This window comes from Microbispora rosea, assembly GCF_044460045.1.
In the GTDB taxonomy this organism is placed as follows: Bacteria; Actinomycetota; Actinomycetes; order Streptosporangiales; family Streptosporangiaceae; genus Microbispora; species Microbispora rosea.
Genome location: NZ_JBITJO010000011.1, coordinates 113,874 through 170,494 on the forward strand (window position 1 = coordinate 113,874; position 56,621 = coordinate 170,494).

General features: G+C 71.4%; 54 protein-coding genes (2 of these 54 cut by a window edge). 24 read left to right on the plus strand and 30 right to left on the minus strand.

Annotation, left to right across the window (positions count from 1 at the left end; genetic code table 11):
- Both ACIBK1_RS33925 and ACIBK1_RS33930 read right to left on the minus strand, forming a co-directional pair.
- On the minus strand, positions 1–572 hold the 5' end (the start) of the coding sequence (locus ACIBK1_RS33925; protein WP_363525774.1) for a non-reducing end alpha-L-arabinofuranosidase family hydrolase. It extends 895 nt beyond the left edge of the window; the window shows 572 of its 1,467 coding nt (coding positions 1–572); it begins with the start codon at positions 570–572; its stop codon lies beyond the left edge, outside the window.
- A 776-nt stretch (positions 573–1,348) separates the two neighbouring features.
- Positions 1,349–1,993, minus strand: a complete 645-nt coding sequence (locus tag ACIBK1_RS33930; RefSeq protein ID WP_030509083.1) for a response regulator transcription factor — start codon at positions 1,991–1,993, stop codon at positions 1,349–1,351.
- A gap of 507 nt (positions 1,994–2,500) precedes the next feature.
- Between ACIBK1_RS33930 and ACIBK1_RS33935 the strand changes: the two genes are divergently transcribed.
- The 3 genes from ACIBK1_RS33935 (at position 2,501) to ACIBK1_RS33945 (ending at position 6,160) form a co-directional block, all read left to right on the plus strand.
- Complete coding sequence (locus ACIBK1_RS33935) at positions 2,501–3,529, plus strand: hypothetical protein (protein ID WP_030509084.1); 1,029 nt, start codon at positions 2,501–2,503, stop codon at positions 3,527–3,529.
- A gap of 104 nt (positions 3,530–3,633) precedes the next feature.
- The gene (locus tag ACIBK1_RS33940) at positions 3,634–5,073 is read left to right on the plus strand and encodes an MATE family efflux transporter (protein WP_396739806.1); all 1,440 of its coding nucleotides are present in this window, start codon (positions 3,634–3,636) and stop codon (positions 5,071–5,073) included.
- Between the two features lie 103 nt (positions 5,074–5,176).
- Positions 5,177–6,160 (plus strand): DUF2804 domain-containing protein, encoded by a 984-nt coding sequence (locus ACIBK1_RS33945; RefSeq protein ID WP_396739808.1) that lies wholly within the window; start codon positions 5,177–5,179, stop codon positions 6,158–6,160.
- Between the two features lie 112 nt (positions 6,161–6,272).
- Here the strand turns inward: ACIBK1_RS33945 and ACIBK1_RS33950 are convergent, their stop codons facing one another.
- From ACIBK1_RS33950 to ACIBK1_RS33985, 8 genes are all read right to left on the minus strand, one after another.
- Entirely contained in the window at positions 6,273–6,599 is a 327-nt protein-coding gene (locus ACIBK1_RS33950) for a hypothetical protein (RefSeq protein WP_030509087.1), read from the minus strand.
- Between the two features lie 197 nt (positions 6,600–6,796).
- Positions 6,797–8,341 (minus strand): extracellular solute-binding protein, encoded by a 1,545-nt coding sequence (locus ACIBK1_RS33955; RefSeq protein WP_231513966.1) that lies wholly within the window; start codon positions 8,339–8,341, stop codon positions 6,797–6,799.
- Positions 8,341–10,359, minus strand: a complete 2,019-nt coding sequence (locus ACIBK1_RS33960; RefSeq protein WP_396739810.1) for a hypothetical protein — start codon at positions 10,357–10,359, stop codon at positions 8,341–8,343. Before ACIBK1_RS33960 ends, ACIBK1_RS33955 begins: the two co-directional genes overlap by 1 nt.
- 282 nt (positions 10,360–10,641) lie before the next feature.
- On the minus strand, positions 10,642–11,559 hold the full coding sequence (locus ACIBK1_RS33965; RefSeq protein ID WP_030509090.1) for a TIGR03619 family F420-dependent LLM class oxidoreductase: 918 nt from the start codon (positions 11,557–11,559) through the stop codon (positions 10,642–10,644).
- 425 nt (positions 11,560–11,984) lie between these two features.
- On the minus strand, positions 11,985–12,449 hold the full coding sequence (locus ACIBK1_RS33970) for an Lsr2 dimerization domain-containing protein (RefSeq protein WP_396739813.1): 465 nt from the start codon (positions 12,447–12,449) through the stop codon (positions 11,985–11,987).
- Entirely contained in the window at positions 12,436–12,798 is a 363-nt protein-coding gene (locus tag ACIBK1_RS33975; RefSeq protein WP_396739815.1) for a hypothetical protein, read from the minus strand. The genes ACIBK1_RS33970 and ACIBK1_RS33975 overlap by 14 nt, the downstream gene beginning before the upstream one ends.
- Positions 12,795–13,151, minus strand: coding sequence for a nuclear transport factor 2 family protein (locus tag ACIBK1_RS33980; RefSeq protein ID WP_076439364.1), 357 nt, complete (start codon positions 13,149–13,151; stop codon positions 12,795–12,797). The genes ACIBK1_RS33975 and ACIBK1_RS33980 overlap by 4 nt, the downstream gene beginning before the upstream one ends.
- Before the next feature lie 27 nt (positions 13,152–13,178).
- On the minus strand, positions 13,179–15,185 hold the full coding sequence (locus ACIBK1_RS33985; RefSeq protein WP_396739817.1) for a hypothetical protein: 2,007 nt from the start codon (positions 15,183–15,185) through the stop codon (positions 13,179–13,181).
- A 295-nt stretch (positions 15,186–15,480) separates the two neighbouring features.
- Here ACIBK1_RS33985 and ACIBK1_RS33990 point away from each other — a divergent pair, with 295 nt between their 5' ends.
- Entirely contained in the window at positions 15,481–16,371 is an 891-nt protein-coding gene (locus ACIBK1_RS33990) for a DNA-formamidopyrimidine glycosylase family protein (RefSeq protein WP_030509095.1), read from the plus strand.
- A 38-nt stretch (positions 16,372–16,409) separates the two neighbouring features.
- A complete protein-coding gene (locus ACIBK1_RS33995) occupies positions 16,410–17,477 on the plus strand; it encodes a spore photoproduct lyase family protein (RefSeq protein ID WP_396739819.1) in 1,068 nt (355 codons plus the stop codon).
- Here ACIBK1_RS33995 and ACIBK1_RS34000 read toward each other — a convergent pair.
- Positions 17,465–18,037, minus strand: a complete 573-nt coding sequence (locus ACIBK1_RS34000; protein WP_036407281.1) for a TetR/AcrR family transcriptional regulator — start codon at positions 18,035–18,037, stop codon at positions 17,465–17,467. The two genes, ACIBK1_RS33995 and ACIBK1_RS34000, sit on opposite strands and share 13 nt — an antisense overlap.
- An 81-nt stretch (positions 18,038–18,118) precedes the next feature.
- On the opposite strand from ACIBK1_RS34000, the gene ACIBK1_RS34005 reads away from it, so the two are divergent.
- Positions 18,119–19,012 (plus strand): oxidoreductase, encoded by an 894-nt coding sequence (locus tag ACIBK1_RS34005; RefSeq protein WP_331281174.1) that lies wholly within the window; start codon positions 18,119–18,121, stop codon positions 19,010–19,012.
- A 9-nt stretch (positions 19,013–19,021) separates the two neighbouring features.
- Here the strand turns inward: ACIBK1_RS34005 and ACIBK1_RS34010 are convergent, their stop codons facing one another.
- Complete coding sequence (locus tag ACIBK1_RS34010; RefSeq protein WP_396739821.1) at positions 19,022–19,849, minus strand: glycerophosphodiester phosphodiesterase; 828 nt, start codon at positions 19,847–19,849, stop codon at positions 19,022–19,024.
- A 134-nt stretch (positions 19,850–19,983) separates the two neighbouring features.
- Complete coding sequence (locus ACIBK1_RS34015; protein WP_396739823.1) at positions 19,984–20,784, minus strand: class I SAM-dependent methyltransferase; 801 nt, start codon at positions 20,782–20,784, stop codon at positions 19,984–19,986.
- A gap of 75 nt (positions 20,785–20,859) precedes the next feature.
- Between ACIBK1_RS34015 and ACIBK1_RS34020 the strand changes: the two genes are divergently transcribed.
- Both ACIBK1_RS34020 and ACIBK1_RS34025 read left to right on the plus strand, forming a co-directional pair.
- Positions 20,860–21,456 carry a TetR/AcrR family transcriptional regulator gene (locus ACIBK1_RS34020; RefSeq protein WP_357314644.1) on the plus strand — a complete coding sequence of 199 codons (597 nt, stop codon included), beginning with the start codon at positions 20,860–20,862 and terminating at the stop codon, positions 21,454–21,456.
- A 77-nt stretch (positions 21,457–21,533) separates the two neighbouring features.
- On the plus strand, positions 21,534–22,193 hold the full coding sequence (locus tag ACIBK1_RS34025) for an HAD family hydrolase (RefSeq protein ID WP_396739825.1): 660 nt from the start codon (positions 21,534–21,536) through the stop codon (positions 22,191–22,193).
- Between the two features lie 98 nt (positions 22,194–22,291).
- Here ACIBK1_RS34025 and ACIBK1_RS34030 read toward each other — a convergent pair whose 3' ends face one another.
- Positions 22,292–22,909: an HAD family hydrolase gene (locus ACIBK1_RS34030; RefSeq protein ID WP_396739827.1), complete on the minus strand. Its 618-nt coding sequence runs from the start codon at positions 22,907–22,909 to the stop codon at positions 22,292–22,294.
- Between the two features lie 49 nt (positions 22,910–22,958).
- Between ACIBK1_RS34030 and ACIBK1_RS34035 the strand changes: the two genes are divergently transcribed.
- Entirely contained in the window at positions 22,959–24,245 is a 1,287-nt protein-coding gene (locus tag ACIBK1_RS34035) for a hypothetical protein (RefSeq protein ID WP_396739829.1), read from the plus strand.
- A gap of 98 nt (positions 24,246–24,343) precedes the next feature.
- Here the strand turns inward: ACIBK1_RS34035 and ACIBK1_RS34040 are convergent, their stop codons facing one another.
- The gene (locus tag ACIBK1_RS34040) at positions 24,344–25,297 is read right to left on the minus strand and encodes a Gfo/Idh/MocA family protein (protein ID WP_396739831.1); all 954 of its coding nucleotides are present in this window, start codon (positions 25,295–25,297) and stop codon (positions 24,344–24,346) included.
- Positions 25,298–25,482: 185 nt separating this feature from the next.
- On the opposite strand from ACIBK1_RS34040, the gene ACIBK1_RS34045 reads away from it, so the two are divergent.
- Positions 25,483–26,091, plus strand: a complete 609-nt coding sequence (locus ACIBK1_RS34045; RefSeq protein ID WP_396739833.1) for an Ohr family peroxiredoxin — start codon at positions 25,483–25,485, stop codon at positions 26,089–26,091.
- Positions 26,092–26,237: 146 nt separating this feature from the next.
- Here the strand turns inward: ACIBK1_RS34045 and ACIBK1_RS34050 are convergent, their stop codons facing one another.
- A complete protein-coding gene (locus ACIBK1_RS34050) occupies positions 26,238–27,020 on the minus strand; it encodes a lytic polysaccharide monooxygenase (protein WP_357313237.1) in 783 nt (260 codons plus the stop codon).
- A 186-nt stretch (positions 27,021–27,206) separates the two neighbouring features.
- On the opposite strand from ACIBK1_RS34050, the gene ACIBK1_RS34055 reads away from it, so the two are divergent.
- From ACIBK1_RS34055 to ACIBK1_RS34095, 9 genes are all read left to right on the plus strand, one after another.
- Complete coding sequence (locus tag ACIBK1_RS34055) at positions 27,207–28,382, plus strand: sensor histidine kinase (RefSeq protein WP_396739835.1); 1,176 nt, start codon at positions 27,207–27,209, stop codon at positions 28,380–28,382.
- Between the two features lie 144 nt (positions 28,383–28,526).
- Entirely contained in the window at positions 28,527–28,934 is a 408-nt protein-coding gene (locus ACIBK1_RS34060) for an ArsR/SmtB family transcription factor (protein ID WP_231513959.1), read from the plus strand.
- Entirely contained in the window at positions 28,927–30,108 is a 1,182-nt protein-coding gene (locus ACIBK1_RS34065) for a cation diffusion facilitator family transporter (RefSeq protein WP_396739837.1), read from the plus strand. Before ACIBK1_RS34060 ends, ACIBK1_RS34065 begins: the two co-directional genes overlap by 8 nt.
- Before the next feature lie 151 nt (positions 30,109–30,259).
- Positions 30,260–31,093, plus strand: a complete 834-nt coding sequence (locus ACIBK1_RS34070) for a glycosyltransferase family 2 protein (protein ID WP_396739839.1) — start codon at positions 30,260–30,262, stop codon at positions 31,091–31,093.
- A complete protein-coding gene (locus ACIBK1_RS34075; RefSeq protein ID WP_396739841.1) occupies positions 31,081–32,142 on the plus strand; it encodes a glycosyltransferase family 9 protein in 1,062 nt (353 codons plus the stop codon). Before ACIBK1_RS34070 ends, ACIBK1_RS34075 begins: the two co-directional genes overlap by 13 nt.
- Positions 32,143–32,210: 68 nt before the next feature.
- Positions 32,211–32,660, plus strand: a complete 450-nt coding sequence (locus ACIBK1_RS34080; protein ID WP_396739843.1) for a hypothetical protein — start codon at positions 32,211–32,213, stop codon at positions 32,658–32,660.
- A 249-nt stretch (positions 32,661–32,909) separates the two neighbouring features.
- The gene (locus ACIBK1_RS34085; protein WP_051761924.1) at positions 32,910–33,365 is read left to right on the plus strand and encodes a DUF6220 domain-containing protein; all 456 of its coding nucleotides are present in this window, start codon (positions 32,910–32,912) and stop codon (positions 33,363–33,365) included.
- Positions 33,362–35,413 (plus strand): multicopper oxidase family protein, encoded by a 2,052-nt coding sequence (locus tag ACIBK1_RS34090; RefSeq protein WP_396739845.1) that lies wholly within the window; start codon positions 33,362–33,364, stop codon positions 35,411–35,413. Before ACIBK1_RS34085 ends, ACIBK1_RS34090 begins: the two co-directional genes overlap by 4 nt.
- Positions 35,414–35,570: 157 nt before the next feature.
- Entirely contained in the window at positions 35,571–36,284 is a 714-nt protein-coding gene (locus ACIBK1_RS34095; protein WP_156080980.1) for an SH3 domain-containing protein, read from the plus strand.
- A 111-nt stretch (positions 36,285–36,395) separates the two neighbouring features.
- Here the strand turns inward: ACIBK1_RS34095 and ACIBK1_RS34100 are convergent, their stop codons facing one another.
- The 11 genes from ACIBK1_RS34100 to ACIBK1_RS34150 all read right to left on the minus strand — a co-directional run bounded on the left by ACIBK1_RS34100 (position 36,396) and on the right by ACIBK1_RS34150 (position 48,509).
- Complete coding sequence (locus ACIBK1_RS34100) at positions 36,396–37,244, minus strand: GNAT family N-acetyltransferase (RefSeq protein ID WP_396739847.1); 849 nt, start codon at positions 37,242–37,244, stop codon at positions 36,396–36,398.
- 96 nt (positions 37,245–37,340) lie between these two features.
- Complete coding sequence (locus ACIBK1_RS34105; protein WP_030509118.1) at positions 37,341–38,198, minus strand: carbohydrate ABC transporter permease; 858 nt, start codon at positions 38,196–38,198, stop codon at positions 37,341–37,343.
- Entirely contained in the window at positions 38,195–39,121 is a 927-nt protein-coding gene (locus tag ACIBK1_RS34110; protein WP_030509119.1) for a carbohydrate ABC transporter permease, read from the minus strand. The genes ACIBK1_RS34105 and ACIBK1_RS34110 overlap by 4 nt, the downstream gene beginning before the upstream one ends.
- 7 nt (positions 39,122–39,128) lie before the next feature.
- Positions 39,129–40,301 carry an extracellular solute-binding protein gene (locus ACIBK1_RS34115; RefSeq protein ID WP_231513960.1) on the minus strand — a complete coding sequence of 391 codons (1,173 nt, stop codon included), beginning with the start codon at positions 40,299–40,301 and terminating at the stop codon, positions 39,129–39,131.
- Positions 40,302–40,776: 475 nt separating this feature from the next.
- Entirely contained in the window at positions 40,777–41,376 is a 600-nt protein-coding gene (locus ACIBK1_RS34120; protein WP_030509121.1) for a GTP-binding protein, read from the minus strand.
- Complete coding sequence (locus ACIBK1_RS34125) at positions 41,357–41,731, minus strand: DUF742 domain-containing protein (RefSeq protein WP_030509122.1); 375 nt, start codon at positions 41,729–41,731, stop codon at positions 41,357–41,359. The genes ACIBK1_RS34120 and ACIBK1_RS34125 overlap by 20 nt, the downstream gene beginning before the upstream one ends.
- Positions 41,728–42,162, minus strand: coding sequence for a roadblock/LC7 domain-containing protein (locus ACIBK1_RS34130; RefSeq protein ID WP_030509123.1), 435 nt, complete (start codon positions 42,160–42,162; stop codon positions 41,728–41,730). Before ACIBK1_RS34130 ends, ACIBK1_RS34125 begins: the two co-directional genes overlap by 4 nt.
- Complete coding sequence (locus ACIBK1_RS34135; RefSeq protein ID WP_030509124.1) at positions 42,159–44,462, minus strand: sensor histidine kinase; 2,304 nt, start codon at positions 44,460–44,462, stop codon at positions 42,159–42,161. Before ACIBK1_RS34135 ends, ACIBK1_RS34130 begins: the two co-directional genes overlap by 4 nt.
- 203 nt (positions 44,463–44,665) lie before the next feature.
- Entirely contained in the window at positions 44,666–46,237 is a 1,572-nt protein-coding gene (locus ACIBK1_RS34140; protein ID WP_231513961.1) for a prenyltransferase/squalene oxidase repeat-containing protein, read from the minus strand.
- Positions 46,234–47,130, minus strand: a complete 897-nt coding sequence (locus tag ACIBK1_RS34145; protein WP_030509126.1) for a terpene synthase family protein — start codon at positions 47,128–47,130, stop codon at positions 46,234–46,236. Before ACIBK1_RS34145 ends, ACIBK1_RS34140 begins: the two co-directional genes overlap by 4 nt.
- On the minus strand, positions 47,127–48,509 hold the full coding sequence (locus tag ACIBK1_RS34150; RefSeq protein WP_063754639.1) for a cytochrome P450: 1,383 nt from the start codon (positions 48,507–48,509) through the stop codon (positions 47,127–47,129). Before ACIBK1_RS34150 ends, ACIBK1_RS34145 begins: the two co-directional genes overlap by 4 nt.
- Before the next feature lie 638 nt (positions 48,510–49,147).
- Between ACIBK1_RS34150 and ACIBK1_RS34155 the strand changes: the two genes are divergently transcribed.
- Positions 49,148–50,263 carry a cellulose binding domain-containing protein gene (locus ACIBK1_RS34155; protein ID WP_396739851.1) on the plus strand — a complete coding sequence of 372 codons (1,116 nt, stop codon included), beginning with the start codon at positions 49,148–49,150 and terminating at the stop codon, positions 50,261–50,263.
- A 103-nt stretch (positions 50,264–50,366) separates the two neighbouring features.
- Here the strand turns inward: ACIBK1_RS34155 and ACIBK1_RS34160 are convergent, their stop codons facing one another.
- Positions 50,367–51,281, minus strand: a complete 915-nt coding sequence (locus ACIBK1_RS34160) for an SDR family oxidoreductase (RefSeq protein WP_030509129.1) — start codon at positions 51,279–51,281, stop codon at positions 50,367–50,369.
- A gap of 118 nt (positions 51,282–51,399) precedes the next feature.
- On the opposite strand from ACIBK1_RS34160, the gene ACIBK1_RS34165 reads away from it, so the two are divergent.
- Positions 51,400–51,612 carry an EF-hand domain-containing protein gene (locus tag ACIBK1_RS34165; protein ID WP_143734564.1) on the plus strand — a complete coding sequence of 71 codons (213 nt, stop codon included), beginning with the start codon at positions 51,400–51,402 and terminating at the stop codon, positions 51,610–51,612.
- Positions 51,613–51,712: 100 nt separating this feature from the next.
- Positions 51,713–52,870 carry a PucR family transcriptional regulator gene (locus tag ACIBK1_RS34170; protein ID WP_051761903.1) on the plus strand — a complete coding sequence of 386 codons (1,158 nt, stop codon included), beginning with the start codon at positions 51,713–51,715 and terminating at the stop codon, positions 52,868–52,870.
- Between the two features lie 8 nt (positions 52,871–52,878).
- Here ACIBK1_RS34170 and ACIBK1_RS34175 read toward each other — a convergent pair whose 3' ends face one another.
- Entirely contained in the window at positions 52,879–54,003 is a 1,125-nt protein-coding gene (locus tag ACIBK1_RS34175; RefSeq protein WP_030509132.1) for an NAD(P)/FAD-dependent oxidoreductase, read from the minus strand.
- A 100-nt stretch (positions 54,004–54,103) separates the two neighbouring features.
- On the opposite strand from ACIBK1_RS34175, the gene ACIBK1_RS34180 reads away from it, so the two are divergent.
- The gene (locus tag ACIBK1_RS34180) at positions 54,104–54,757 is read left to right on the plus strand and encodes a helix-turn-helix domain-containing protein (protein WP_051761904.1); all 654 of its coding nucleotides are present in this window, start codon (positions 54,104–54,106) and stop codon (positions 54,755–54,757) included.
- Between the two features lie 3 nt (positions 54,758–54,760).
- Here ACIBK1_RS34180 and ACIBK1_RS34185 read toward each other — a convergent pair whose 3' ends face one another.
- Positions 54,761–55,480, minus strand: coding sequence for a nucleoside/nucleotide kinase family protein (locus ACIBK1_RS34185; RefSeq protein WP_030509134.1), 720 nt, complete (start codon positions 55,478–55,480; stop codon positions 54,761–54,763).
- A 92-nt stretch (positions 55,481–55,572) separates the two neighbouring features.
- Between ACIBK1_RS34185 and ACIBK1_RS34190 the strand changes: the two genes are divergently transcribed.
- A protein-coding gene (locus tag ACIBK1_RS34190; protein WP_030509135.1) for a homogentisate 1,2-dioxygenase crosses the window boundary here: on the plus strand, positions 55,573–56,621 show its 5' portion. The gene runs 118 nt beyond the window's last position; only the first 1,049 of its 1,167 coding nucleotides appear in the window; it begins with the start codon at positions 55,573–55,575; its stop codon lies beyond the right edge, outside the window.

A 56,621-nucleotide genomic window follows, 5' to 3' on the forward strand; every position in this document is an offset into this window, starting at 1 on the left:
GGGAGGTCACACGTGCCGCCGGTCGGCGTCACCGTCGGGGACGGCGTCGTGCTCGGGCCGCCGCCTCCGCGGATCGTCCACTTCTGGTTGTCGCCGCCCCAGCAGCTGTAGAGCTGGACCTGACTGCCGTTGCTGGTGCCGGCGTTGACGACGTCCAGGCACAGCCCGGACTGGACGCCCGCGATGCTGCCGTCGGCGTTCTGGCGCCACTTCTGGTTGTTCTGGCCGTTGCAGGACCAGATCACGACCTTGGTGCCGTTCGTGGTGCCCATGTTGTAGGCGTCCAGGCACCGGGTGCCGTTGAAGGTACGCAGCTCACCGGAGGAGGTGAACTCGAAGGCCTGGTTCGCCTGCCCGTTGCAGTCCCAGATCTGCAGCGCGGTGCCCAGCGCGTCGGTGTTGCCCGACACGTCCAGGCATCGTCCCGACGCCACGCTCACCAACGGCGCCGCCGCCGCCGACGCCGGCGCCGACCACGCCACAACGGACGCCAGCACGGTCGTCAGCACCGTGGCCAGGACCGCCACGAGGCGCATGCGGCCGCTCGTCACTCGGATGGGGGGTGAATCCATTGTTTCGTTCTCCTTGGGGGTGAAAGCGTGGCGAAGCGGGCCACGCAGGGCAAACCGCAGTGGTCTCGCGGACCCGGGCGGGGTCGGTCAGCCGATCGGGACGGACCCGTGAGCTCTGTGGCCAGGAGGTCGACAGGCTCCCGAACTCCGAGACCGGCACCTGCAGAGGCGCTGGAAGGGTCGATGGTGGCCGCGGCCGGCAGGTCCGCCCCGGGTCTCCCCGGCACGCCGGCGGCACGGATCACACCGCACCGGGGCGAGTGCATGGTTCCGCAGATCGTCGGCTGCACCGCAGTGGCCTCCATCGGACCTGTTAGCGCTAACATTTCATCGGCGAATCCGGGCTCCTCTCGACTGCCTGCAGTGGTGGTGCGCGTACGAGCGGACGAGGGCCCGTTAGGGGTGGGCTTCCTCTCTGCGCCGGCCACACCCGGGACGCTGCGGGGTGGCGCGCAGCTGCGGACCGCCTCCGATCATGGAGACCCCTCCTTCCCCGAGCCGTGGGGCGTGTTAGCGCTCACATATCGTGCGGTGCGAGATGTCGATCCCGCGGGTGTCGATTACAGCGATATTGGCGGAGCAAACTAGGACTCACCGGGTCACGTCAAGAGGAAGATCGGAAGCTCCGGCGGCGCCTCGGCCTCTCGAACGCGTTCACCTGGCAATTCCGGCCCGGGCTCACCGTCTGTCCGGCGGCTCGTGATGAAACATTCAACGGAACGGCCGCGGTGACAGCCGTGGAGCCGCCCGGCGGCGACGCGGCGGATTGCGGCGGTTCAGGAGCCGAGGTAGCGCAGGACGGCCAGGACCCGGCGGCTGTAGCCGGTCGTGTGCGACAGGGCGAGCTTGTCGAACAGGGCGTTGACGTGCTTTTCCACCGCGCTCTGCGACACGTGCAGGGTGTGGGCGATCGAGGCGTTGGTCAGGCCTTGAGCCATGAGCTCGAGCACCTGGCGCTCGCGGACGGTGAGCTGGGCCAGCGGGTCGGCGTGGCTGGTGCGCGCGAGCAGCTGACGCACCACCTCCGGGTCGAACGCCGTGCCGCCCGCGCCCACCCGCTCCAGCGCGTCCAGGAAGTCGCCGACCTGGGCCACGCGGTCCTTGAGCAGGTAGCCGACCCCGTCGATGCTGCCGCTCATCAGCTCGGTGGCGTACTTCTTCTCGACGTACTGCGACAGCACGAGCACCTTGACCTCAGGCCGGCGCCGCCGGATCTCCAGCGCGGCGCGCAGGCCCTCGTCGGTGTGGGTGGGCGGCATCCGTACGTCGACCACCACCGCGTCGGGGCTCTGGCCGTCCACCGCCTCAAGGAGCGCGTCGGCGTCGCCCACCGCGGCCAGGACGTCGTGACCCTCCTCCTTGAGCAGCCGCACCAGGCCCTCGCGCAACAGCGCCGAGTCCTCGGCCAGCATCACACGCACGGCGACCCCGCCTCGATCACGCCCGGTCCTGCGCCGAGGGCATCGGCTCCGCCCATGCCGTCATCCTCCACTCGCACGATGACCATGCTAGGGATGACCGGGGTGGAGCCACCATGAGGCCTGTGGCCGTCCGGGGGTGCGGGAGACCACACCCGCCGCCGATCGCGTGACCGCCACAGATGATGTCCGAATCTCAAATCGGTTCATCCCTTGTGACCTGCCGAAAAACACCCAGGCCGCCTCGTGCCCGCGAATTCGCCCGCATGGATCCGACGGATACGGGGAAGGTCTCCCCAATCCATCGGAAGTGACACGGTTTGGCAACAAATCTGCCGGTTACTTCAGTCGGGTATCGGAGCAAACCGCTTCGGCACTACCGCCGCCCCGATCGGCGGAGACCAATGGATCGAACGATACGGAGGACCGGTGAAGCCGACCAACCCCCACCGCCTGAAAAAAGGACTGATGTCCGGACCAGGCGGGCCACGCCGGCGCATCTCCCAACCCATGCTCCTCGCGACCGCGTTCGTGCTGACGGCGTCCGGCGGCATCGGAGCGACGGCGGCCTACGCCGCCCCCGTCACGCCGCCGGCCGAGACATCGGATCCCGTCGTCACGGCCACCGTGACGATCACGCCGACGGCCGACCCGGCCGAGATCCCCACCGACGCCCCCACGGCGACACCCACCCCCGAAGTGCCCATGGTGGGCCCGTTCCTCGGCGCGCTGCACGGCGAGGTGGTCGTGCCGGCCAAGGACGGGTGCGGCACCGTCACGGTGTTCACCCAGACCGGGCAGGCCGTCTCCGTGGCGGACGACTCGGTCACCGTACGCAGCCAGGACGGCTTCGAGCGGTCGTACGCGATCGGCGACGCCACTCGGGTGCTCACCGCCCGCAAGGGCGGCGAGATCCGGCAGAACGCCTGGATCTCGGTGGTCGCAACCGTCCAGCCCGGCACACCGACGCCCACCCCGCCCACCCCGCCGAGCCCGGCGCCGATTCCGTCCGCACCACCGTCGGCCCCCGAAACCACACCGACGGTTCCCGAGGCCTCGCCGGCGGTTCCCGAGGCCTCGCCGACGCTTTCCGAGGGCGCACCGGCGCCCTCCGAGGGCACGCCGACGCCTGGGGACAACACTCCCCTTCCTCCGGCCGAGACCGCGACGGCTCCCACTCCCCCTGGCGAGACGAGCTCCGCTCCCCCGCAGACCGAGGAGACGACACCCGCCGCCCCTCAGGGGGAGACGGCGGCGGCCGCCTACGTCTTCGACCTCTCGCGGCCGAGCAAGCGGCTGTGGTACCTCGGCAAGAGCTCGCCGTACTCGCTGAAGTGGCACTCGGGGAAGCCCGCCTGGCGCACCCCTGAGCCCTGTCCGACGCCGACAACCATCCCCACCGAACCGCCGGCCACGACGCCCGGCCCGGCCACGACCCCCACGGAAACCACGACTCCCACAGAAGCCGCTACTCCCACCGAGACCGCGGCACCCACCTCCGAGCCCACGGACACACCGACCCCCGCTCCCACGTCCTGACCGACGGCGAGGCCGGTCTCCGTCTTCCGGCGGGGGCCGGCCCGTCGCCGTTCCGGGCGTACGGTGACGCGCACGCGGCCCGCCTCGTCACGTCCGGCGACAGCATGAGCGGCGCCGACATGACCGGCGCGGTCGGCCTCATCCCGCCGGGCTCTTGTTTCCCGCCGGTCTTGTTGCGAACTATTTGCAACAGCAAGATGATTGCGTTCCTGTCGGCCTTCCCGGAGGAACGCATGCGTGAGCACGTGGGCCCGGCCCCGCTGCGTCAGATACTCGCGCTCGCCGCGCCCGCGCTCGGGGTCCTGGCCGCCGAGCCGCTCTATCTGCTCGTCAACACGGCCATGGTCGGTCATCTCGGCGCGGTGCCGCTCGCGGGGCTGTCGGTCGGCGGGATCGTGCTGGCTCAGATCGCCTCGCAGATGACGTTCCTGTCCTTCGGCACGACCGCCCGCGCGGCCCGGCTGCACGGCGCGGGCCGCCGGGCCGACGCCGTGGCCGAGGGGGTGCAGGCGACCTGGCTCGCGGCGGTCGCGGGGCTGGTGATCACCGTGGCGGGGCAGCTGCTCGCCGGGCCGGTCGCCCATCTCCTCACCGGTGACGGCCGGGTCGCCGACGCCGCGGCGAGCTGGCTCAGGATCGCCCTGCTCGGCGCTCCGCTGATCCTGATCACCATGGCCGGGAACGGCTGGATGCGCGGCGTGCAGGACATGCGGCGCCCACTGCGCTACGTGCTCGCGGGCAACGTGATCTCCACCGTGCTGTGCCCGGCGCTGGTGTACGGGCTCGGCTGGGGGATCGACGGCTCGGCGGTCGCCAACGTGGCCGGTCAGGCGGTCTCCGCGATCCTCTTCGTGCGGGCGCTGCGGGCCGAGGGCGTGCCGCTCGCTCCGGTTCCGGCCGCGATGCGCGCCCAGCTCGGTCTGGCGCGCGATCTGGTGCTGCTCGGCCTGGCCTTCCAGGCGTGCTGGGTGTCGGCGACCGCGGTCGCCGCCCACACCTCGGCCGCGACGGCCGGCGCACACCAGGTGGTGTTCCAGCTGTGGATGTTCCTGGCCTTCGTCCTCGACGCGCTGGCCATCGCCGCACAGGCGCTGGTCGGGGCCGCGCTCGGCGCGCACAACGCGGAGCGGGCGCGCCGCCTGGCCTGGCAGGTCACCGGCTGCGGGCTGGTCTTCGGCACCCTGCTCGGCGTGGTGTTCGCGGCGCTGGCCGGCGTCCTCCCCCACGTGTTCACCACCGACGCGACGGTGCTGGCCGAGATGTCCGGCGCATGGTGGTTCTTCGTCGCGCTGCAGCCGATCGGCGGCGTCGTGTTCACGCTGGACGGCGTGCTGCTCGGCGCCGGGGACGCGGCATACCTACGCACCGCGACGGCGAGCGGGGCGCTGCTGGGGTTCCTGCCGGTGGTGTGGGCGTCGCTGAAATTCGGCTGGGGGCTGGTGGGGATCTGGTCGGGGTTGTCGGCCTTCCTGCTGATTCGAATGATCACTGTGCTGGCCAGGTTGCGGTCCGGCCGTTGGGCGGTGCTCGGCGCCGTACGGTGATCGGGGCGCGAACAGCCGGGTCTCGCGGTGGGCGTGCCAGGGCTGCCGGCCGGGTGCTCCCCGAGGATCTCGTACGCTCGATCCCGGAAAGGCGCGCATTCGCATGACGACGCACGAGCGGGAGATCACCGAGCCGGTCGACCTGTGCCTGCCGGACGGGCGGCTCAACCCCGGCGCGGTGGGCTGGACCCGCCGCCCGCTGCACCGCTCCAACCTGCACGGCTGGGGCCGGCGCAAGCGCTGGGAATACTGGGGGATCGTCACCCCCCGCCACATCGTCGGCCTGGTCGCGTCGTCGCTGGACTACGCCGCGGTCAACGGGGTGTACGTGCTCGACCGGGACACCCGCGTGGAGGTCGCCAGAGACGTCGTGGTGCCGCTGGCCCGCGGCGCCGTCTTCCCCGACCGCAGCGGCGCCGGCGTGGCGTCCGTACGCGGCGGCGGTGTGACGATCGACATCGAGCAGGATGCTTCCGGCACCGCGATCCGCGCCGTGGCGCCCGGTGTCGAGCTCGACCTGGAGGTGCCGCGGCCGGAGGGCCACGAGTCGCTCGGCGTGGTGGTGCCGTGGGGGCCGAACCGGTTCCAGTACACGGTGAAGGACGTCGGCCGTCCGGTGCGCGGGCGACTGCGGCTGGAATCGGCCGAATTCACCGTCGACGAGGCGGACTCGTTCGCCGTGCTCGACCACGGTCGCGGGAAGTGGCCCTACTCGGTCACCTGGAACTGGGCGGCGGGCAGCGGACCCGGCCGGGCGATCCAGCTCGGCGGCAAGTGGACCGACGGCACCGGTTCGACGGAGAACGCCCTGTTCGCCGGCGGGCGCCTGCACAAGATCGGCGACGAGCTGGAGTGGTCGTACGATCGCGCCGACTGGCTGCGCCCGTGGCGGATCACCGGTCCGCGGGTGGAGGTGGAGTTTCACCCGTTCCACGAGAAGGCGGCCCGCACCGAGCTCGGCCTTGTGGGCAACGAGACGCACCAGTGCTTCGGCCACTTCTCCGGACGGGCCAGGGCCGACGACGGCGCCTGGGTGGACCTCGACGGCCTCACCGGCTGGGCCGAGGAGGCCCGCAACCGCTGGTGATCCTCGCGGCCCTCGGGCCGGGGACGACCTGCGCGCCCCTCCACGCACGTCGCACACGCGTACGCGTAGTCGTGGAGGGGCGGGTCGTTCCGCAGGCCGTCAGACCGGTCTCCTAATTGTCACAGCCGAACAGCCCGGGGAGGGCGTTCGAGCAGTGGCCGGCGACGCAGACATCCCAGAGGATGTCGTCGAGGTCCGAACTGGAGCAGTTCCGGGAGCAGCCGTTCGAGAAGGAGTCGGTCAGGAAGGGCGCCGTCTGGAAGGCGCTGTTTTCGAAGGTGTTGTTGAACCCGGCATCGAACTCGTTGGACGGGTTACTACAGCCCCAGCCGGTCGGGGCGGTCGTGGCGCTCGCCGCCGTGGCGCCCAGGGCGAGGGCACCACCGCCGAGCGCGGTGGAAAGTGCGAGTCCGGCGATGACCTTCTTGAGCTTGGGCATTTCGTCCCCCTCTAAAGGATCAACTGCCTAATATGTGCGCCATTCCTAAATGAACAGGAATGTCGCCTAATGACCGTTAAGGTGGTCATTGCCCCGCGCCGTCATTGTTTCCGGGCGGAACGAGCCACAAACGGTGATCTACGGTATTTAATGCCTATTGTCCCAGTTAGGGCCTTCGCGGCGCACTTATGCCGCCTTTATCCCCTAATGTCCGATTTCGACGCTGCCTGCGCGGGAGGATGGCAGGCGTCGTCCGACCGCCGTCTGCCGTTCAGAGCGTCCCTGAGGGCGTCGGAGAAGTAGTGGAAGTCGGGAGCCGCGCCGGACGCGGTCGTCGCCACGGGTAGCAGGCAGGATCGGAACACCTGGCTGAACGTGGCGTAGTAGGCGGACTTGGGACGCGGCCTCGCGTGGTCCACCGCCTCGTGAACCTCGCCGGCGAACCGCACGAGCTGATCGCCCGTGATCTCGGTGTCCCGCTCGGCGGGGCGGCCCGCGCCGTCCGCCCCGTCACCCACGAGATCTCCGCACGTCCGCGCGATCCCCGATCTCTCGTACCGCTCGTACAGAGCCGCGACCACCGGCGGATAGCCGGCACAGGCGAACAACCTCTCCTGGACGTCCTGGGAGATCAGGTAGTAGATGAGCTCCCTGGCCTCCTCCTTGTGCGGCGAGTCATTGGCGATGGCGAGGTCGACGCCTCCCAGCACTCCGGTTCCCGGGAACGAGAGCACCTGGAACTTCAGGGACCCGTCGTCGTCGCGCATCATCGGGTCGGCGGCCAGCCGGTTGAAGGCGAACGGCCAGTTGCGCATGTAGCCCACCAGGCCCGTACGGAAGGCCTGGAGGCTGCTCTCCTCCCGCAGCGCGCTCTCGCCCGGCGGCGGGCGCGTGTCGTCCCTGTTTCCCGCGAACAGGGCCTCGCGCCAGGCCCGCAGCGCGTCCATCACCTTCTCGCCGTTGTCGTCCTGGTCGAGGACGACGTCTCCCCTGTCGTCGAAGACGAGGTCGTCGGCCTGTGTCTTCCGATCCTCCGCCTTCTGGCTCCCGGCCGAGAAGATCGCTTCGAGCAGGTTGACGGTGCCGCCCTCGTAATCGTCGAACTGCGCCGCATAGCCGTGTTCACTGGCCAGTTCGAGGAACTTCTCGGTGTCCTGCGGCGGCGGAGCCGGTGCGTCGGTTCGCCGATACAGGAGCGGAGCGTCGGCGGCGAACGGCACCGCGAACTGCTCTCCGTCGACCCGGCCGGTCTCCAGCGACTTCCGCAGGAAGTATCGCTCCGGGGGGCCGCCCAGCTTCCCGGGATCCAGCTCGAACTTCTCGAGATAGTGGTTCCTGGCGAACTCGGTGATGTAGGCGACGTCGAGGAGGAGCACGTCGTAGGCGCAGCGCTTCGACTGCGCCGCCGCGGCCAGTTCGGAACGCTGCTCGTCGGAGGACTCGGAGATCTCGACCAGCGTCGCCTTCAGCGGCTTCTTCTTGAGTTCGCGCTGTTCGTCGTTCCACGCCTTGATCACGTCGTGCCGTACGCCGCCGGCGCCGATCTCCGCCCCCGTCCCGATGACGAGGTCGTCCGGGCGTCCGGGGCAGGCGGTCTGCGAGGACGGCGACCCGGAATGCTGGCTCACCGCGATCACGAACACCGCGCCCGCCAGGAAGCAGGCCGCCGCGAGCCTGAGGTGGAACCTCGTGAAGCGTTCGTACCATCGGCTCCAGAACGCTCCGGAGGGGCCCGCCGCCATCACGACCACTCCCTGAACTGGAAGATCATGCGTCCGAGCGCTCCCGCGACATCCGTACCGGCCGTGTCGTCGCACACGATGTGTTCGGCGACAGGCTGCGAGGACCCGGGCGTCCCGTCGGACGGCGACGCGGACACCGACGGCCGCACCGAACGAGGGGTCTCCAGCCCGTCAGGGCACCTCCCGCCGAACGTGAGGATGTAGAGGTTCGACACGTCTGCGGCTCTTTGCACTGCGCGCCTGATGGACTGTCCCGCGTTCCCGGGGCCGGGTTCGTCGTTGAACGGGCCTCCGTCGGTGATGACGGCGATCGAGTTCGCCGGATGGCTCAACCCGCCGATCGCCGTGGAGATCGGCTCGTCGAAACCCGACTGCCTGTCGTCCGCGATCCAGCGGAGGACCTCGCCGTAACCTCCCGGGCCTTCTCCGCCGCCCCCGTCGCCCTCCCGCGCCATGGGCGCCTTCGCGGTCCCCCTGTCGTCGGTGAAGAACTTGCCCGCCGAGACCTGGTCGGTGTCCGTCAGGATCTGCCTGACCTCGGCCAGGGCGTCGTGCAGGGCGGAGGCGGACGCGGTGGGAGACCGGGCCATGGATCCCGAGCCGTCGATCATGATCTGGAGATCCACCCGGTGACCCGGCCGGGCGGCGTCCGCGGATATCCGGGCCGCAGACGACGGCTGTGGTCCCTCTCCGGCGGGCTCGAACAGCTTGTTGTGCGCGAGCCACGTGGCGAAGCCGTCCAGCGCCGCCCGGCGGGCCGGATCCTGCGACCAGTCGATCTCCACGAACGGATAGTCGAGCGTGGGCAGATCGACGGAGGAGACCGGGGTCAGCGCCGCTCGTCCCGCGAGCGGATCGTGCGCGCATCCCTCGATGCCCATGTCGCCGCCGCGGTTGTACTCGTCGGCGGTGTGCGACGGAACCAACGCCACCAGCCTCGCCCAGTCCTCGTCCGCTCTCTCCCGGCCGGCGTCTCTCAGATGGCACAGCAGGGCGTTGGCGCTGTTGTCGAAGGTCGCGCGTAGTGCGGCGTCGCCGGGCTGCGGCCCTGCCCCGCTCAGGGTCGTGGCCACGATCGCGCCTGAGGTGGAGAACGCGGGCTGCGGGTAGACGAGCGAAATGCCCTTGCTCCGGGCCCGCTGCACGATCTCGGCAAGCGGGTAACCCGCGCTCTCCAGCTCGCCGGTGAGAAGATCGTTCTTCGCGGCGCCGAACACCGCGATCGACATGTGGTCCGTCCCCACCTGCTCGTTCCTCTTGTGCAGGAGGGAACGCAGGCTGCTCGTTTTCTCCGGCGCGCCCACGTTGTTCGTCTTCTCTCCTCCCTTCTCCGACACGTCCTGAACGACGAGATCGAACTCCGCGGAACTGGTGGGAATCCATGCGTCCGGGGTCAGGCCGAGCATCCGGCGATAGGGTTCGTCATTCTGCAGCGCGTCGTCCCGGAGCCACTCATTGCGGAAGCCGTAGCGCATTTCCTCGATCGTGGGCGCGGCGCCGACCTCTATCCGCACCGGCGCGCACCCGTCTGTCCGCTGCTCCTTCGTATAAGCCTCGGCCCTTTCACGCAGCGCCGTCACGTTCTCGAGAGCGGTGATGACCCGCAGCTCTCGCGGAGGCTCGCACGCGCCGGACGGCGCGACCACCTTGACGACCACCAACCCCACCAGACCGGTGAACACCCCGAGGCACGCGGCGATGTAGCCGACCGCGAGGGGCACCAGCATCCGGCCCGCCCAGCTGCGCAGCCCCTGGGGCCACTGAATCTGGTGGAAAGGCCACAGGGCCACTGCGGCGACGGCCGCCGCCCATCGGCCCGGCGTCCTGACCTTGCCCCGCCACAACGGATAGCAGCAGATGATCACCAGCGCCCCCACGGACGCGGGAACGGTGATGAGCGGAGTGACCGGCGCCTGCTCGATGAGGCTCTGCAGCCTGTTGGAGAAGGGCGTCGCCGCCGCCGTCGCCACCAGCGTCGCCACAGAGGTGACCGCTGCGGTCAGCGCCGTGGTGACCAATCCCGATCGGCTGTTGGAGTGCCGATCCTGTTTGTTTCGATTTTCTTCGTGTATATCCGGACTTTCTCCTGAGGATCGATCCGGACTTTCTCCTGGTGGGGGCACGGGGGCGGACATGAGGAAGAGCCTGTTCGACGGGCTGGATGATCCGGCCTACGCCGGATCACAAAAGATCGACCCCTATTGTGCGCGGCGCTGTCAGGAAATGTAACCCCTTCCTTACAAACAGCCACCGCACCGCCGCTCAGCGTCGTGCGGATCCCCGTTGCAGGGATCGCGGTCTCAGCCCGCGCGCAGCATGGTGACGAGCGCGTGCGCGACGTCGAGGAACTGCTGACGCGAAGAGGTCGTCGTCTGAAGGTCGACGAACGCCTCGTGGGCCCCGGCCTCGGCGAGGGTCAGCAGATAGTCGGCGACCTGCCGTACGGTCCCCGCGTGCGGCACCTGGCCGGCGGGCGCCGGCGACTCGGTGATCTCCGGATTGACCCGCACCACCATGCGCAGAGCGGACGGATCCCGGCCCGCGCGGGACGCGGCCTCCAGCGCCAGGCCCCACAGAGAGGTCAGGTAGGGCATCGGCATGGCCGCGCTCAGCCACCCGTCGGCCCGACGGCCGACCCTCTCCAGCGCCGGAGGCGTGTAACCGGCGAGCAGGATCGGAGGGCGCGGCCGCTGGCAGGGCTTGAGGTCGATGTGCGACGGCGGCACCGTCCACAGCGCGCCCTTGTGCTCGACCACCTCGCCGGTCCAGACGGCCTCCATCAGGTCGAGCGTCTCCTCCAGCCGGTCTCCCCTCCCCCGCCAGGGCACCCCGGTCGCGACGTACTCGTCCCGAAGCCAGCCGAGACCGATGCCGACGTCCAGCCGTCCGTGACTGAGCAGGTCGAGCGAGGTCAGCGTGCGGGCGAGCAGGACGGGCGGCTGCCACAGCGCGTTGAGCGTGCTGGTCCCCAGCCGGATCTCGCGCGTGCCGACGGCGGCCAGGGTCAGTGCGGTGAGCGGGTCGAAGAAGGTGCCGAAAGCCGGGGGGACCGTCCCGTCTCCTCCGGGGTACGGATCGCTGGGCGTCAGCGGCAGCAGGATGCGGTCGCCCGCCCACAGGCTGTCGTAGCCCATCTCTTCGAGATCCGTGCTCGCCTGCCGGATGAAATCCGGGTCGGCGAACGCGCCGTACTGGGGGACCGTGTATCCGAGCCGCATGAGTGCTTCCTTCGCATCGCACCGGTAGAAGTTCGCCCTGATCGGGCGACGGCGGAGACGCTAGGAAAGTCCGCTTGCGGAAAACTTGGACAAGCCGGATTTAGGTCCAGGGGCGCCCCAAAGCTGGGGTTGCCTGTGGACCGTGGCCGAAACCGGCACTACGAAGGTTCCTGCGGGCCGCTCCCCGACTGCGGCACACGTCGGCATCCCCGACTCCGGCACAGGTCAGTCCTCGGCTGCGGCAGAGGTCAGGGCGGCGACACGCCGGGCGGACGCCCGGTCCGGCTGCGTGTGGCGGCGGCCGGCCGGGCGAATCCCGATCTGGAACGTCGTGTTGAAACGTTGCGTTAGACCGTTGCGTTAGAACGCTGCGTTGAGACGTCGGCTCCGGAGCGTCCGCCGAGACATCGGCTCCGGACGTGCGCTCAGACGCCGACGGCCGCCTCCACACGTGGAGACGCCTTCGCCGAGGATTCCGCCGAGGCTGCCTCTGCGGGCTCCGCGGGGGACTCTCCGGCGTCCCCGGAACCGGCGTCCTCGGGGGCGGCGTCCTCGGTAGCGGGGTGCGCCGCGACGAACTGCTCGATGACCTCGTCGGCCATCTTCCCGCGGGCGGGCACGTCGAGCCCCTGCTCGCGGGCCCATTCGCGGACGTCCGTCAGGGTGTAGCCGCGTAGCCGCGGGGAGGTGTCCGCGGCCTTCTTGGACCGCGACGCCTGCTTCACCTCGCGGGCGTTCTCCAGCACTTCCTCGATGAACGCGAGAGCCTCGCTCAGCCGCTGCTGGTTCGCGTCGGACAGGTCGATGGCGAAGGTCCGGTTCAGCAGCGGGAACTCCCGTCTCGCCACATCGTCGCCCTCGGAGTGGTCGAGGTCGTCAACCAGTATCACCTTCTGCGCCACGTGCAGCCCTTCCAGGGTGGATCTCCGTCTTTCTGGACCGTGGCATCCTACTGGTGCTCGCGTTACCGGCCCGCGTTTCCGGCCGCCTCGACCCCAGCACGAGCGCCACGGCGGCGACACCGTACGCGGCCGCTCCGGCCAGGTAGGGCGCGAAGGTCATCGGCCCCCCGTCGATGTAGTCGGGCTCGCTGCCCGCACTGATGGTCGCGCCGATCAAATCGGGCGGGAGCATGTCCACGGCGACCACCAGGTCGACGGCCGCCATCGCCCCGAGCGCGACCGCCACGACCGGCGGATCTTGCTCGGACGCCGCCGACGCCCCAGGAACGGGATTCATTCGGGGCCGTGGGTGCCCCACCCGGAGACGATCAGGTCGTCCTCGAAGACCAGCACCTCGTTGGCGAGCGCCCCCGTCTCCTTCCTGAAGTTGATCACGACACAGTCGATGCCCGCGTAGACGCCGACGACCTCGAACCTCAGATCGGGGTTGCGCCGCAGCCCCTCGGCCCAGTAGGCCCGCAGCGCGTCCTTGCCGCGGATCGTGCCGTCCGAGCCCTCGATGAGCCGCGCCGCGATCGGGGAGCGGAACACCACGTCGCCGGCGTAGTGCCGCAGGATGCGGTCGAGATCGTGCGCGTTCCACTCGGCCACCCAGGTCTCGGCGAACGCGTGTGCCCGGTCAAGATCCATGACGTCATCCAAGCACGCCCCGGCGCCTCAGCGTTTGCGCTTCCGTCCGGCGGTGCGGCCCCGGGCACCGGGTCGCGGGCCGGGCACGAATCTGAGCGGATGGGACCGCGCACGCATGGGCTCGGCGACCAGCGTGCGCAGCTCCTCCATGCTCTCCTGGGCGGGGTGGCCGGAGGCGGCCATCGCCTCGACGAGGGCGAGCGCGTTCGGCCCGGCCATGGCACGCAGCTGCTCCTGCACCTTCTCCGGGCCCGCCAGCTCCAGCAGGCCGAGCACGCCCTCCGTCGTCACCAGCAGGTTCTCGTCGGCGCCGAGGCGGTCGGAGGCCTGGTCCCCGCGTTGCGCGAGCTCCATCAGGACCATGGGGCCCAGCACCGGATCCGTACGCAGGCTGGGCAGCAGCGACCGCAGGCCCGGATGGATCTCGGCCAGGAGGGAGAGCACGGCGGCCGCCCGGGTGCGGAAGGAACAGGCGCGGACCGCGTCCAGCAGCGGCCCAGGGTCGCCTCCGTGCGCCGCGAGCCAGCCGTCCAGCTCCTGTGCCGCGGCCTTCGGCGGGTAGTGCTCGAGGAGCACGCCCAGCAGCTCGGCCGCCGAGGCGTCCGCCAGCTCGCCGATCAGCGGGGCGTTCCGGCCCTCGGCCAGCATCCGCTCGCGCAGTGCCCTCGCGCCGAGCGGCGTCAGCCGTACGAGGAGGCCCGGCTCGGCGAGACGCCGCAGCAGCCGATCCCGCGCCTCGGCCGGCAGCAGAAGCCCGTCGTCGGCGGTGCGATCGCCGGTGGTGAGATCACCGGCGAGATCGCTGGAGTACAGCGCGTCGGCCACGCCGTGGCTCAGCTCCACGGCGCCGAGCTCGGCCAGCGCCTCCATGGCCAGGGCCAGCTCCCGCCCCACTCGATCGCGCCACGTCTCCTCCGGCACGTGGCCGGACGGGATGTAGTCCTGGCAGACCAGCCAGACCGTCTCCTCCAGCCGGGCCACCGGCATCGGGCTCGCCATGCCGTACGCGCTGTTGAGCACGTCGGGCATCAGCTCGTCGAACACCGACCACAGCAACGACGGCGGCGTCAGCATGTCGCGGCCCAGCTCGAAGTACGCCTCGAACGCCCGCGACCACAGCTTCTCCGGGTCGCGCAGGAGCGGCGCGGCCTTGGCGATGCGGAGCAGGCGGCCCTTGGACGCACGGACGATCCTGGCGTGCGTCGCCCAGGCGAGCAGCAGACCGACACCGGGCAGGTCCGCGGCGCTGCGCACCTGCAGATCCTGCTCGCCGGTGCCGAGCAGTCCGGCCAGTTCCCTGGCGTCGGCCAGGCGGAGGTGACCGGCCTCGGTGAGCGTCTTCCCCTCGGCGCCCACCCAGTCGGCAAGGGCCGTCAGCCGCCGTACGACGTCGCTGCGCGCCGCCGCCTCGGCGAGTTCGCGTGCGGGTGGCAGGGCCAGCGGAGGCTGCGGGAAGGCTCGCTGCTCGTCGAGGTGCGGGCGGCCGAGCCGGGCCTCGACGACCCTGTCGAGCGCCTCGGCGTCGTACGGCACCCGGCCGGCCTCGACGTCCCGGGGAAGCATCTCCAGCGCCTTGAGGTCGGTCAGGTCGATGCCGTTGTCGAGCGCGGTCTGCGCCCAGAACTTCGCGATGCCCATGCGGGCGGGATCGTCGAGCGCCGCCGGATAGTCCGCGACGGCGGCCTTCACCGCCTGTTCCAGCTCGGCCAGGGTGGCGCCACGTGGGTCGCGCAGCCCCTTCGCGGCGATGTAGCGCAGCAGGGTCAGCAGGCTGCCGGGCGCGGTGTCCAACTCGTCGCGGTGAGCCGTGACGTAGCGCGGGATCCATTCCAGGAGGAACCTGCGCACCTGCGCCTCGTCCCAGTAGGCCAGCCGGCCGTCGACGCTGCGGTGGCGGGAGTCCAGGGCCGCCTCCAGCACCAGCGGGTCGGCGGCCATGCCGCGCTCCCCCGCCCACACGAGGCAGCGGCGGACCAGCAGGTCCTTCGCCGCCTCGAACTCCTCGTCCTCATGCGGCTCGAACCAGGTACGCATCAGACACCTCCACCCTCGGCCATGCAGCGGAGGGTATCCGTACGGGGACGGACCGCACCGGGAAACGGCCCCGGCTGTGGAAACAGGGCTGACGAGGAGACAGGGCCCAGGAGCCGGTGTGCAGGCGGTGGTGTAGCGCAGGAACCTCGTCCACCGGCGCGGGCACAGTCCGGCCACCCGCACACGGGGCGCGACCTCGTTCGCCAGTTCCGCGCAGCGGCGGTGCAGGCGTTTTCAGAGGTCGTAACTCATGATCGAGACGGTATCTCCGGGCGGGGCGGGTAGGGCGAGGGGCATGCCGGAGGGGCATCTGGTCCATCGCTACGCGGACGAGCAGCACGAGGCGCTCGCCGGGCGCGTGGTCAGGGCCGCGAGCCCGCAGGGCAGGTTCGACGCGCGGCCGTACGACGGCAGGGTCGTCGAGGGCGTGGAGGCACTCGGCAAGCACCTGCTCTACTGGCTGGAGGGCGCTCCGCCCATCCACGTGCACCTCGGCATGCGGGGGCTCTTCCTGCAGTACGACGACCCGGCGGCCGAACCACGCAAGGGCACCCGGCTGCGGCTGGCGACCGGCGAGGCGGCGTTCGACCTGATCGCGCCCGCGCGCTGCGAGCCGATGGACGAGCGGGCGGTGGCGGCGCTGCGGGCCGCGACCGGCCCCGACCCACTGCGCCCCGACCTGCGCCCCGACCCACTGCGCCCCGACGCCGCCTCTGCCACCGCCCTGGACCCCAACCGGGACACCGTCTCTGCCACCGCCCGGGACACGGTCTGGGACACGGTCGGGGGCCAGGTCTGGGGCACGGTCCGGGACACGGTTCGGGAGGAGGCCGTGCGCCGCCTGCTCGCGGCCCGCACCGCGGTCGGCGCGGCCGTGCTCGACCAGAGCGTGTGGTCGGGGATCGGCAACGCCTGGCGGGCGGAACTGCTCTTCCTCACCGGCCTCGACCCCGGCGCCCGCGACATCGGCGCCGAGGCCGCCGGGCGGCTGTGGGACACCGCGGTGCACTACCTCGCGCTCGGCCGCGACGCCGGGCAGGTGGTCAGCGACCCCGGCGCGCCGGACGAGCGGTGGGTCTACAAACGCGAACGCTGCCGCCGCTGCGGAGCCGCCGTCCGGACCTGGACACTGGCGTCGAGGACGGCGTACGCGTGCCCGGCCGACCAGCACCTCCAGGCCCTCTGACCTGGGAAGTCGCACCGTTATCGAGTTGTTATATCCAGGTGAACGAAGGCCGGAGACTGCTGGACATCCGCCGCATCTACGTCGAACCCGCCGCGGCCGAGCTGCCCCGCGGCAAGGAGATCCTGGAGCGTTTCCCCGAGGCCGAGCGGATCGAGATCGAGGCCCACCACCGCATCCCCGAGCTGTACGGGGACGAGGCGAACGTGGCCCGCTGGGTCAGGATCAAGACCGAGGCGCTGGTCCTCGGCGTCAAGAAGTCGCTCACCGCGCGGCCGAACGGCCGGTCGAGCGACTTCATCGCGCCCTCGACGGCCAACGGCTGCGCGATGGCCTGCGCGTACTGCTACGTGCCGCGCCGCAAGGGCTACAGCAACCCGATCACGGTGTTCGCCAACATCGACAAGATCACGGCCTATCTCGCGAGGCACGCCCGGCGGCAGGGCGCAAAGCCCGAGCCCGACCAGGTGGACCCGCACGCCTGGGTCTACGACATCGGCGAGAACTCCGACTGCTCGGTGGACGCGACCCTCTCCGCCAACGTGCGCGATCTCGTCGATCTCTTCCGCGACCTGCCGAACGCCAAGGCGAGCTTCGCCACCAAATACGTCAACCGCGAGCTGCTCGGCTGGGACCCGCGAGGCCGTACGCGCGTCCGCTTCAGCCTGATGCCGGCCGCCGACGCCAAGTTGCTGGACATCCGCACCTCGCCGGTCGCCGACCGGATCGCGGCAATCGACGACTTCGTCGAGGCGGGATACGAGGTGCACGTCAACTTCAGCCCGGTGGTCGTCCGCGACGGCTGGCTGGAGGACTGGGCCGAGCTGCTCGGGCAGCTCGACGACGCGCTGAGCCCGGCCGCCCGCGACCAGCTCGCCGCCGAGGTCATCTTCCTCACGCACAACGACCGGCTGCACGAGGTCAACCTCGGCTGGCATCCCAAGGCCGAGGAGGTGCTGTGGCGTCCCGACCTCCAGCAGCCGAAGCGCTCGCAGACGGGCGGCTGGAACGTCCGCTACAAGACCGGCCACAAGGGCCGTTACGTCACCGCGCTCACCGGCCTGATCGCCGAGAAGATCCCGTACTGCCGGGTCCGCTACGCCTTCTGACCGCCGTCCGGCAGGGCGAGAGCGCGTACGGCGAGCTCCACCCACCGGATCCGCGAGGGCCTGGGCGTCCCTGCGCCCGGGGAGGTGGTCAGGAGCAGGGCGACGTCGTCGACGGTGACGTCGGGCCGTAGCGTACGGTCCCGGTGGGCGGCGGCGACCAGGGTCTCCAGCGCGTGGGTGGCGCGTTCCTGGATCTCGCGCAGCGATTCGCCCGCCAGGCCCGCCACCGCCTCGCGGAGCAGGCGTTCCTGCCCCATGTCCACCACCACCCGGTGCAGCAGCCCGGCGATCTCGTCCAGGGCCGCACTCCGGCCGTCGCCGACCCTGCCCACGGCGGCGTCGAGGGTCTGGGCGATGGTCGCGCCCAGCTCGGTCACGATGGCGTCGACCAGGTCGTTCTTGGTCGGAAAGTGCCGGTAGAGCGTGCCCACGGCCACCCCGGCCGCCGCCGCGATGTCGTCCATCCCGGCGTCCGGCCCATGCGTCGTGATGAGCTCGCGCGCCGCGCGGACGATGGCGGCCCGGTTGCGCACCGCGTCCGCGCGCGGCCCCTTGGTCACTCGCTCAACCTCCTCTTGCCACCAACCTGAACCACTAGTTCATAATAAAACATGAACGGCTGGTTCAGGTTAGGAGTGATCGTGAAGGCATGGACCGAAGAGAACATCCCCGGCCAGCGGGGCCGTACGGCGGTGGTGACCGGCGCCAACACCGGCATCGGACTCCAGACGGCCAGGGCGCTGGCCCTGCGCGGCGCGGCGGTCGTGCTCGCCTGCCGCGACATCGCCAAGGCCGAGGCGGCGGCCGCCCGGATCCGCGGTGACGCGCCGCAGGCCACCGTTGACGTGGTCCGCCTGGATCTGGGCGCGCTCGCGTCGGTGCGGGCGGCGGCCGGCGAGATCCGCGCCCGTCACGACCGGATCGACCTGCTCGTCAACAACGCGGGCGTGACCGGGCTCTCCGGCCGTACGGAGGACGGCTTCGAGATCCAGTTCGGCGTCAACCATCTGGGCCACTTCGCTCTCACCGGGCTGGTGCTGGACCTGCTGCTGACCGTGCCGGGGTCCCGCGTGGTGACGGTCAGCAGCATCGGCCACCGGTTCGGCCGGATCGACACCGACGACCCCGACTCGGGCGCAGGCGCCTACGCCCGGTCGAAACTCGCCAACCTGTTGTTCACCTACGAACTGCAGCGGCGACTGCGGACGGCCGGGGCGTCCACCGCGGCGCTGGCCGCGCACCCCGGCGGCGCCACGACGGAGGTGTTCCGATACTCCTCGCCATGGTTCCGGGTGCCGAACCTGCTGATCGCCCGGCTGTTCGGGCGGACTCCGGCCATGGGCGCGCTGCCCACCCTGCGCGCGGCGACCGACCCGGAGGCCGCCGGCGGCGACTACTACGGCCCGGGCGGCCTGTTCGAGATCCGCGGATATCCCGAGCGGGTCAGGGCGGCCGCCCGCGCCCACGACAGCGGCCTGGGGCAGCGCCTGTGGGAGGTCTCCCAGCGGCTCACCGCCGTGACCTACCCCGTCTGAGCGCCGCCGTCATCCCGCGAGTTCACGTACGACGTCCGGCTTGTTGGTGATGACGCCGTCCACCCCCGCGCCGATCAGGCGGCGTACTGCGGCGGGGTCGTCCACGGTCCAGGCGAGGACCTTCATCCGCAGCCGGTGGACGCGCCGGACGTACTCCGCCGTGACGTCGGCGTACGGCGGGTTGATCTGGTCGGCGAACCGGGCCAGGCCCGGCAGCTCCGCGACCCGCGGCGTGCCGAGCAGGCCGATCGGCACCCGGGGCATGAGGCCGTGGAAACGGCGCATCGAGTTCCAGTCGAACGACTGGACGACGATTCTGCCGCGCCAGGCGGGGTCGCGCCCGATCTCCTCGGCCACCCTGACCTCGATGCCGGGGTAGAGCCGGGGCTCCTTGATCTCCAGCAGCAGGCCGAGCCCGCTGTCGCGCATCGCGCGCAGCGCCTCGCCGAGCGTGGGCACCGCCTCCCCGGCGTACTTGCGGGAGAACCACGAGCCGGCGTCCAGCCTGCGGATCTCGGCCAGCGTGAATTCGCCGATTCGCCACGACGCCCGGCCGGGGAAGACCTCCTCCACGTCGGTCGTACGGCCGAGCGTCGTGTCGTGCATCAGGACCAGGCGGTGGTCTTCGGTCTCCTGGACGTCGAGCTCGAACATGTCCGCGCCCCGGTCGCGGGCCAGTTCGAAGGCCGCGACGGTGTTCTCCGGCGCGTACGCGGACGCGCCGCGATGGGCCACGACCAGGGGCGCCGACGCCGCCGTGGCGGGGACGACAGGGGTAAGGGTCGAGGTGAGGGCGATCAGGACGATCGCGGCGATGAGGCCGAGTCGCCGGCGCATGGTTCTCCTCGGAGTCGGGAGCGACTACGAGGAGAATTTGACCGTGCACCATTACACGCAGTTGATTTTCCGATGGCGGCCCGGTGCCGGCTCGGTGAGCATCGCCCCGTCTCCGGGCGTCCCGCCCGAATCGGTCAGGTACGCGTCGCGGTCACCACCACCGTCACATAGGACATCGTGAAGCCGCCTCCCATCGCGTCGATGGCGTCCCCGACACCGGCGAGCACCTCGGGCAGCGCGTCCGGCGGGAGCCGCGTGAGGGCGCCGGACGTCGGCATCTGGTCCAGCCACTCGTCACGGGTGTAGAACCGCTGCCAGTCGTAGTGCCACTCCTCGACGTCGCCGAACGCGCCCGCGTCCCTGATTCCGTCGGCGGCCTTGGTGAACAGCGGCCGGTAGCCGTCGAGGGCGGACACCGCAGGCCGGTCCTGCGACGGGAAGCCGGCCATCACCCGCCGATAGACCTCGGCGTGGGCCTCCGCCACGACCAGCGGGGGCTCGAACACGTGCCAGAACAGCGCCAGCCGGCCACCGGGGCGCAGCACCCCGGCCGCCTTGGCCGCGCCGGCGACCGGGTCGACCCAGTGCCAGGCCGTTCCCGCGACGACCGCGTCGAACGAACGGCCGGCGGGGTCCCATGCTTCGAAGGTCGCCACCTCGACCTCGAGTCCCCTGCGGCGTGCGAAGCCGGCCATCCGCGCGTCGGGTTCGACGCCGAGCACCGTGCAGCCCGCCGCCTGGAACTGCCGGGCCGCTATGCCGGTGCCGCAGCCGACATCGAGGACGTCAGGCCCGGGGGCGGCGGCGACGATCCGTTCCACCATCGCGCCGGGATAGGGCGGCCGGGTCCGGTCGTAACGCTCGGCGTCCACGCCGAACGACTCCGCCATCTCCCTGGCCTTGTGTGACTCGTTCTCGGAAGGTGAAGTGGGCATGCGCCCACTATGAGTGGGCGAGTGCCCACTCGTCAATTCGGATAATCTCGACGGACGGACAGGAGGGATGGAACGGTGCCGACAGGGGTTGCCCTCCGCGACGCGCGGGAGCAGTTGTTCGAGGCCGCGGAGCGCGTCCTGCTCCGCGACGGGCCGAGCGGGCTGACCAGCCGGGCGGTCACCACCGAGGCGGGCTGCGCCAAGGGCGTTCTGCACAGGCACTTCGCCGACTTCGACGCCTTCCTCGCCGAGCTCGTGCTGGACGGCATCGCCAGGATCGACGGTCAGTCCGCCGCCCTTCGCCGATCGGCCGGAACCGGCACCGTCGCCGGCAACCTCACCGCCGTGCTGACCGACCTGTTCGGGTCGGTCGCCGTGGCGGTCGTCGGCCTGATCATCTCCCGCGACGGCCTGCGCGCCCGGCTGCGGCAGGCCAGGCCGGGCCCTGGCCTGCCGCTCCTGACGGAGGCCGCGGCCATGCTCGCCTCCTACCTCGCCGCCGAGCGCGACCTCGGCCGCATCGCGGCGGACGCCGATGTCGACACGCTCGCCCCCACCCTGCTCGGAGCCTCACACCTGCTGTTCGCCGACCGGGACGGCGGCCCGCCCCAGGCCGACGCCGTCCACAAGATGGTCACCACGGTCGTCGCCGGCGTCGTACGGACCGAGTAGCGCCCGCCGCGAACCGCCTCCGGCGGCGAGAAGTGATCACATGAGCGCCGCGAGCGGGGCGGGTAGCGTGATCGGATGTGACGAGACTCGCGCTGTTCGACCTGGACAACACGCTGATCGACCGTGACGCGGCCTTCCGTTCGTGGGCCGAGGAGTTCGTGGACGGCCACGGCCTGGGCGCCGAGGAGGTCGAGCGGCTGGTCGCCCTCGACGAGCACGGCTACCTGCCGCGCGAGACGCTCCTGGCGCAGGTGAAGGAGGATTACGGGCTCGACGGCCGCGTCGAGGACCTGTGGGCCGCCTACCGGCGCCGCATACCGGACTTCGTCCGCTGCCCGCCGGAGGTGCGTGACGGCCTCGCCCGTCTGCGTACGGCGGGCTGGCGGGTGGCGATCGTGACCAACGGGCATGCGGAGAGCCAGCTCGGCAAGATCCGGCGGGTCGGCCTCGACGAGGTCGTCGACGCGTGGGCCGTCTCCGGGGCGGAGGGCGTCCGCAAGCCGGACCGGGGGCTGTTCGAGATCGCCGCGACCCGTGCGGGCGCGAGCCTCGGCGCGGGCGGATGGATGGTCGGCGACCACCCCGTGATGGACATGGCGGGAGGACGGGCCATCGGGTTCGCCACGATCTGGATCGACCGGGGCGGCTGGACGGGTCAGGAGCCCGCATCGGACCACACCGTCACCGACGTGACCGAGGCGATCGGCATCCTCCTCTCGGAGGTGGATGGGCGGTAGCGGCGTGGCCGACGACGACCGCCTCACGCCGCGCCTTCACCCAGGACGCCGCCCGCGACGACCGGATGCACCCGGCCACCGGAATCGCCCGGCCGGGGTCAGCCGAGCAGCGGCGCGAGCGCCGTCTCCAGGTCGGGCAGGCCGGTGAACAGGACGGCCGTCATGCCGAGCGCCCTGGCCGCCTCGACGTTCTCCTCACGGTCGTCGACGAACAGGCACCGCCCGAGCGGCACACCCGCACGCTCGGCGGCGATCTCGTAGATGCGGGGGCCGGGCTTGGCCACGCCCACCAGTGCGCTGCTGACCACCTCGTCGGCGAAGTGGCTCAGGCCCAGCCAGGCGAGGTCGTCCTCCAGGCTCAGCGTCGCGTTGGTGACCAGCACGACGGGCACGTGCTCCTGGGCCCGGCGCAGCAGGCCGAGCACGTCCTCATCCACCCGGGCGGGCGCCTTGACGAACGCCGTGACCAGCGCGCGGGCCTGCTCCCGCGGCACCTGGACGGCCAGGGCGGCCTCGGCCGCCTCCATCCACTGCTCGACGGTGATCTGCCCCAGCAGCGCCGGCATGTCCACCTCGGGGGCGAAGACGACCTTCGCGGTGGTGCCCTCGGCCAGGCCCACGGCCCGTTCCAGCTCGGTCAGCTCCGACTGGTCGTAGAAGCGGATGACACCGTCGAAGTCGCACAGCACCGCGTCGTACGGCCGGGGGATCGTCACCGCCCATGCATACCACGCGTGGCCGCACCCCGAATGACATGATCGACGGGTGACGGTCAGACGGCTGCCTCTCCTCGTCCTGCGCGCGGTGCTGTGCGGGATCCTGTGCGCGGCGTCGGCGGCCTGCGGCCTCGTCCACGCCGGAGCCGGGGGCGACGGCATGCTGAGCGCGGCGGACCTGTACGGCGGGCGGCCCACCGAGGTGTCCGGCGCGCATCCGCCGCTCGTGCCCGCGCCCTGCGCGGCCGAACCGTTCCGCAGCGACGACGACCGCCTGGACACACGGGCGATCACGGCGAGCGTGGCTCCCGGGAGCGGGGACCGCCGCTTCCAGGTCTACGAGTACGTGGCCGGCTACCGCCCCGGCGGCGCGCAGGCCTACCTCGACGAGCTGGGCGAGCGGCTCGGACGCTGCCGGGACGAGGCGGATCATTACTCCCTCGTCGCCACGGACATCGGCGTGCCCGGCACGATGCTGGTGCAGCACGACTACCGGGAGGGCGGCGCCGAGAAGACGGGCGTCTACCTGGTCGGCCGGGCCGGCGACCGTCTCGTCTCCGTCCTGGAGAGCACGGCGGGGGACGCCACACTGGTGAACGAGATCGGCGTCCGGGCGCTGCGCCGCGCGGGCGCGACGGGGGACGCCACCCCATCGGTCGTCACGCACGAGGACACCACCCGCTGGGTCACCTTCGCCGTGTCCACGATCACCGAGGTCCGCCTCTCCGGCGACGGCAGGGTCCTGACGCTCGACGCCCGGGTGCCCGACGGCCCCGACGGCTGCCTGCGCGGGCCGACCGGCAGGCTGGACGGCTTCGAGCCGAAGCTGGTCCGGGTCGACATCCGCTTCGAGTCCCGGCTCCTGATGGCCGGGAACGGCTGCCCCGGCGAGCGTACGGTGCCGGTGGAGGTGCGGCTGCCCAAGCCGCTCGGCGAGCGCGACGTGGTCGTCAACCTCGATCAGCTCTACACCCTCGACCGGCCGGGCCTGCTGCGCCGCTGCGGCGAGCTCGGCTGTCACCCGGCGCCGACGGGCTGCACCTCCGACTCCTACTTCCAGGCCGCCAGGGACGCGGACGCGCCGCAGCACAGCTATCACCGTGAGCGGGGATGCGACGGGAAGTGGCTCGTCATGGACATCTCGATCAACGGCGGGCCGGTGTGCGAGAGGCCGGGCGACTGCGCGGGCGCGTCCGGGACGACCCGATACTTCTACCGCGCGACGCCCACCGGCTGGCGGGTGATCGCGGCCACGACCAAGCCGGGATGCGACGACGTGCTCGCCACGGAGCCGCGCTTCCCGCGCGGGCTCTGCGCGACGCTCACCGCGCCCTGAACCGGACCCCTTGGACCCGGACGCCTTGGACCCGGACGCCTTGACGCCTGGACGACTCGGACGTCCCGGATGCCTCGCGACGCCCCGGCCGGGGCGGGTCATCGCAGCAGGTCGAGGGCGCGGGCGGTGCCGAGGGAGTCGTCGGCCGCCGTGTGCCGGGGCTCGGCCTCGCCGCGCAGCACCTCGTGGATGTGGCGGATTCCCCAGGAGAACGCCGTGCCCTCGCCCGGCTCGTGCCGGGCGACCAGACGCCCCTCGCGCCACACTTCGAGCCCGTCGTGCGGCTCGGGGTGGAACGGGTTGGACAGCCGGATCTCCCCGCCGGTGCCGACCAGGCGGGTGTACGTGGTGAACGGCAGGGCGAAGCTGCAGCTCAGCATCAGCCGGCCGGAGTCGAATTCCAGGACCCCCGCGGTCTCGAGGTCCACCCCCGCCTCGCTCTTGACCGCGACGGCGTGCCCGTCGACGGCGTCGCCGCCGAACAGCAGGTGCGCGAGCCGTACGGGATAGCAGCCCACGTCGTAGAGCGCGCCGCCGCCGAGGGCCGGGTCGAGCCTGATGTCCTCGGTGCCCTCCATGGTGAAGTTGAAGGACGACCAGATCTCCCGCAGTTCGCCGATCGAGCCCTCTGCGAGCAGCCCGCGCAGCCGGGCCGTCTGCGGGTGGAACGGGAAGACGAACGCCTCCCAGAGCGGCCGGGCCGACCGGCGCGCCACCTCGATGACGTTCCCGGCCTCCTCGGCCGTGAGGCACAGCGGCTTCTCGCACAGGACCGCCTTGCCCGCCTCCAGGGCGGCGACGGTCCACTGCGCGTGCAGGGCGTTCGGCAGCGGGATGTACACCGCGTCGATCGACGGGTCCTCGATGACGGCCTCGTAGCCGCGCACGGCGCGGGCGACGCCGTTCCGCGCGGCGAACTCCTCGGCCCGGGACAGGTCACGGCCCGCCACCACGGCGGCCGTGCCCCCGCCTGCCTCGCGCAACGCGGGCAGGAACGCCCGCGCGGCGATGCCCGCCGTTCCGAGGACGCCCCACCGGACAGCGCCACTCATACCGCACCCACTCCTCGCCGCCGTTGCCGACATTTCGCCGTTCATTGGGCAATGCCTGCCGGGACCGTAGCACAGCGGTACTGATGGGAACTTTTGCCCCCAAAGTCCGATATCGGAAAGCATGCAGGGGTACGTGACCCGCCGATCCCGACCGGGACGCGACGCGAGCGGACGAGGGATGCGCGATGAGCGAGGAAATATGGCGGTTCACCCATCTGCCGGGCGACCGGGCACCCGGACCCGACTATTCGGGGCCCGGAGTCGAAGCGGAGCTCACCGGGCGGATGCCCGAGGGCCGCCCCGCCGAACGGCCCGAACGGCCCGAACGACGCGGGCGGCCCGGGCGGCCCGAGCGGTTTGAGCAGCCCGAGCGCGGCGGCGGATCATATGACGATCTCTACACGGCTCGGGCCTCGTCCGCGCTCGGCAAGGTGGCCTCGGACGACGGCATGCTCGACGTCCGCATCAAGGCGCCGGGGGAACTCGGCGGCCCCGGTGGGGCGACCAACCCCGAGCAGTTGCTCGCCGCGGCGTACGCCTCCTGTTTCCACAACTCGCTCACGCTGGTCGCCGGACGACAGGGCGTCCCGACCTCCGACGCCACCGTGGACACGAGCGTCACGCTCCGCAAGCGCGGCACCGCCGACGACTACACGATCGCCACGGACCTGACCGTACGCCTGCCGGGGGTCGAGCCCGAGGCGGCCCGCAGGCTGGTGGAGCAAGCTCACGGAGAGTGCCCGTATTCGCGGGCCTTCATGCAGGGCGCCGAGGTGCACGTCCACCTCGCCTGACCGCCGCACCGTCCCGGACCCGGCCGGGACGGGTGCGTCGAGCGGATGCGCGGCCCTTCACGCGCCCGCGCGAAGGGCCGTGCCGGGGACCGGGGGCGGACCCGCGTCACGCACGTCGCGGGCCCGCCCCAGCCGCCTTTTCTGTCTCAGATCTTCTGCCACAGTGCGGGGACGTTCGGCGGCTCCCAGCCCGCGAGCGCCGTGTGGGCCTGGATGCACCGATACGTCGCCCCGCCGTAGGTCACCTGGTCACCCACCTTGTACGCCGTGCCGGCGGCCCAGGTGCCCTTGGGAACGGTCGGCGTGGGCGTCGGGGTGCGTGTCGGCGTGGGAGACGGGGTCGGGGTCGGGGTACGCGTCGGCGTCGGGCTCGGAGTGGGCCTGGGCGTGGGGCTGGGCGTGGGGCTGGGCGTCCCGCCCCCGCCGACCTGGAGGTCAACGCAGGCGTAGAACGCGTTGGTGGTGTCGGCCACGTTCCAGATCGCCAGCACCTTCTGCCGGCCCGTACGTCCACCCAGGTTCACGGTGTGGCTGACGGTGGCCGGAGGCTGCGCCCCGTGATCGTCGAAGACGGCGATCCGGGTGCCTCCGATGTAGTACTCCCACGTGCTGGTCGAGTGGCGGGCGGTCAGCGACCACGTGAAGGTGACGGTGTTGCCGACGCTGGTGGCCGGCCAGGGCTTGCTCTCGTCGTCGAGCTGGGCGAACCGGGCGTTGCCGCCACTGCAGCTGCGCAGCCCCTTCGGTCCCTCCACGCTCTGGGGCTCGTAGACGATGTCGCCGCAATTGGGCACGCGGCCCTGGGCGCACATCGCCTGGCGGCTCGCGGGCGACGAGATGTATCCGTGCGCCTGGGCCGGTGAGGCGATGAACACGGTGGCGCCGATGCCGGTCATCGCCGTCGCGAGGAAGGTCAGCGTTCTTCGCATGTGTGCTCCTCACTGCTGGGGGGTGGCGCAAATGTAAAGGAAAGTTTCCTAACAGTAAAGGCCCAATGACAGCGGCGGTCAGGGGCCGGAACAGGTCGGCCCAGCACGGCGCGGGGGCTCGGCTGGGCCCCCGAGCGGCTTCCCGCAGCACTCTCGTGGTGCACTGAAACCAGGGGGATGTGCGCCATGTCGCAACGTTCGTCGATCACGACCCGGCCGGCACCGGCCCACAGCGCCGCCGTCGTGCCGCCGAGTCTGGCGGCGTCGAGCCGGCTGTCCGCCGATCACCCACCGGCCGCCGGCCCGGCCTCGCAGGACGACCGGGCGCTGGATGTGCTCGAACCCGTGGCGGCGACCCCCGTGTACGCGCATCCGGCGTTGCTCCTGGTGCTGTTCTGCGGAGCGCTCCTGCTGGCCGGGGCGGTCGTGTATCTCGGCTTCCGCCTGACCGGCGGCGGGGTCCCGCCGGCGCCCGCGCCTCCGGACGAGCAGAAGGACGCCGCGCCGAAGCAGGCTGCGCCGAAGCAGCCCAGGGCAGAGGAGATCACGGCGAAGCGGATGGAGGGCGAGGAGGTGGAGGCGGCCGGCCCACACCTGCCTGCCCCGGCGCACACCGAGATCGACGGCCTGGCCCCCGGTCTGAACCGTACGCTCGGGCGGCTGGAGGAGGCGCTGGAGCGGCAGCGCCGTTTCAGTTCCGACGCCTCCCATGAGCTGCGCACCCCGCTGACCGCCATGCGCACCCAGATCGAGGACGCCCTCCAGGCACCGCAGGAGACCGACGCGGCCACCCTGGCCAGGGCGCTGCTGCCGAGCCTCGACCGGCTGCAGCGGATCGCGACCGACCTGCTGGCGCTCTCGCGGCTGGAGAGCGACGCGCTCCCCGTCCGGCGGCAGCGGGTGGATCTCGGGAAGCTGGCCGAAGGCGAGCTGCGGACGCTGCCGATCACGAAGCGGACGGTCCCCCTGCTGGGCCCGGACGTCGTCGTGATGGGAGACCCCGACTCGCTCGGCAGCCTCATCTGCAACCTCATCGGCAACGCGCAGCGGCACGCCGCCAGCACGGTCACGGTCACGGTGTGGCGCGAACCGCGAGGACCCGGCGGACCACCGGGCGGAACGGCCGTGCTCGAAGTGGCCGACGACGGCCCCGGAATCCCCCGCGAGCAGCGGGAGAAGGTCTTCCAGCGGTTCACGCGGCTCGACTCGGCCCGCAGCAGGGACGCGGGAGGAGCCGGGCTCGGGCTGGCCATCGCCCGCCAGGTCGCCCAGAACCACGGCGGCCGGCTGACCATCGAAGACAGCGCCGAGGGGGCGCGTTTCGTGCTGCGACTGCCGCTCGCCCCCGCCCTCACCCCCTGAACCACGAGCCACGAACCCCGGGCCCCGGGTCCCGAGCGCTGGACGCTGTGCGAGAACCCTGGGCCAGAGCGCCTGGGGCGGGTTCCGGCAGAAAAGGACCGGGAACGCGTTGACATGACGCGTCCGCGACCTAAACTCACACACGTGAACGATCGTTCAAGTGTTGTGGATCTCGCGGCGGCCGACTCCTGCGCGCTCCCGGTGGTGGACGCGCACCGGGTGGAGACGGTCAGGGGGTCCATGCCGTCGCAGCAGACGGTGGAGGACCTGGCGCAGGTCTTCGGCCTCCTCGCCGATCCCGGGCGGCTGCGGCTGATCGCGGCGCTGCTTGAGGGCGGCGAGATGTGCGTGTGCGATCTCGCGGCGGCGACCGGCCACAGCATGTCCGCGGCGTCGCACGCCCTGCGCCTGCTCCGCTTCCACAACGTGGTGAAGGTGCGGCGCGCGGGAAGGATGGCCTATTACCGCCTCGCGGACTCGCACGTGCGACTGCTCTTCGACCTGGCGATCACGCACATCGGACATGAGGAGAAGGACCGGAGCGATGGGTGAGACCGGCAGGAGGCACGGGCACCGCACCGGGACGGGTGCCGACCACGAGCACGACCGCGAGTACGACCGTGAGCACGGACACGAGCACGACCGTGAGCACGAGCGCGGGCACGAGCGAGGGCACGGTCGCGGTCATGGGCACGGGCATGGGCACGCGGTCAGCGCCGAGGCCGATGGGCGCCTGCTGACCGGCGCGCTGGCGCTCATCCTCGGCTTCATGGCGGTCGAGGTCGTCATCGGCGTCATCGCGCACTCCCTCGCCCTGATCTCCGACGCCGGGCACATGCTGACCGACGCCATCGCCATCGCCTTCGCGATCATCGCGATGCGGATCGCCGCCCGCCCGCCCCAGGGCGGCTTCACCTACGGCCTGAAACGCGCCGAGATCATCAGCGCCCAGATCAACGGCATCACGCTGCTGCTGCTGAGCGTCTACTTCGTCTACGAGGGCGTACGCAGGCTGATCGAGCCGCCCGAGGTCGAAGGCGCGTACGTCGTCGCCACCGGCATCGCCGGTATCGCGGTCAACCTGGCCGCGACCTGGCTGCTGAGCAGGGCCAACCGCGCCAGCCTGAACGTCGAGGGCGCCTTCCAGCACATCCTCAACGACCTGTTCGCCTTCATCGCCACCACCGCCGCCGGCGCGGTGATCTGGCTGACCGGCTGGGGCCGGGCCGACGCCCTGGCCGCGCTGGTCGTGGCCGCGCTGATGCTGAAGGCCGGGTGGGACCTGGTGCGCGAGTCCGGCCGGGTCTTCATGGAGGCCGCCCCCGCCGGGATGAACCCCGCCGAGATCGGCCGCAAGGCCGCCGCCCTGGAACACGTGGTGGAGGTGCACGACCTGCACATCTGGGAGGTCACCAGCGGCTACCCCGCCATGTCGGCGCACATCCTGGTCGTCCCCGGCGCGGACTGCCACGCCGTACGGCAGGCGGCGCAGCGGATGGTCCACGACGAGTACGGCATCGCCCACACCACGCTGCAGGTCGACCACGCCCCGCCGGAGCTTCTCGCGATCGGGGAGACGGCGGCCGAGGCCGTCGAGCCCCACTGCGCGGACGCGCACGGTCCCGCGCACGTCAACGGGCGGACGGCGGCCGGGGACGACCGCCCGTCGCGGGGCTGCGCCGCCCGCCGCTACATCAGGTTCCCCAGCGCCAGACGCCTCTCCTGACGCCCGCCTCCCCTCCCGCCGGAGCGCCTCGGAGCGACCTCGGAGCGGCCCGCGGGCCGGCGCCCGGACACGGACGGAGGAGCAGGACGCGGCGGGCGTGCGCGGCCGGCGGGCTCCGTTTGCCGTGTGACCTCACGGGTATCAGCCGCGCATGTTCGCCCCGTCTGACCTGGATGTGCTCGTGCCCACCAAGGACCGCCCGGGCGCGCTGGCCGTCACGTTGGCGGGCCTCGCGGCGCAGACCGTGTCCGGTTTCCGCGTCGTGATCTCGGACCAGTCGCACGAGCCGGTGGCCGGCGACCCGCTGGTGGCGGCGCAGCTGCGGATCCTTGGTTACCGCGACAGGCCCGCGGCCGTCCACCGCCATCTGCCCCCGCGGGGCATGGCGGAGCAGCGCGCGTTCCTGCTCGGCCGGGCCGAGCGGCGGCTGGCGCTCTACATCGACGACGACGTCTGGCTGGAGCCGGAGGCGATCGAGGTCCTGCTTTCCGCGATGAGCGAGCTGCGCTGCGGCTTCGTCGGCTACGCCCTGCACGGCCTGTCCTACCGCGACGACGTGCGCCCCGCCGAGCTCGAGCCGTACGAGGAGTGGACGGACGGCGTGCGGCCCGAACGGGTGCGCCGGGAGTCGCCGGCCTGGCAGCGCCACACCCTGCACAACGCCTCGAACCCGCTGCATCTCGCCCGGGAACATCTCGGCTCGCCGGGTCCCCGGGAGTGGCGGCCGTACAAGGTGGCCTGGATCGGCGGCTGCGTGCTGTACGACCGGGAGCGGCTGCTGGAGTGCGGCGGCTTCGACTTCTGGCGGTCGGTGCCGCCCCGGCACGCGGGTGAGGACGTCGCGGCGCAGCTGCGCGTCATGGAGAGACACGGCGGCGCGGGGCTGCTGCCGAGCCGCGCCTACCACCTTGAGCTGCCCACGACGGTCACCGACCGCAGTGCCGAGTGCTACGACTACGTGTTCGAGACGGCATGGGCGCGCTGATCGAGGGCGTGCGCCGCGTCGCGGTGCTGCGGGCCAACGCCCTGGGCGACCTGGTCCTCGCGATGCCCGCCCTGGAGTCGCTCCGCCGGGCCTATCCGCGGGCCCGGCTGACCCTTCTCGGCACGTCCTGGCACGCCCGGTTCCTGGACGGCAGGCCGGGTCCGGTCGACGACGTCGTCGCCCTGCCGCCGATTGCCGGGGTGTCGTCGGCGGACGGCGGCCACCGGGCTCCGGAGAGCCTGTTCGAGGAGCTGCGCGAGCACCGGTTCGACCTCGCCGTGCAGATCCACGGCGGCGGGCGCAACTCCAACCCCTTCCTCAAGGCGATCGGGGCCCGGGTGACGGCCGGCCTGTGCACGCCGGACGCCGAACGGCTCGACCGGTGGGTGCCGTACGTCTACTACCAGCACGAGACGCTGCGCTACCTGGAGGTGGCCGCGCTCGTCGGGGGGACGGCCGAGGCGTACGAGCCGGGCATCGCCGTGACCGACGCCGACCGCGCCGAACTCGCCCGCGTGTACGGCGAGCCGCCGCCCGGCCTGGTCGCCCTGCATCCGGGGGCGAGCGACCCCCGGCGGCGCTGGCCGGCGCGCGCCTTCGCGGAGGCGGCCGACCGGCTCGGCCGCCCGATCGTGATCACCGGCGTCGAAAGCGAGCGGGAGGTGGTCGAAGAGGTCGCGGCGGCGATGCGGCGGCCCGTCGTCACGGCGGTCGGCACGCTCGGCATCGGCGGCCTCGCCGCCCTGTACGAGCGGTGCGACCTGGTCATCTCCAACGACACCGGCCCCCGTCACCTCGCCGCGGCGGTCGGGACGGCCACCGTCGGCATCTTCTGGTGCGGCAATCTCATCAACGCCGGGCCCCTCAGCCGCGCCCTCCACCGGCCGCTGGTCTCCTGGACCGCGCGGTGCCCGGTCTGCGGCGTCAGCGGGCACGATCCGCGGGCGGGACGGTGCCCGCACGACGCGTCGTGGGTGGCCGAGGTCCCGGTCGACGACGTGGTCGAGCAGGCGGAAGACCTGCTTCGCGGCCACAGCGGTACGCCCTGACCACCACACGCCCTGACGACCAGCGGGATGCAAGGCCGCTCCAAGTCGCCCGGCCTACGGTCGGCGGCATGCGAAAGAACCTCGTCATCGGCGGCCTGCTCGCGTTCGTGATCGCCGGGAGCCTGCCGGCCGCCCCGGCCGGGGCCACCACGGCTTCACTGATCCATTGGGGACCCGTACAGTCCCGGAGCGGGCACCACGGATACGCCAAGGCCGATGTGTGGATCACGCGCTTCACCGCGGAGACCTTCGCCGTCTCGGGCACGCTGTACGACCGCGACACCCACGGCGGCCACTGCGCCTACGTCCGGGCCCGTTTCCACTACGCCGGCGGCGGCACCGGGTGGGCCCCGCCGAAGACGACCTGCGCCTCCAGGAAGCCGATCCGGCTGTCGTCGGACGGCCGGATCACGCGGGTGGACGTCAAGGTCTGCGTGTACGACCGGCCGCGCCGTACGACTCTGAACTGCTACGCCGACGCCATCACCCCGGCCGTCATCGCCAACTGGCCGCGATGACCGTACTCCCCCGGTCGTAGCGGTGTACGCCCCTGATCCGGCGGCGGTAGCACCGGGAGCCTCCCCGCGTGCGACGACGTCGAGGCCCCCCGGCGGCACGATCGAAACACCGCCGAGGGACGGACGCCGGGCAGGCCCCCGTACTCCCCCAGCGGTAGCCGGTGTGTCGCTCGACGAGGGACGACACCGCCGGACGTGTGGGACACGATCCCCGTAACCCGCAATCCGCTGACCGAAGGGAACAAGAGCATGCGAAAGGTATACGCCGTAATAGCGGGGCTGCTACTCGCCGCCGTCGTCGTGCAGATGTACCTCGCGGCCGTCGGCGCGTTCGACAAGCCGCAGGACGACTCCTCGTTCGCCCTGCACAGCATGAACGGCATGATGATCATCCCGGTGCTGTCGCTGGTGGCGACCGCCGCCGCGGCGGCCGCCAAGGCGCCCGGCCGCCAGATCGGACTGACCATCCTGCCCCTCGGCCTGGTCATCGTGCAGTCGCTGATCGTCGCGCTCGGCGGCCTGTTCGACGACAGCACCGGCAACACGACGCCGATCTCCCTGGCGATCCTCGGCCTGCACGCCCTCAACGGCATGGCGATCATGGGCGTCTGCGGCATGGTGTTCCGCAACGCGCGGCGGCTCGTGTCGGCCGCGCCCGCACCGTCGGAGGCCGCCGCGGAGGGCCGTCCGGTCAGCGCCTCATGACGACCGACCTGCTCATGGCGCTCGACCTGCTCGTCTCGGTCCTGACCGCGGCGGCGTGGGTGGGCGCGGGCGTGATCGCCGCGGCCCGCCGTCCGAGGACGGCCGCGGCCCTGTTCGCGGTCGCCCTGGTCGCGTCCCTGGCCCGGGTCTGGTCCGTCCTCGCCCTGGCCGGGGCCGGCTGGTGGTTCGTACAGGAGAAGATCACCTTCGTCCTGCCGCTTCTCGTCGCGGCGAGCGCCGCGGCCACCGCGCTCGCCGGGCCGCGCGTGCTTCGCGCCGCCCGGCGGGCGGACGCGGCGTCGCGGGACGCCGTCAAAGCGCCCGTGGTCGTGGTCCCGCTGCTCGGCGCGGGGTACGCCGCGGCGGCCGGGATCGTGCAGACCTTCCTGATCGGATACCCGGCGGATCCGGGCACCGCTCTCCTCCTCCTGGCCGTCGCCGCGGGGGCCGTCCTGGGGACCTGGAGAGCGATGAGCACGCACGTCCCCGGGCTGCGGACGGCGACGGCGGCCACCGCCGTGGCCGCCGTGCTCGGCGCCGCCTTCGTGTTCCTTCCCTCGGCGCCGGCCACGGCGGAGGGCTCCGCCCCCGAAGCAGCCGCCGCCATGGGTGAGATGGGCTCCGCCTCCCACGACCACTCCGCCTCGGGCGGATCCGCCTCCGCCATGGGCGGGGCGACCCGTCCGGTGACCGACCTGCGCGGCCCGGCCACGCCTCCGCCGGGCGGCGCCGTGCGCCGGTTCGAGCTGACGGCGCGCACGGCGACCGTCACGCTGTCCTCGGGCCGGAAGGTGTCGGCCTGGACCTTCAACGGCCAGGTCCCCGGGCCGCCGCTCACCGCCGAACAGGGCGACCTCGTCGAGGTGCGGCTGCGCAACGCGGACATCACGTCGGGGGTGACGCTGCACTGGCACGGCTACGACGTTCCCTCGGGCGAGGACGGCGTGCCCGGCCTCACGCAGGAGGCCGTGCCGCCCGGCGGGGAGTTCGTCTACCGCTTCGTCGCCGCCCAGGTGGGGACGTACTGGTATCACACCCATGAGGTCTCCGACCTCGGCGTCCGCATGGGGCTCTACGGCACGCTCGTCGTCGCGCCGAAGGGAACCGCGGCCACAGGAGTGGACCTCACGCTGCCCGTGCACACCCTCGGGGGCGTGCTGGTGACGGGCGATCGCGACCAGCCCCTGGTCCGGCAGGCCGCGCCCGGCACGCCCGTACGGCTGCGCCTGATCAACACCGACAACACGCCGCACCGGTTCACCCTGGCGGGCACGCCCTACACGCTGGCAGCGGTGGACGGGACGGACCTGAACGCGCCGGGCACGCTCGGCCGGGTCGGCCTGCGGCTCGCGGCGGGCGGCCGGTATGACCTCGCGTTCACGATGCCGTCCGGCCCCGCCGTCCTGCGGATCGACGACCGCACCGACTCCGTACGGCTCGTCCCGGCGAGCGGATCGCCCGGCGAGGCCGCCGCCGCGGACAGCGCGAGCACGACGGCGGCAGGCGCGGGCACGACGGCCGACGCTAGCGCTGCTCCCGCCACGGGCGGTCAGACGGCCGACTGGCCGGAGCTCGACCTCACCCGATACGGCGCCCCCGCCCCCACGCCGTTCACGTCCCGCAGCCGCTTCGACCGGGACTTCACGCTCGTCCTCGACCGGGGGCTCGCGCTGACGAACGGGCGGCCGGCGTACGCGCACACGGTGAACGGCTACGCCTTCCCCAACATCCCCACCGAGGTGGTCAGGGAGGGCGACCTGGTCCGGCTCACCGTGGTCAACCGCGGCAGGGACACCCACCCCTGGCACCTCCACGGCCATCGGGTGCTCGTGCTCTCCCGGAACGGCCACTCCGTCACGGGCAGCCCCCTGTGGCTCGACACCTTCGACGTACGGCCCGGCGAGGTGTGGGAGGTGGCCTTCCGCGCCACCAATCCGGGGCTGTGGATGAACCACTGCCACAACCTCAGCCACGCCGACCTGGGCATGATGCTGCACCTGGCGTACAAGGGAGTGACCACGCCCTTCCACGGCGCGCACGGCGGGTGACAGAATCACCCTTTTTCCCGAGGCGTCGAGTAAAAAATCAGAGCGGGAATTCCACCGAGGTGTAAACGCTCGGTAATCAGATCAGAACTTCGGGTGAGTACCACAGGCCCGGGTCCCCCCGGCCGGGCGTGGGCGATGCCGACCGAAGGGAGAGATCGTGACAGTGGCGAAGAGCGTCGTTCCCGCACTGGCGGCGTGGGCCGCCACGGGGTGGCTCGTCGTGGGCCATCCCACGCCGGCCCTCGCGGGCCAGGCGGGTTCCGGCGCCGGGGGGCGCCTCACGACGGAGATCGTGGCGGAGCAGGCGTCGGGCGTCCAGGGGCATCCCGGCTCGGGAGTCGCGGCGGCCCGGCCTCCCGGCCCCGGTGAGCCAACCGCGTCGGGACCTTACGGGCAGGTCGTGCACGAGGCGGCGCAGGGGCCCGGTCTCGTGTGCGCCTACCGGCTCCGGGGTGTGCGCAAGGGGGGCTTCCTCAATGTCCGGAAGGACGCCGGCGTCCGCCACGCCCCCGTCGCCAAGCTCCGGCCGGCCGACGGAGGGTTCTCCGGCGCCTGCACCGCGACCGGCGGCTGGGTCGCGGTGAAGACCGCCGGTGGAGCCTCGGGATTCGCCGCCGCCCGCTACCTCCACAGGCTCGACCTGAGCGGACGGCCCTCGCTCTCGTGCACCTACCGCCTCCGGCATGTGCGCAAGGGCAGCTTCCTCAACGTCCGTGAGGGCGCCGGCATCCACCATGCCCGCGTCGGCAGGCTGCGGCCGGGCGACGGGAACATCCCCGGAGCCTGCGACGCCACCCACGGCTGGGTGGCCGTGGACAGCGCCGGCGGCATTCCCGGATGGGCCGCCGCCCGCTTCCTCCGCAGGGTGTGACGGCCCGGGCCGGAAGGCCCGGGACGCGCCGGCCGGCATGTGCCGGGCACGGCGAAGCCGCGCTGCCCTCGTCCCCGGTGTCCCCCTGGTCGGGGACGGGGGCCGCGGCCTTCAGCCGAGATCTGGGTGTGGGGCGTAGCAGTCGAGCCGCATGAAGTCCTCGCTGGTCAGCAGCGTGTCCATGTCGCCGATGTGCCAGCCCTCGTCCAGCAGCAGGGCGAGCAGCGGATGCGCGCCGGGCACCGCCACGTGGACCGGCCCGGCACCGTGATGGGCGTTCGCCGCCTCCAGCACGACGTCGGCGCAGTCCTGCGGGGTCGCACCCCCGGCCGGCCCGATGACGGCCTTGTCTCCGGACGTCCTGACGAACGCGTAGCCCGGCCCGCTGACGTGCAGGGTCACGTCGGGGAGCCCGGCATACCAGGTGAGCGTCGAGGTGCGGTCGCCACCGGAGACGTGGGCGTCCATGGCCGCCGCCGCCTTGACGTCCGCCTCCCCCGGCGCCGCCCGCCCGCTCTCCAGCCGCACCACCGGATCGCTCTCCCGCCGCGCCGCCTGGTCGCCGTACGGCCGCCGCTTCAGGTAGAAGAGCGGGCAGCGGGGGCGCATCCCGTTCCTGACGTAGAGCGCGAGTGCCCTCTTGTCGTCCGACGCGAAGGTGACCCTGGGCGTGTCGCCGGTCAGCAGACGGGACAGGATCGTGCGGCCCACCCCCGACGACTGGTGCTCCGGCAGGACGAACAGGTCTCCGAGGTGCGTGACCGTCCCCCGGCGCAGCGTGCCGCCGAACCCCGCGACCGTGCCGTCCACCTCGCCGACGAGCACCTCGCCGAACTCGCGTTCCGCGTCCACGAAGTCCGGCCGCTCCGGCCACAGGCCAAGGAGGCCGAAGTGGCCGGCGACGGTTCGTACGCCGGCCATGTCGGCGTCTGCGGCGGGGCGGACGATCGGTTCCGCCATCGGTCTCCCCCTGCGATGTCGCCCTGTGTTCCGATCACCTTAGGGCGCGTGCGGCGGGATCGCGACGCTCGGTCACGCCGTACGGCTGCGCGCGGGTCAGCCCTTGATGGCCCCCGCGGTCAGACCGCTGACGAGCTGGCGCTCGGCCACGGCGTAGAAGCCGAGGGCAGGCAGCATCGCGACCACGATGTAGGCCATGACGCGTGCGATGTCCGTCGCATACTGCCCCTGGAACTGCTGGACGCCGAGGGGGATGGTGAACAGGCTGTCGTCGCTGAACACCACGAGCGGCAGCATGAACTGGTTCCAGCTGTTGACGACCGCGAGCACCGAGACCGTGGCGACCGCGGGCTTGGCCATCGGCAGCAGGATCCGCCAGAAGAACCCGAACGGCGTACACCCGTCGAGGATCGCCGCCTCCTCGATCTCCCCGGGGATGGCCCGGAAGAAGCCGCGCAGGATGATGATCGTCATCGGCATGCCGAATGCCGCCTGCGGGAGGATCACGCCGAGCGGGTTGTCGAGCAGCCCGAACATCCGCAGCAGCACGAACAGCGGCAGGATCGCCACCGCGAACGGGAACATGAGCCCGGCGGCGAACATCGTGAACAGCGCCTCACGCCCCCGGAAGGCGAAGCGCGCGAACACGTAGGCCGCCAGCGCGGACACCGCGACGACCACAAGCGTGGTCAGCACCGCGATGTAGGTGCTGTTCCAGAGCATCTGCCAGAACGACGCGGAGCCGAGGACGCTCGTGTAGTTCTCCGGCACCCAGGGGTTGGGCAGGCCAAGCGGGTTGCTCGACAGCTGCCGGGTGGTCTTGAAACCGCCGAGCACGCCGTACAGCAGCGGGATGCCGACGAACAGCGCCGTGATCACGACGATCGCGTGCAGGGACAGGCTGCGCAGCGGACCGCCCGACGTCGGCGACTGCTTGTGACGGTTGGCGCTCATCGCTGGTCCCCTAGCACGGTGCTCGCTCCTTCGAGGTCGCGTCGCATGACGTATCTCTGGTAGAAGACCGCGAACACGAGGCTGATGAGGAACATCACCACGCTGATCGCGCTCGCGTAACCGACCTGGAAGCGTTTGAAGCCGAACTGGAACATCGTGACGGCCATGGTCTCGGAGGAGTGCGAGGGACCTCCGCCGGTGATGATCCACACCAGGTCGAACAGCTGGATCGCACCGATGACCGACAGGAACACGCTGATGCGGATCGTGGGGCCGAGCAGCGGCAGCGTGACGTAGCGGAAGACCTTCCACCCCGTCGCGCCGTCGATCTGGGCGGCCTCGGTGAGCTCCCTCGGGATGCCCTGGCGGCCGGCGATGTACAAGATCATGTGGAAGCCGAAGTACTTCCAGGTCATGACGATGAACACCGACATCATGACCGACGACGGGTCGGCGAACCAGTCGAGGGGGTCGACCCCGAACCAGCCGAGGATGTAGTTGGCCAGGCCCTCGGTGGGCGACAGGATCATCATGAACAGGACGGCGGTGATCGCCTCCGACAGCACGTACGGAGCGAAGAACAGCAGGCGGAAGAACGCCCGGCCGCGGATCCTCTGGTTGAGCAGCATGGCGATGCCCAGCGAGAGGGGAAGCTGAATCGCCACCGACAAGATGATCAGCAGCAGCCCGCGCCACAGGTCCCCGAGGAAGACCTCGTCGGCCAGCAGACGGGTGAAGTTCGCCATGCCGATGAAGTCCGTCGGCAGCCCGCGCATGCCGTTCCACTTGAACACGCTCGCGTAGAAGGCGAGCAGGATCGGGGCCACGACGAGCCCGAAGAAGAGCACGAGCGCGGGAAGCAGGAACAGAAGGATCGTGGTGAACCCCCGGAGCCGCAGGCTCCGGGGTCTCGTCGTCTTCACGCGACAGTTACTCCGACTTCGCGGTTTCCGTGATGGCCTGCGCCACCTGCTCGGGCGTCTTGGTCCCGCCGATCAGCTGGGCCACGGAGTCGTTGACCTCCTGGCCGACGGCCGGGGGGAACGCCTGGTCGAGGTAGAGCTGGAACCCGGTGGCACCGGCGAGGTTCTTGGCGACCACGCTCAGGTTCGGGTCGGTGACCGCGTCCTCCTCGCCCTTCAGCACCGGCAGCACGCCGCCGGTCCCGACGGCCTTGCGGTGCTCGGCGCTGTCGGTCAGGAACTTCAGGAACTCGATCGCCTCCGCCGGGGCGTCGGCCCCGATCGCGTAGCCGCCGCCGCCGCCGAACGCGTCGGTGACCGCGCCCGCGCCGCCGTCGACCGCCGGGAAGGGGAAGAACCCGAGGTCGTCGCCGAGGCCCTTGCCCGCGTCGTTCTGCACCGCGGGCGCCCACTGGCCCATCAGCTCCATGGCGGCCTTGCCGTCGCCCATCGTGGCGGCCTGACCGCCCGGGTCGCCGTACGTCGCGCCGAGGTAGCCCTTCTGGAACGGCTGGAGATCGGCCAGTTCCTTGAGCTTCTGCCCCGCCTGCACGAAGGCGGGACCCGTGAAGTCCTTGCTGTCGCCGGCCTGCTTGAGGGCGTCGAGGCCGCCGATCCGCATGGCGAGGTACGCCCAGTAGTAGTGGCCCGGCCACTTGTCCTTGCCGGCGAGCGCGATCGGGGTGACCCCGGCGGACTTCAGCTTCTTGACGTCGTCGATGAGCGCCGACCAGGTCGCCGGAGGTTCGGCGATCCCGGCCTTCTTGAACAGCGCCTTGTTGTACCAGAAGCCCACCATGCCGATGTCTTCGGGCAGGGCGTAGGTCTTGCCGTCCACCTGGTAGGCCGACAGCGCGGCGTCCGTGAAGGTGCCGAGCCAGGAGCCGGCGTCGGAGGTGAGGTCCTTGACCAGGCCGGCGTCGACCTGCTGCTTGAGCACGCCACCGCCCCAGGTCTGGAAGATGTCCGGCGCCTTGCCGGACTGGGTGAGCGTCGTCAGCTTCGCCTTGAACGCCTCGTTCTCGTAGGGAACGCTCTTGATGGTGATGTTCGGGTGCGCGGCCTGGAAATCCTTGATCGCCTGAGCGCCGTAGGTCTTCAGGGGATCGGTGGTCCAGATGTTCCAGAACTCGACGGTCACCTTTCCACCGGCTGAGCTCTTGCTCTCCCCGGCGTCGTTCCCGGTACTACCACATCCCCCGAGGACCAGTGCCGACGCCGCCAGGAGCGCCGCACTTCGCCGACTCAACTTCACGGTGGTTTCCCTTCTGGATTCCGACCGAAACTTTCGGCAGTCGCCCGATAGTTTCTGCGATGGGGCAGACGTTACAGGGGGGTTAGGTTCATATCAACGGCTGTTGTGCACCTGTTACGCATGGTCGACGGCGAACGAAAGTACGGCCGATCGATGATGCCCAAAAGGGATGAATTGGGAGCAATCAGGCGGCATTAACGGGCGACCGAAACCGGATAGGCGCCCCGCCCGGGCGTGGGTCACATGAGAACTGAGGTACGGAAACGCCACTCGGCTACGAAACGTAAATCGTACGCAAGGGATCAAAAGCCGCGTACGCGAATAAACCCGGACGCCTCCGGGTGAGAAACCGGCGAAAGCGTCAGTGGGCGGCGGTGGTCGGCCGCTTGCCGTACGCGTGCTTGACGAGCTCGATCAGGACTTCCTTGCCCGACTCCCGCTTGCGCGCGTCGCACAGCATGATCGGCACGTCCTGGCTGAGGTTGAGCGCGAGCTTGACCTCGTCCAGCTCGAAGACCGGGGCGCCCTCGAAGCAGTTGACCGCGACGACGAAGGGCGTGCCACGGCGCTCGAAGTAGTCGACGGAGGGGAAACAGTCGGCGAGCCTGCGGGTGTCGGCCAGCACGACCGCGCCGAGCGCCCCCCGGGCGAGCTCGTCCCAGACGAACCAGAACCGCTCCTGGCCGGGGGTGCCGAAGAGATAGAGGACGAAGTCCTGCCCGATGCTGATGCGGCCGAAGTCCATGGCGACCGTCGTGGTCGCCTTCGCCTCGACCCCGGACAGGTCGTCCACCCCGACGCTGCGGTCGGTCAGCGTCTCCTCCGTGCGCAGCGGCCGGATCTCCGACACCGCGCCGACCATCGTGGTCTTGCCCACCCCGAAGCCGCCGGCGATCAGCAATTTGATCGCCTTCGGCATCTTCGGCGGGGTCTGCACGGAATCAGAGCGCGCGAAGGCCATCGAGCACCGCCTTGTACATCCGCTCGTCGAGCACGTCCATCTCCGGTTGGGGCTGCTGCACGGCCACGAAGCCCCGGTCGAACAGGTCGCCGAGGAGGACCCGGACGATCCCGGCCGGCAGGTCCAGATGGGCCGCGATCTCCGCGACCGACAGCGGCCTGCGGCACAGCCGCACGATCGCCTGGTGCTCGGGGTCCAGTCCGATCTCGGTGCCCGTGGTGGGCCGGACGGTCACCGCGAGCGAGATGAGGTCGAAGCGGTCCTGCGCCTCCGTGCGGCCGCGCGCGATCACGTATGGCCGGATGGTCGGCGCGTCGAGTAAGCGCTCCTCGTCCGGGCCCCACTCGCCGTTCACAGGCGGACCTCTCTCCCGGTGGCCCGGTCGATCGTGGTCCGGGCGGGCGAGGTCAGGTACTGCCCGACGCGCACGACGAGCATGGCCATCTCGTACGCCACCAGGCCGACGTCGGCGTCTCCCGAGCAGAGCACGGCCAGGCAGGCGCCCTGGCCCGCCACGGTCACGAGCAGGTAGGCCGACTTCATCTCCACGATGGTCTGCCGTACGGACCCGCCCTGGAAGCGCTCGCCGACGCCGCGCGCCAGGCTCTGCAGCCCGGAGGCGACGGCGGACAGGTGCTCGGCGTCCTCCACGTGCAGTCCCTGCGAGCCGGCCAGCAGCAGGCCGTCGGTGGACAACACGATGCCGTGCTCGACCTCGCGGACCCGCGCGACGAGATCATCGAGCAGCCATGCGAGGTCCGCGGAGGCCCCGGTCTTCTGCGTCACAGGTTGTCCTCCTCGTCACCCAGCAGCTTCGCGGCCTCGGATCTGCCGCGCCTCGTCCCCGACTGGAACGAGCCCATGATCTTACGAATGTCGTCCGGCGAGCGGTCCTCCTGGTCCTCCGCCTCGTTCGCGTTCCTCGACTCCTCGGCGAGCGCGGGGGCGAGGTTGGCCTGCGGCACCCGGAAGGGCAGGCCTGACGGCGTGAACCCGGCCGGGGGCGCCGGCCTGTCCGGATCGGCGCCGCCGGGCGGTGGGACGCTCTGCACAGGCCTGGGCGGCTCGGGAGCCCTCGGCACAGGAACCACCTCCTGAACTGGTCCGGGGACCGCCTCGGGCGCGCCGACCAGCGCGATCCTCCGGGAGCCGGGCTCCCGCTGCGGGAGACCGGGACCGGTCGTCTCCTCCTCGGGCAGGGCATCCCCGCCCTCGATGACGAGGTCGCGCGGCAGCAGCACGACCGCGGTCGTGCCGCCGTACGGCGACGCCTTGAGCGAGACCTTGATCCCGTGCCGCTCGGCCAGACGGCTGACGACGTACAGGCCGAGCCGGGCGGTGCTCGACAGGTTGAACTCGGGCGGGTCGGCGATCCGCTGGTTGGTCGCCTCCAGGTCCTCGGCGCTCATCCCGAGGCCGCGGTCCTCGATCTCGATCGCGTAGCCGCTGGCCACCACCTGGCCGCCCACCTGCACCATCGTGTACGGCGGGGAGAACGACACCGCGTTCTCGATCAGCTCGGCGAGCAGGTGGATGAGGTCGCCCACCGCGCGTCCGATGAGCGCGGTCTCCCCCATGGGCATCACGGTGACGCGGGTGTAGTCCTCGACCTCGGCCAGCGCGCCGCGTACGACGTCGACCATCAGCACCGAGCGCCGCCAGGCGCGGGCGGGAGACGCTCCGGACAGGACGATGAGGTTCTCGGCGTTGCGCCGCATGCGGGTGGCGAGGTGGTCGATGCGGAACAGGTCCTTCAGCTCCGCCGGGTCCGACTCGCGCCGCTCCATCACGTCGAGCAGCGTGAGCTGGCGGTGCACCAGCGACTGCGTACGCCGGGCGAGGCTGAGCAGGATGTCGCGGATGCTCTGCCGGAGCTGGGCCTCCTCGACGGCGGTGCGGATGGCGGTCTCCTGCACGGTGTTGAACGCCGCGCCCACCTGGCCGATGACGTCGGGTCCGAAGTCGAGCGGCGGCGCCTCGGCCTTGACGTCGACCTTCTCGCCCTGGGCGAGGCGGGCGACCACTCCGGGCAGCCGCTCGTTGGCCAGTTCGAGCGCGGCCTCGCGCAGCTTCTCCAGCTGACGCACCAGGGCCCGGGCCGTGGTGACCGACAGGACGATCGACGCGATGACCGCCACGAGGCCGAGCACACCGGCCAGCAGGAGGCGGGCGATGACCGCGACGGCGACCGGTGTGGTCCGTTCGACCAGACGGTCACCGGCGTCCAGGACCGTCTTCTGCAACTGGGTCAGAGCCGGTTCGATCGCCGATCTCCACTGCTCCGCGCCGATCGGCGGCAGACCCCCGGGCCGGGTGACCTCCATGACGGTCTCTTCGTACGACCGCAGGCGGACGAAGGTCTGGCTCCGCTCCAGGCGGTCGAAGGCGGCACGGTCGGCGTCGGGCAGCGCCTGCACGGCCTCGCTCTGGTGGAATCGCTGCGCACCGACGATCTGGGAGAAGCGGGCGCGTTCCGGCGCCGTCAGCCGTCCCGACGACAGGGCGCCGGCGAGCAGGGCGTCCTCCTCCGAGAGCAGTTCCCGCGCCTGGCTCAGCTCGATGAGCGCCCGCGTGTCCTCGGCGACGCCCTCGTCGTCCAGAGTGGCCAGGGCGTCGTACGTGCGGTAGACGGAGTCGATGACCGTGGTGTAGCTGTCGAACGACTTGACGCGGTCCATCTGCCCGCCGTCGGCGAGACCGCGGCTCTTGCGCAGGCCGTCCAGCTGGCGGATCATGTCGTCGATGCGCCGCTGGAGCACCTCGTCCGCGGCGAACTGCACGTCACCGCCTTTGGCGAGGCGGCGGAAGTCGGCGGCCGCGGCGTCGGTGCGCGCTCGCTGGGCCGTCAGGGCGGCACGGTTGGTGGACGACGACTGGGCCAGGATCACAGCGGTGAGCCGCCGCTCCTGCTGCAACTCCACCAGGAGCGTTTCGCTGGGCTGGGCCACCCCTTTGTCGTAGACCGCGACCCAGACGAGGTTCAGACCCTCCCGTAGCGTCACCCACGCGGCGAACGCCCACAGCGCGGCAAGGGACACCAGCAATGCCGTCACCTTGGTCCGCACCCTGGAATTGCGGAAGCGCATGAGACCACCTTGCGAAATCGGCGATACGCGAGGTTTTCGCGACGATTAACACGCGCACGACGTCATGGGTCGCAAGAGCTGCTCACCCCACACCCGCGCAATATCCCGGCCACCTTAGCAAAGGGGCCGAAAAGCCCTCAAGTCGGAAATATAGTGGCGAAAATGTCCACTTTTCCGAATTAGGCGGATTTCCCGTGACGAGATCATACTTGACTGATGGGCCTCACACCAAGTGATCGGGACTGTGCGAGGTGGATCGCGGCGAGGACGGCCGCGCGGACGACCGCCAGCGGCCGGTAGAGGTCCTTGTCGTGCCACAGCGGCGGCCCTTCGGCGACGTCCGCGACCCGAAGCAGGTAGGCGTATCCGCGCGCCGCCGCGTCCCGTACGCGTTCCTCGCCTCCGGCGAACAGCAGGAGCTGCAGGGCGTAGGCCGTCTCCTCCGCCGTGCCTGTCCACCGGCCCCACGATCCGTCCTCGCTCTGGGTGTCCAGCACCCATTCCACCGCGGCACGCACCGCCGGCACCGCGACGGGACCGCCGAACTCGTGCAGCGCGAGGGAGCAGGACACGGTCGCGTAGTAGGGCGAAGCATGCCAGCGGTCGTCCCAGCTTCCGTCCTCCCGCTGCCGCTCGAGTAGCCAGCCCCTCAGCTTGCCGATCGCGGGGGCGTACCGCGCCGCCTCGGCCGGCCGTACCGCGGCGTACTGGCCGAAGGCGTCGAGCACGTGAGCGTTCACACTGACGGAGGAGCCCTCCTCCCCCTGCCAGGTGCAGAAATGGGTCGGCGTCTCGAAGGCCCACAGGCTGTCCGGCCTGCGCGGCACGCCGAGCAGGGCCAGCGCGTACAACGCGACGGACGTGGTGTCGGCGTCGGGCGGCAGACCCGCTCCCGCGGGGGTGCCCGCGGGTCCGATGGCCGCCCTCAAGTCCGCCAGCATCTCGGGAGGGACCTCGAACGGAATCCCTGCGCGGGCCAGCCAGCTCAGCACCCACCCGCGTTCGAACACGGTGATCGGCAGGCCCACCGGCACCGGACCGCCGTGCCTGCGCACGATGGCCTCCAGATGCCAGCGGACGGGATGCCCCGGCTCGCTCGGCCCTCTGTCCCCCAGCCACGCCGCGCTCGCCGCCGGCGAGGCGCCGATCGTGCCGATATCGGTCACGTGGGCCACGGCCGCCCCGTTGGCCGCGTCGCCGGCGATCTCCAGCGCATGCAGGAGTTTCTGCGGGATCTCCGCCTCCGACGCCACCCAGGCGCGCACCGCCTCCAGCGGAGCGGCGCTCATTCCCACGGGCAGCGTCAGGGGGACGCTCATCCCGTTCTCCTCGAGGTGCTCGTTGATGAGCATGACCAGGGACGGGACGATCAGTTCGATGGCCGGCATGTCGGGCAGCGACAGCCCCGCTCCGCTGAGGCATCTCGACAGGAGTCGCAGCCCGCGCGCCGCCGCCTCCCGCAAGGTCTCCACACCGACGCCGGTGTCGTCGCCCCGGCGCAGCACCGACAGGAGCGCCTCGGTCGCACTGAGGCTGGGCACCAGCCCGTAGCCCTCCGGGGCTCCCCAGCCGCCGTCGCTCCGCTGGGTGTCGATCAGCCACCGCACCCGCTCGCCATGCCCGGTGAGCCAGGGAGCCAGTGTCACCAGACGGCCGGTCTCGTAGACCGACGGGGACACCTGCCCCCAGGGCATGGACATCAGTCCGAGCACCAGCTCCTGGGCCGCACGGCCTGCGTCGGCCGCCACCTTCAGGGCAATGTCGTTCGTGCTCACAGTTCGCCCCAGTAGTCCGCGAGCCCGTAGAAGCCCGTGCTGTAACCGATCTGTCGTTCGAGGTAGGCCGACTCGTCCGGGCGGATCGACCGCAGCGGCTCGAGCGCGGCGCGGCATTCGCCGGTGAGGGCCGCGACACGCGCGAGCACCTCGTCCCGGGACACGCCGAGCATGAGGGCGTTCAGATCCCCCCAGCCGACGTCGCGTTCGTACGTCGCGAGGTCGTTGAGCAGGCGCAGCACCTGCTGGACGACGCCGCTCGCCCGAAGCAGTTCGTCCAGGTGGGGGATGAGGAGCGGATCGCCGGAGTGGATCCAGTGCCCCAGGTTCACCAGGGTCGAGCCGAAGTTGTCGGCGTTGCCGAGATACTCCTCGAACGTCGGCAGCGCGGCCTCGCCGCCCTGCTTCCACTGCCACTCCCGGGCCATGGCGCCGAGCATGCGTTCGAGTTCGGCGCGCCAGGCCGTGTGGAGGCTCGGGAAGAGCGGGGACGCGGCGAGGTCGTCGCGGATGGCGGCGAGAAACCGGGTGAGCGGCGTATGCGAGACGGGCTCCCTGGCGTACGCCACCGCGAGGCAGCCGCGTACGATCTCGTCGATCTCTTCCTGCGAGGTGGCCTCGTGGTCGATCAGCCAGTCGACCGCGAAGATCCACAAGGACGTGCGATTGGCGATCCTGAGCTGCTCCGCGGTCGCCCAAGGCGAGCCGAACGCGTTGGCGAGAGACACCGTGGCGAAAAGCGTCGCGTCGAACGGCTTGGCGGCGAACAGCTCGGGGAAGTTCCGCGCGCATTCCTGCAGGTCTCGCTGACAGCGCGCCGCGAGGGCGCCGGTCCTGCCACTTGCGGCCGCCGCCGTCAGGTGCGCGGCTTCGCGGCTTCGTGCCAAGGTCATGCCGCGGCGCCCCCGCCGACGGGAACCAGGCGCACCTCGACGAGCTCCTTCGGGCGCAGCGACGCGGCCGGGAACGGCGTGAGCGGACGGGGAGCGCGCACCTCCGGGCGGAAGCGGGCAAGGATGCCCGCCACCATCAGCGGCGCCTCCGCGAAGAAGAGGTGCTGGCCGATGCAGATGTGCGGGCCCCCGCCGAACGGGAAGTGGGCGTACCGGTGCCGGCGTTCCTGGTCGCCGCCCTCGGCGAACCGCTCCGGGTCGAACTCCTCAGGACGGTCCCAGAACTCTTCAAGGCGATGGGTGGCGAAGGGGCTGATCAACAGCGTGGAACCGGCCTCGATCGGCACATCACCGAGCCGGCTTGGTTTCGCCGCCCGCCGAGGCAGGATCCAGCCCGGCGGGTACAGTCGCAGCAGCTCGTTGAACACCGCCTTCATGTACGTGAGCCGGGGCAGGCACTCCGCGTCCACCGGCCCGCGTCCGACCACGGTCTCCACTTCCTCGTACAGCCGGGCCGCGACCTTTGGATGGTCATCGAGGATCGGCCACAGCCAGGTCAGCGCCACCGCCGTCGTCTCCACCGACGCACCGTAGATGCTGACGAGGTCGTCCCTGATCCGCCGTTCCGCCGTCGTGGCCTCCTCGTCGCGGCGGGCGCGGGCTAACGCCGAGATGATGTCGTTGCCGTCCCCCGGCTCCCTGATCGCGTTCCTGACCAGCGGCATCACGACCTCGTCGATCGTCTTCACCGCTCGCATGAAGGCCCGGTCTCCCGGCAGCGGGATCCAGTCCGGCGCGAACGGCAGCAGCAGCCGGGAGGCGAACGAGGTCGCGGCGACCCCGTAGGCGGGGCCAAGCCGCTCGGCGTCCGCGACTGAGATCTTGCTGCCGAACAGGACGCGGATGACGGTCTTGCTCACGAGGCGGCTCATCTCCTCGTAGATGTCGATCCACCGCCCCGCCCGCGCGTACGGCTCCCACGCCGTGATGCCCTCGTCGATCGTCTCGGCCATGTCCCGGGTCAGGCTCGCGACGTATCTGGCGGTGAAGAGAGGCTGCATGATCCGTCGGGCGGACTCCCAGTCGGGGCCGTCGCTGATGATGCTTCTGCCGGCGAGCCGTTCCACCGGCTTCCACAACATCCCCTCGCGCGGATGATTCTCCCAGTCACGGCGCAGAACGTGCTGGACATGGTCCGGGTGGCTCACCAGGTAGGGACGGAACGGCCCGAGGCCTAATCGGACGACCTGACCGCGAGCCTGCCTCGCGAAACCGCCGAGCGCGTTCACCGGATCGCGGAGCAGCGGACGAAGGGTGCGGCGTAGCGGCAGGGCGGGCGGCCTTGCGATCCGATGGATGTTGAGCGCCTCGGAGCTCACGGCCGTCACCCTCTCGCGGTACGCGTGTGTCCGGACGCCCCTCGCCTGGGCCTCGTCCGGCGATCACACCGAACATCACTCGCGGAGTATCACATGATCCGGTCGAAATGATCAAGATTCCTGCCTAGTGATACTTTTGTAGTCGTTAGTCACCAGTTGAGACATCAGTGGCGTTTGGTTCCTGCCGCAGGTGGGCCGCCACACCGCGAGGAGCGAAACAAAAAAGGCCGGGCCTTGCGGCCCGGCCTCTCACGACGCGTCGTCAGGCGTGGCTGGTCACCAGCAGCGCGATGCCCACAAGGATGACGATGGGGATCAGCCACACCACGACCTCGCCGAGGAACTCCTTGTACATGGGGACCGAATCCTCTCGGTGACGTGCGGAAAGTGAATCCCGAGCAGCATATTCGCTCGTGCCGGGCGGTGGAACAGGGCACCGTCCCCGGGCGGCGTACGGCAGAGGCCGCTGTGCCGGGAGAGACCCCACGAGCCGGAGGCGACGCCCGCCGGCACCGGCGACACATCGGGTGAAACGTACATATATCCCCGCTGGTCACGGCTTCTGCCGCGCCCCGTCCCTGGGCCGGGCGACCGAGCGCTCCTTACCATCGCGCCGGACGGCACGAGGGAGAGACGCGATGTCGAAGACAAGTGCGGTGCTGGCGGCCCTGCTCGTGGTCCTCGGGCTGCTCGTCGCCCGGCCCGCCGAGGCGGCCGCGGTGCGGATCATGCCCCTGGGCGACTCGATCACCGGGTCGCCCGGCTGCTGGCGGGCCCTGTTGTGGAACAAGCTGCAGAACGGCGGCTTCACCAACATCGACATGGTCGGGACACTGCCCGCCCAGGGGTGCGGGGTGCCGTACGACGGTGACAACGAGGGCCACGGCGGCTTCCTCGTCACGAACGTCGCCGACCAGAACCAGCTCCCCGGCTGGCTCTCGGCGACCCGTCCCGACATCGTGATGATGCACTTCGGCACCAACGACGTGTGGAGCAACAGGCCCACCGACACGATCCTCGCGGCCTACAGCAAGCTCGTGGACCAGATGCGGGCGAGCAACCCGAACATGAAGATCCTGGTGGCCCAGATCATCCCGATGAACCCGAGCACCTGCCCCAAGTGCGCCCAGCGCGCCGTCGCCCTGAACAGCGCGATCCCGGGCTGGGCGGCCGCGAAGACCACCGCGGCCTCCCCGATCGTGGTCGTCGACCAGTGGACCGGGTTCAGCACGAGCACGGACACCTACGACGGCGTGCACCCCAACGACAGCGGCAACCAGAAGATGTCGGACAAGTGGTATCCCGCGCTGTCGGCGCTGCTCGGCGGCGCCCAGCCGTCCCCCAGCCCGAGCCCGAGTCGCAGCCCCAGCGCCAGTCCCAGCCCCTCGCCGACCCGGTCGCCCTCTCCGTCGCCGTCCCCCTCTCCGTCCCCCTCGCCCTCGTCCGGGCCCTCGGGCTGCAGCGCGACATACAAGGTCACCAACCAGTGGGGCGGCGGCTTCCAGGGCGAGGTCACGGTCAAGAACACCGGCGCCTCTTCCGTCAGCGGCTGGACCGTGACCTGGACCTTCGCCAACGGTCAGCAGGTCACCCAGGCGTGGGGCGGCAAGGCCGTGCAGAGCGGGGCGAGCGTGACCGTGCAGAACGAGAGCTGGAACGGCTCGCTCGGCGCCGGCGCGAGCACCACCTTCGGCTTCATCGCCTCCTGGAACGCCGCCAACCCGGCCCCCACGCCCGCCTGCGCGGCCGCCTGACCTCGATCGGACCGGGCCGGGCCGCCGCGCGGCGGCCCGGCCGGCAAGCACGCGTCCCCAGGTGCCCGATGCCCGATGTCCCCCGGCACCCGGACCGGCTCTGTCACCGATAGCCGGTGACGTCGGCGGGGCGGCCGGGGTCCTGGACCTCCACCATGTATCGCCAGCAGTCGGGACGGCTGCCGTCCACGTCGGTGAAGCCGTACACCTGGGCCAGCTGCCCGCTGGACAGCGACTGACCGTTCCAGCGGCTCACCTCCGGATCGGCGGCCAGGGCCGTCACCGCGCGTCCGACGAAGGCCGGGGTCTCGGAGATGGCGAAGTGCGGCACTGTGGCAAGCGCGTCGCGCCAGTTGGCCTCTGTCACGCCGAAGTGCTCCAGCATGAGCTCCGAGCGCAGCCAGCCCGGCGTGAGCGACACCGCGGTCGCGCCGTGCGGCGCCAGCTCCTTGGCCTGGGCGAACGCCATGCGGTTGACGGACGTCTTCGCGAGGTCGTAGAAGAACGAGACGCGATAGTTGGCCGCGTTGTACTCCGCCGTGCCGTCGGTGACCTCGACCACCAGACCGCCCGGCCTGCGGATCAGCAGCGGCAGCGCGTAATGGCTGGTGATGATGTGCGTGTCGATCGCCAGCCGCAGGATGCGCAGGCCGTCGTCGAGCGAGTGCTCCCAGAGCCGGTCGTTCCAGCTGAACAGCAGCTCGCCGCCCCAGATGTCGTTGACCAGCACGTCGAGCCCGCCCTGCTCGGCGTCGATCCGCTCCACGAGGGCTCGCACCTGCTCGCGGTCGAGGTGGTCCACCGGCACGGCGATCCCCCGCCCACCGGCGGCGGTCACCAGCTCCGCCGTCTCCTCGATCGTCTCCGGCCGGTTCATCTCGGAACGCCGCTCGCGGGTGCTGCGGCCGGTCACGTAGACCGTCGCCCCCGCCGCGCCCAGCTCGACCGCGATGCCGCGCCCCGCGCCCCGGGTCGCCCCGGCCACCAAGGCGACCTTCCCCTCCAGGCTGCTCGTCATGAGACGACATGCTGGCACCCGCCACCGACAAAAACACGTCCCGCGGCTTGGCCGCGATCCCTGGGGGCAGCACGTGCTTTCAGCTAGGGTGCTGATCGCAATCCCGGAGGAGGACGGCATGAGCGAATATGCGGCGACTTTTCAACTTATCGACACCGACGGGGACGGGCGGATCTCCGCCGAGGAACTCGTACGCCTGATGGAGGTGCTCGGCCGGCCGCTCACGCCGCAGGGGGCGCAGGGCGCGATCGACAGGGTCGACGCCGACCGCGACGGCCTTATCGACCTGGAGGAGTTCGGCGCCTGGCTGAGCAGCGCCGAGCAGCATTGAGCGGTCGTTGAACGGTAGTTGAGCGGTCGTTGAGCAGGCGGGCGTCGAGCGCGCGGGCGTTGAGCGGGCGCTGAAAGGCGACGACGAGTTCTGGGGCGCGGTGCCTGCGGGTGTCGCGAGGCTGCTGCGTCCCCGCGTCGGCGACGTCGCGGACCGGGTGATCGCCGAGATCCAGCGGCGAGTGCCCGAGTACGCCCGCCCGGAGGACGGGGTCTACATCAAGGTCCTGCGGCTGGCGGTCAACCAGGCGCTGCACGGATTCCTCGAACGCATCGAGAACCCGCGGGCGGCGTGGGACCCCGAGGTCTTCCGGACGATCGGCAGGGGCGAGGCCGCCGAGGGGCGCGGCCTCGAGCCCTTCCAGACCGCCATGCGGCTGGGCGCGCGGGTCGCGTGGCGGCGGCTCACCGAGCAGTCCGAACAGCTCGGCCTCGATCCGCGGACGCTGTACGACCTGGGCGAGGCCATCTTCGTCTACCTCGACCAGCTCGCCGACGCGGCCGCGGCCGGCTTCGCCGAGGCGCGGGCGCACGCGGCAGGAGAGATGGCGCGCCGCCGCCGGCGGCTGCTCGACCTGCTGCTCACCCGTCCCGCGGCCTCGCCGGAGGCGGTCGCCGACCTGGCCAGGGCGGCCGGCTGGCGGCTCCCCCGCATGGTCGCCGGGGTGGCCCTGGAGGAACGTAACGGCGGTTCTCCCCTGCCGGTGCTGCCGCCCGACGTGTTGACCGGGCTCGACCGCAACGTCCCGTGTCTCGTGGTGCCGGACCCCGGCGGCCCCGGGCGCGTGCAGGCGCTGGAGAACGCCCTGCGCGGCTGGCGGGCCGCCATCGGCCCCGCCGTGCCGCTCGCCGCCGTCGCGAACTCGCTCGGCTGGGCCAGGGAGGCCCTCGACCTCGGCACCCGCGGCATCCTGCCCCGGCGGAGGCTGCTGCGCTGCGCCGACCACATGGCCACACTGGTCGTCTTCAAGGACGAGGACCTCGTGGCCGCCCTGGCGGAGGTGCGTCTCGCGCCGCTCGCCCACCTTCGCCAGAACCAGCAGGACCGCCTGGCCGAGACCCTGCTCGCCTGGCTGCGTCACGGCCGGGGCGTCGCGGAGGTCGCCGCGGCGCTCCACGTCCACCCGCAGACCGTGCGCTACCGCCTGCGCCAGATCGAGCAGCTGTACGGCGAGGCGCTCGCCGACCCCGACGTCCGGTTCGAGCTGGAGATCGTCCTGCGCGCCCGTCAGGCCCGCCGGAAGCCGCCCGACGCCTAGGAAAACGCCTAGGAGAGGGTGCCGCCGCTGGTGCGCAGGCCCCGGGCCGTCCGCCGCTCGTGCAGGCCGAACCGGGCCTCCGGCTCCCGCGCGCCGTCGAGGATCTCCGCGACGTATCCGGCCAGAGCCGGGGCGTGCTTGAACCCGTGCCCGGACTCGCCGCCGAGCAGCCAGACGCCGTCGTCGATCTCGGCGACGATCCATTCGGCGTCCCTGGTCAGCGCGTACTGGCAGACCTGGCTGAACACCACCGGCGCGCCCACCAGCGAAGGGAACCGCCTGGCCAGGTAGGCGCGCGCCTGCTCCTCGGTGTGCCGCAGCACCCGCCTGCCGCCGCTCTCCGGGTCGTACGGCTCGCCCTCGGCGTCGCCGGTGACCTTCATCCCCATGCCGTCCAGGTCGCCGTGCCCGTACGCCGCCAGGTCGTAGTCGCAGAACGCGGGCAGCGGCGGCGTCGTCCAGTCCCTGGGCACCCCGAAGTGGAAGGTGTCCTGCCGCGTCACCTCGACGTGTCCCGCCTCATGCGGGAACAGCCGCGGCAGCCACGCGCCGCACGCCCACACCACGCGGTCCGCCGTCAGCACCTCGCCGTCCGCCACCACCCCGGCCCCCCGTCCGTACGGCACGGCCCGGGCGCGGACCTGCCGGACGCCGGCCGCGCCGGCCAGGCGCGCGGTCACCTGCGTCGCCCGCCGGGCCCGCAGCACGCCGGCGTTCGGCTCCCACAGCACGAAGGCGAGGTCGTCGCCGCGCAGGCCGGGGAACCGCCGCGCCGCCTCGGCCGGGTCGAGCAGCTCGCAGGGGATGTGCAGCCGCTCCAGCACCCGGGCGCTGCGCGCCTCCCAGCCGTCCGGGTCGCGGGCGAACCACATCAGCCCCGACTCGACGTACAGCTCCTCGCCGGTCCGCTGCTCCAGCTTGCGCCAGGCGTCGCGGGCCTGCCAGGCCCAGCGGGGATACCAGTCGTCGGAGCCGTGGGCGCAGCGCAGCAGGCGGGTCTCCCCCGCGCTGGCCTGACGGATGTGACCCGGCGCGTACTGCTCGACGAGCGTCACCGTCCAGCCCTCGTCGGCCAGCCTCAGCGCCAGCGACGTCCCCCAGATCCCCGCCCCCACGACGATCGCCGACTTCATCCACCGCTCCTTGATCGCGGACCGACACCTGCATCCGACGTAGGCTACGTCGGATGCGGGTTCCGCCTACAGACGCGTCGGTGCGGCGATAATCAGAGACATGATGGCGGCCGAATCGGCGCAGACGCTCGAACGGGGTTTACGGCTGTTACGGCTACTCGCGGACGCGAACCGGGGCCGCACGCCGACCGAGCTCGCCCAGGAGCTGGGCCTGAGCCGGCCGATCGTCTACCGGCTGCTGACGACCCTGCAGGCCGAGGGCTTCGCCCGGCGGGACGCGCACGGCCGCGTGCATCTGGGTTTCGGGGTGCTCGTGCTCGCCCAGGCCGTGCAGCCCCTGCTGCGGGCGGCGGCGCTGCCGGCGCTGCGCGCGCTCGCGGAGCAGGCCGGGGCGACCGCGCACCTGACCGTGGCCGAGGGCGACGAGGGCCTGGCGGTCGCGGTGGTCGAGCCGTCGTGGACGGACTTCCACGTCGCCTACCGGGAGGGCTCTCGCCATCCGCTGACGCGCGGCGCGGCCGGGCTGGCGCTGCTCGCGCTGCGCGAGGGCCGCACGGAGCCGGCGCTGCACACGAGCAGCGGACACCTCCAGGAGGGCGCCCAGGGCATCGCCGCGCCGGTTTCGGGCCTGCCGTGGCTGGACGCGTCCGTCGGCGTGGTCAGCTTCGCCGACCTCGACGCGGACAAGGTGGGCCCCCTGGTCCTGGAGGCCGCCTGCCGCCTCGCCTCCGCCCTGTCCGAGCCCCCGCGCTGACGGTCACCACTTCAGCAGCCGCGGCTCGGCGAACACCGTGTTGTCGACGATCACGTCGGCCCGCGCCAGCGGATCGGCCTCCGCGATGTAGAGGCGCTCGGCGGGCAGATAGCGGTGCAGGTGCAGCGCCTCGGCCTCCGACCCGGCCCAGTCCTGGTCGCGCTCGGCTCCGCGACGCACCGAGGTCTCCGCGGACACCTCCATCCAGACGCGCAGGTCCCAGTACGCGTCGATCTCGGGGCGGAACGCGAACACCCCGTCGACGATCGTGATCGCGCCGGGCGCGGCGGTCGTCCGCACCGACGAGTGGTCCACCTGGGTCAGCGGGTCGATGGAGCACAGCGCCACGTCCCCCGAGCCGCCCGGACCCGCCGGTTCGAGCAGCAGGGCGATCGCGGCGTCGTAGTCGTAGGCGTTGCGGTAGTACCCCTCGCCCGACTCCCGGTCGTACAGGTGCCGGTCACGCCACGGCCGCTTGAAGTCGTCGAGGCTCGCCCGCAGCACCGGGCGCCCCGCCCGGGCGAGGTGCTCGGCCAGCTCGTGGCCGAAGCTGGTCTTCCCCGCGGCCGTGAGCCCGTCCACGCCGACGCGCAGGCGGCCCGGGCCCAGAGCCAGCACGCGTTCCGCCACCCGCCGGACCAACGCCGTACGCGCGGGAGACCCGGGCGCCGGCGTCGGCTGCCGCCAGGTCGAGACGGACAGGTGGATCTCCGCGGTGCTCATGCCGCACAGCTTGACATTCCCGGCGGCATGGCGAATCGTCGTACATATATAGGACACTGACGTCCGATTAACGGACAAGCCTGGGAGGTGTCATGCCGTACTACCGCGTTGTCGGGGAGGTGCCGCGCAAGCGCCACGTGCAGTTCCGCGCGCCCGGCGGCGGGCTGTACAAGGAGGAGCTCATGGGAGAGGAGGGCTTCTCCTCCGACTCCTCGCTGCTCTACCACCGCCACGCGCCGACGGCCATCGTCAAGGCCGAGGCCGTGGACGCGGGAGCGCCCGGGCTGACCCCCAACATGCCGCTGTCCCCACGCCATTTCCGCACCCGGGATCTGACGCCCGACGGCGACCTGGTCTCCGGGCGCATGCTCCTCGCGGGCAACTCCGACGTCCGCATCTCGTACGCCGCGACGGACGTGCCCAGCGAGCTGTACCGCGACTCGATGGGCGACGAGTGCGTCTACATCGCGAGCGGCCGGGCCCGGTTCGAGTCCGCGTACGGCGCGCTCGACGTGGCCGAGGGCGACTACGTGGTGGTCCCGACGGGGACGATCCACCGGTGGGTGCCCGAGGGCCCGGTGACCGCGCTGGTGGTGGAGGCGGCCGGGCACATCAGGCCGCCGAAGCGCTACCTGTCCCAGTTCGGCCAGTTCCTGGAGCACGCGCCGTACTGCGAGCGCGACCTGCGCGCGCCGGCCGAGCCGCTGCTCGTGGACGGCGAGGAGGTCCCGGTCCTGGTCAGGACGCGGGGCGGGCTGACCAGGCTGACCTACGCCCACCATCCCTTCGACGTGGTGGGCTGGGACGGCTGCCTCTATCCGTACGCTTTCAACATCCAGGACTTCGAGCCGATCGTGAAGCGCACCCACGCGCCGCCGCCGGTCCACCAGACCTTCGAGGGCCCGGGCTTCGTCGTCTGCTCGTTCTGCCCCCGGCCGCTGGACTTCCACCCGGAGGCCGTGCCGATCCCGTACAACCACCACAACGTGGACTCCGACGAGTTCATGTTCTACGTGGGCGGCGACTACACGGCCAGGAAGGGGTCCGGCATCGACGTCGGCTCGATCTCGCTGCACCCGGCCGGCTTCACGCACGGTCCGCAGCCGGGCGCGGTGGAGGCGGCGGTCGAGGCCGTGCGCCG

Excerpts from the sequence above, each read along its gene's own strand:
- ACIBK1_RS34145 (WP_030509126.1), bottom strand. The coding sequence starts at position 47,130 with ATGACCTTGGCACGAAGCCGCGAAGCCGCGCACCTGACGGCGGCGGCC.
- ACIBK1_RS34075 (WP_396739841.1), top strand. The coding sequence starts at position 31,081 with ATGGGCGCGCTGATCGAGGGCGTGCGCCGCGTCGCGGTGCTGCGGGCC.
- ACIBK1_RS33985 (WP_396739817.1), bottom strand. The coding sequence starts at position 15,185 with ATGCGTACCTGGTTCGAGCCGCATGAGGACGAGGAGTTCGAGGCGGCG.
- ACIBK1_RS33980 (WP_076439364.1), bottom strand. The coding sequence starts at position 13,151 with ATGGATCTTGACCGGGCACACGCGTTCGCCGAGACCTGGGTGGCCGAG.
- ACIBK1_RS34070 (WP_396739839.1), top strand. The coding sequence starts at position 30,260 with ATGTTCGCCCCGTCTGACCTGGATGTGCTCGTGCCCACCAAGGACCGC.
- ACIBK1_RS34135 (WP_030509124.1), bottom strand. The coding sequence starts at position 44,462 with ATGCGCTTCCGCAATTCCAGGGTGCGGACCAAGGTGACGGCATTGCTG.
- ACIBK1_RS34155 (WP_396739851.1), top strand. The coding sequence starts at position 49,148 with ATGTCGAAGACAAGTGCGGTGCTGGCGGCCCTGCTCGTGGTCCTCGGG.
- ACIBK1_RS33990 (WP_030509095.1), top strand. The coding sequence starts at position 15,481 with ATGCCGGAGGGGCATCTGGTCCATCGCTACGCGGACGAGCAGCACGAG.
- ACIBK1_RS34175 (WP_030509132.1), bottom strand. The coding sequence starts at position 54,003 with ATGAAGTCGGCGATCGTCGTGGGGGCGGGGATCTGGGGGACGTCGCTG.
- ACIBK1_RS34050 (WP_357313237.1), bottom strand. The coding sequence starts at position 27,020 with ATGCGAAGAACGCTGACCTTCCTCGCGACGGCGATGACCGGCATCGGC.
- ACIBK1_RS33940 (WP_396739806.1), top strand. The coding sequence starts at position 3,634 with ATGAGCGGCGCCGACATGACCGGCGCGGTCGGCCTCATCCCGCCGGGC.
- ACIBK1_RS34105 (WP_030509118.1), bottom strand. The coding sequence starts at position 38,198 with ATGAGCGCCAACCGTCACAAGCAGTCGCCGACGTCGGGCGGTCCGCTG.
- ACIBK1_RS34165 (WP_143734564.1), top strand. The coding sequence starts at position 51,400 with ATGAGCGAATATGCGGCGACTTTTCAACTTATCGACACCGACGGGGAC.
- ACIBK1_RS34010 (WP_396739821.1), bottom strand. The coding sequence starts at position 19,849 with ATGCGCCGGCGACTCGGCCTCATCGCCGCGATCGTCCTGATCGCCCTC.
- ACIBK1_RS34180 (WP_051761904.1), top strand. The coding sequence starts at position 54,104 with ATGATGGCGGCCGAATCGGCGCAGACGCTCGAACGGGGTTTACGGCTG.
- ACIBK1_RS34185 (WP_030509134.1), bottom strand. The coding sequence starts at position 55,480 with ATGAGCACCGCGGAGATCCACCTGTCCGTCTCGACCTGGCGGCAGCCG.
- ACIBK1_RS34090 (WP_396739845.1), top strand. The coding sequence starts at position 33,362 with ATGACGACCGACCTGCTCATGGCGCTCGACCTGCTCGTCTCGGTCCTG.
- ACIBK1_RS34065 (WP_396739837.1), top strand. The coding sequence starts at position 28,927 with ATGGGTGAGACCGGCAGGAGGCACGGGCACCGCACCGGGACGGGTGCC.
- ACIBK1_RS34045 (WP_396739833.1), top strand. The coding sequence starts at position 25,483 with ATGAGCGAGGAAATATGGCGGTTCACCCATCTGCCGGGCGACCGGGCA.
- ACIBK1_RS34100 (WP_396739847.1), bottom strand. The coding sequence starts at position 37,244 with ATGGCGGAACCGATCGTCCGCCCCGCCGCAGACGCCGACATGGCCGGC.
- ACIBK1_RS34120 (WP_030509121.1), bottom strand. The coding sequence starts at position 41,376 with ATGGCCTTCGCGCGCTCTGATTCCGTGCAGACCCCGCCGAAGATGCCG.
- ACIBK1_RS33950 (WP_030509087.1), bottom strand. The coding sequence starts at position 6,599 with ATGCCCAAGCTCAAGAAGGTCATCGCCGGACTCGCACTTTCCACCGCG.
- ACIBK1_RS33935 (WP_030509084.1), top strand. The coding sequence starts at position 2,501 with ATGCTCCTCGCGACCGCGTTCGTGCTGACGGCGTCCGGCGGCATCGGA.
- ACIBK1_RS34055 (WP_396739835.1), top strand. The coding sequence starts at position 27,207 with ATGTCGCAACGTTCGTCGATCACGACCCGGCCGGCACCGGCCCACAGC.
- ACIBK1_RS34015 (WP_396739823.1), bottom strand. The coding sequence starts at position 20,784 with ATGCCCACTTCACCTTCCGAGAACGAGTCACACAAGGCCAGGGAGATG.
- ACIBK1_RS34160 (WP_030509129.1), bottom strand. The coding sequence starts at position 51,281 with ATGACGAGCAGCCTGGAGGGGAAGGTCGCCTTGGTGGCCGGGGCGACC.
- ACIBK1_RS34085 (WP_051761924.1), top strand. The coding sequence starts at position 32,910 with ATGCGAAAGGTATACGCCGTAATAGCGGGGCTGCTACTCGCCGCCGTC.
- ACIBK1_RS33975 (WP_396739815.1), bottom strand. The coding sequence starts at position 12,798 with ATGAATCCCGTTCCTGGGGCGTCGGCGGCGTCCGAGCAAGATCCGCCG.
- ACIBK1_RS33965 (WP_030509090.1), bottom strand. The coding sequence starts at position 11,559 with ATGCGGCTCGGATACACGGTCCCCCAGTACGGCGCGTTCGCCGACCCG.
- ACIBK1_RS34040 (WP_396739831.1), bottom strand. The coding sequence starts at position 25,297 with ATGAGTGGCGCTGTCCGGTGGGGCGTCCTCGGAACGGCGGGCATCGCC.
- ACIBK1_RS34080 (WP_396739843.1), top strand. The coding sequence starts at position 32,211 with ATGCGAAAGAACCTCGTCATCGGCGGCCTGCTCGCGTTCGTGATCGCC.
- ACIBK1_RS33955 (WP_231513966.1), bottom strand. The coding sequence starts at position 8,341 with ATGGCGGCGGGCCCCTCCGGAGCGTTCTGGAGCCGATGGTACGAACGC.
- ACIBK1_RS33945 (WP_396739808.1), top strand. The coding sequence starts at position 5,177 with ATGACGACGCACGAGCGGGAGATCACCGAGCCGGTCGACCTGTGCCTG.